Genomic DNA, 57,671 nt, shown 5'->3' with positions numbered 1-57,671 from the left:
TTTTAATGTACTAGGAACGGACCTGCAAAGTGCGGTTTGTTCGAGCCGTCCGCCGTGGTGGCATCAGAACCGGAGCGCCCGGTTGATTCTCAGCTTTGTCTCTTCACCTTCTCGTTGACGCCGCAGCTCTTCTTTCGCCCTGTACTCCTCTTGTTCAGCCTCTCGCTCCAGATTGCGTTTCAACACCTGCGTAGCGGTTGGAAGCCATTGCTTGAAATGATCAAGCACTTCTTGAACAGCGCCATCTCGCACCGAAATTCTGGCCTCCGCCCCATTGAAAGTAAACGCAGTGGGTGGGTAACCCATAACTGCCGAGAAATTTCCCATGTCCTGTATCGCGGCAATCCATTTAGAATTAACGGGACGATCCAAGACTATCTTTAGAATGCCACCGTCCCATACAGCGTTGACAACACTTGGCGGCGCGAGCGCAAGCGGGTCGGTTACGCTGCCGACAGGAACGACAATTTGCTTAAGAGCATCAAGCTTTTGTCTGTTCACCGCCTCAAACCGATGGCGTTGAATTAGGCCCTTCACATCTCCTACTGACTTCGGTCTCTCGTTCGGTCGCTGGCGGATCATCAGGTCCACTACAGGATCAAGAAACCCAAATTCAGGGGCGAGCGATGCGATGCTCACGTAGCCAGAGCCGTGCGGGGGCGTACCGGTAAAAAGCTCATTCAGCATCATGCCCAACGCATAAATATCGGCTGCAGCGCCTACTGTAGCCCCCGGTGTGCGCTGTTCTGGAGCAGCGTATTGAAAATTCGCGAGGCGCTTTCCTGGCGGTGTCTTCACCGGAGTGACAAGAAAATCCTCGTTGAAATTTGCGACACCGAAATCCGCAATGGCAAGACGCTTTTCTCCATCAAGCGCCAGGACGTTCTCGGGCTTCAGGTCTCGGTGTGTCGCGCCCAACAGATGGGCGGCCTCTACCCCATCGAGTATCTGACTGAAGATCGGCAACACATCGTTTGGTTCGATACCGCGTTCAATCCAGTCGCGCAGGCTGCCGTCATACCGGGCCATGACATAGAATGGCCCTGCCAGACTGGCGTGCTTCGAGAGGCCATGGTCACTGACGGCGACAAGGTTCGCGTGACGGTTCTTGCTCAGAAAGCCGATCTCGTTTTTGAATCGCCGCCGCTTATCTTTATCCTGGTGAAGCAAGACCTTAACCGCAACTTCCATTCCCGCTTCGTCGCGCCCGGCATAGACCCGCCCTGCTCCACCTTCGCCGACGACCTCAGTCAGAATGTAGGAATTGAATGCTGTTTCGACTTCAATCGCCTGCTTCAGTAGACTCACGAGCGCCTCCGTTGGTTCGGTAGCAGTCAGATAATTGGACCAGTATATCGGGTCAATATCAGAAAATAGTCAACAGCGCCGCTATCGGCATTGACAGAAAAACCACCGTGACCAGCGGAACTAAATTGAATTACACTTGGTCCTGTCATTTTACGTCACCCCTTGGACGCTCTTCCAAATTGAAAAAGCAACTGCCTAATCTCTTGAGAGAAAATTATACTTATGGACAAAATCACGGAATATCGGACAAGTTCGATCCAATCCAGCTGTCCCACGCCATCTGAAACATATAAAACTCCGAATAAATTGACGACAGTAAGCATCCACGCAAGAGTTTTTACCGCAATAACAAAACCTCTATCATCAGCACGACCGAAGGAAAGAACATAACTACGATCTCTGATGACAACCAGAGCTGACGCATACGCTATTATAAATATAATATACTGAGTCACGAGCGCAGTTTTGATTGAAGGAAACAGTGACATTAAAAAAGAACTTATATTTAATATGGACAGTACGATATAAAACAATACAGTTAAGATCAGCCTTGATTTTTGTTCACCTATTACGATGTACATAGCCTAACGCTCACACTTTTAGTCGTCTTGGTCGATCTGTGCGAGGCTCAGGCTTCACATCTGCGCCCCCAGCAAATCGTGAGGTTGTCGCAACTACGGCGATATGTAGTGAAAAGATATCGCGCGCCGCAAGCCAAAAGTGAGATGGCGGCATCATAATCGAGGCGGAAATCCACTTAGATAAACGCCCGAAACGGTTCAGACACACCGAGCCACCTCTCATCTTAGGTCCAAGATGGCCGTGTTTCCCAGTTGGCCGGAAAGCCCATTGAAGAAGGTTGGACGTGCCTACAGCTATTTACCAAGCTTTTTAGACGTTCCCCCCATTGGCTCTCTGGGAAAGTATTTTTCAGCAATAGGTTCATTGCTACCAGTCGTGGATAAAGTTCATTTCGGTTCGCGTTCAAGAAATCTTGCCTGTACGCGTTTGGCCCTAACGCAAAGAATCTATTGAGCTTCGTATTCCAAAGTTGACCATGGTGTGCGCATTGGTTTCGCAGGAACGAAATGGAATGAAACCACGACACTAAGATTTTTTCATCGAAGCCGAATACCACCTCTGCCAGCTTTCTGTTAGGCAATTTGAGTGCAGCGTAAAGACGAGACAGCACACCGAAAGTCAGCCGCTCCATTACAGTCCAACTAGCAGGAAGCGGCGGCGTAGTGTAGTGCGCGTAGTAATGCTGAAGCGCGATCCACTTGGTCTTAGTCTCGGGGCCGGTCTCGAATATTATCTTTTGCTGACTCTGAACGAAGGGAATATGCTGGTCAAAATGTGAGACGTCCATGTACCAGTGTGGATCATGCGTGATGCTGATTTTTGACGATAGCGCAGCTCGGAGGGACACTTCAATTCGTTCGATTCCGTCTAGCACAAGCAAACGAAGGTGTCGGTCGAAATCATATAGCTCGATTATATCTGAGAATTTTGTCCCGATGAAAAAGCGCTTCGTAGCCGGGACTTGAAAGTTACGCATATAGATCAAGAGCCGGTAATAGCCTATGGTTTCTAGTGCCCTTGTCGCAGATGTTGGGTCGTCGATACGAAGTCCCTTGTTCCAAAGCGCCATGAGCAACTGCGGTTCAGGCAAAGCAATTTTTTTATAATGCATAACGAACTCGTTTTTGGCGCACTGCTACGCTAGGTAACACTAAGGTGTAAAAAAAATGTCGCCATTTCCGTTGACATTTCCAAGCCAGAGCACTAGGGTCTGTATTGACAACACCCCCCACGCCTCTCGAAGAAGCGCACCAGGGGGGTTCTTTTTTGCCTGCACTTAGGAGGCAGTCGGGTCCCTTGCGGAAGTCGATTGGGTGACTGGCTAAAAAGACCTTCGCACCGGAGGGGATCATGCAGAGCGCACCGCGCGGATCAGCTTCACGACGTGAGACTCGTCGATCCCGACATCCACGCGGATCACTGCGTCGCCGATGATGATGTCCACAGTGGAGCAGTCGCTTCGAGCCGTATCGACGACCGCCTCGGCTTTCAGACGGGCATTGCGGCGCCACGTGAACAACTGCGAGGGATCAATGCCGATGCGTCCCGCCACCGCGGAAACGCTCGCCCGTATGAAGCTACGCAGCTCGCTCCGGACGAATATTTGGCGCGCCGCCACCACCGATTCCACGGCCGGGTCCGCCAGCGACACGACCCAGACACTTGAGCGCCTCGCAAATGGATGGCCCAGCAGCGATATTGACGCGCTCATGCCGTGGAACTACGCCGCCTGAACGGCCCCAGCTTGTCGCTTACGATCGTAGTAGCGAGCGTTAAGGTACTGCAGCCCCGTCTCTGGATCGAAGCGCTCGCCGATGTAGCCCTTCTGCGTGCGCATCGCCGTGTTGGTCGGTTCACCATATGCGGCGTAACCGTTCTGCTCGACTAATCGCGGGCAACCATTGTGAATCCATCGGCCACTTATTCGGCCGTGAATGGGATAAGAGCGTTGCCGTCCCGGAACGTCTCGACCAAATGCACGTTGTGGAGCCCTTCCCAATATCGTGGGTTTATGTGCTCGAAAACGATCATCTGAAATCCCTTGCCCATTTCATTTGCCGTCGTGATGAATTGATCCAAAAGCTTCAGGGCTAGCTTCACCTTTGCAACGTCGCTCTGATTGACATCTTGATCGTCGTCACCCCAATAAGGCCTAGAGAACTGATCGATGATTAAGAATGGGGCAACGTGAATCCCATCGCTGCGCATGATCATCTCATGCAGTCCCAGGAATAGAAAAAGATGAAGGAACATATGATTTGAGCTGCTTCCGACGTTCTCTGTCGACGCAGTCTTAGGCTTCCGTAGATGGAGTTTTTTCTCACCGTAGTTGAAAGCTGATCGGTAGTTACCATAATTCCCTAGCGCAACCTCGGTCAGGGCAATGTAATCCTGGATCACCTCATCGAGAGCTTGCGTGAAATGGTCTTGCCGATCATTCGCTGGCAGAACCATCAGATCATCGATCTGCGCTTCGATTTTCGCGATCTCGGCGCTATTGTCAGCAGCTGTTTTCACGTCCTGATCGGCATACAATTCAAGCTTCGCCTTGGTCTCGCCGATAAAAATGTACTTTTCTTTATCTGTTCCGAAACCGTCGATGTCTGAAGGCAAAGCCTCAAGGTCTTTCTGAAGGCGCTGTCGTTCAGTTTCGAGACTCTTGATCAGGTCAGCGACATTGCTGTCGAGAGGCGTCCTTTTGGCGGTTGCCGTTTTAATCTGCTGCAAACCGTTGGACAGGTTCTGAATGATGTCATCGAATACGGAGGTCCGTATAGTCTCTTCATAATTCTCCCACAGGTATTTAATCGGCTTGAGGCTATCCGCCGTGTCGGTCAGCGTCGATTTATGACGAGCATATTCCGCGGTGAATTTTTGGAGACCTCTGATCTTTCGCGAAACTGCATAGAGCTGCGACGACATTTCTTCATATTGTGCCGAGACGTGCAGCTCGGGACCGCTCTCCATCTCGTTCACCATTCGCTGCAGCACGACGATGGATGCATCCGCGTCTGAATCGTCAGAAACCAGGCCGTACGCCCTGCCCTGCGCGATGGTTTCCGCAAGTTGTGCGTGGAACTGCGTGCGCTTTTCGTCCGTCTTAGCCGACAATTTTTCAAGGCGCACCAAGCGGCGCTCCAGCTCGTCGCGCTTCTCTCGCTTCAGGATGTTTTCAACAGTGTCGATTCCGACAGCAATATCGAATATGCGCGGCAAAGCCTCACGGTAGCGATCCTGATCTTGCTTATCGAAGAACTGATCGCTGTGGGTGATTATGTTTTGGGAGATAGTGTTGAACAGCAGAAAATATCTGAGCGAAATCCGGGAGCCCGCTTGCAACACACTCCCACCAAACGGGATTTTGACATCTTGGTCGATACCAAACTCAGCGCTTAGGAGCTTTTTCAAGGCACTCTCGTTGATGTTGGCGGTGGGCACCATATCTGGCCAGTCGCCAACGGAAGAGAAGTAATAGCTTGACGAAGGTGTTGTTCCTACCGGGGCTCGTCGCGCAAGGGCGTAAACCCTGTCGTTCACATGGATGCGCAAGCCATACCAACGCACGTTTTCATTGATGATGCTTTCCGAGATGCGGTGCTTGCTCGCGAACAGGCAGTAGTCGATGATTTCGAGTATCGCCGTCTTCCCGGTGTGACTGTCACCGGTGATGACATTTATTTTGTTCGGGAGGAAGGTGATCGTTCGTCTTTGTCCGCTGGCAAGCCAGAGGTGAAGGCTTTCGATGTAGAACTTCACAGCTCGATCCTCGCATTGAGGTAAAATACGTTAGCATCGCCAGAAATCAGGGCTGCTATGTTGGCGGAAGCACGCTGAATGCGTTCGGCTCGTTTACCCATGGACCTATCGAAGGGTATGGGAAACTTGATCAGCACGCCGTCATCTTCAAGCCACACAATGCCAATCTCCGCGAGAAACTGAAGAGCATTCACCGTCGCAGTGATCGAGCCAAGGTAGCGTTCGTTAAAATTGGAAAAGTTTCCAATATTATCGATCAGGTACTGCTCAAAGCTGACAACCCGAAAATTACCGTTGGCGAGCTGTTTCACCATATCGCGGTGCGCAACAATCGGCAGAATAAGCGCGAGTTTCGGAAGCGTCAGAAATCCCGCATGCTTCAGCACCGAGGAAATCGCGAACGCATTGATCGCGACGTTGTTGTAGTATGCGCTAAAATTCAATTGTAACGATCTTTCCAGTTGCTCACCCAACCGATAATCGGCCGATCAGAGAGATCATAAAAACCGCCATTGCTCATTGTAATTGGAAGCTCTTCCGAGGCAAGCTTAAGCCTTCTCTGCCGAAGGTCGGCAATGATTTCGCGGCCCGAGGCCATCTCATCGCTACTGGCTTTCTGCCCAGGATAAGCTGCAAGAAACCTGTTCTCCCACAGGGTTGCCGCCTCTTCCTCCATCTCCTCGACTTCGGCGAGGGTGATATCACCGTCTTGAACCCAGCGATCAACATGGTTGCGAAAATTCAGACGCCGGGTAGTGAATTTTGCATGGAAATCAACGCTGTCGATAGCGACGTCTTCAATGTCCAGCAATTGCTTGATGAATGTCTGATCTTGAAGGTTGTCCGGCATCACGGGCTGGAAGGTCCGAAACGGCAGCCCCCCGCTCCGGGCCTTATCAAAAAACCGTCGGTATTTTAGATTGAAGTCGTCAAAGCTGATCGTGATCTTCTTCCGCGCCTTAACGGTTTCAAAGGAATTCGCGCGGACTTCAGAGTCGACAGATCGGAAAACGTCATCGATCCTGGAGGGGTCGATCTGCTTTGCGGCGATGGACGCTTTGCATTCTGCAATAATCTGATCCCGGCCCAACGCGAATGACAGCTGCTCAAAAAACTTTGCGGACACGGCAGGATCGAGCTTGAGGACATCATCGATGTAGCCCTGGATCGTCGCGTCCTTGGTGCCCGACTTGATCGACGTTAAATCTGCAACGAGCGCTGTGTGGTTCTTGGCACCAGCTTTGAACGCAGCGATGGACGCCAAGAGTACGTTTTCATCATTGTCGGTCTTATTGGAGGCCAGCAGAAAGCTGGTTTTCCTAACGTAGGCGAGCTGGTCGGGCACGTTTGAGCGCCCGTCGGCCGGATCGACAATCAATTTGCACCAATTGGAAATCGACTTCCATAGATCGGAGTCCATGGTTGTAAGGTTCTTTGGAAGACCTTGTGCGGTCGTCTGAACGGTATGTTTCAACTGAACAAGTAGATTTGTGCCGTCAGGACGTTCAATATGAACGTCATCGAGAACTTCTAGGCCGGCGGTCTGGCCGCTCTTTAGATTCAACAATTCATTCAGAAAGTAATAATATTGGTAGTCGAAACCAATCGATTTATCTTCCGCGCTAGTCGTATCGGCGCGCGACCTTCCGCTCATGGCAAACCTATAATTTCACAAACACGTACCCAAAGTTGCTTGAGACACATCTAGCAGCTGCAAATCGCTGCTTCAACGTGCTTGAAGCTTTAAGTCGAGTTTTCATACAAAAGAACACAACTATTTGAATAACGCAGCGCTTCTCCCCTCTTTTCCCGTAATTCGGTCACCGTTCATCGCCCGCCTTCATCCCTCCTTTGTTTTCATAAAAGATAGCTGCGAATTCTCGCCTTTCCGTGGGTAGTCCCGTTCGGATTTGGCCACCATGTTCCGAGTTCGCAAACGCGACAATATCGTCCTGGCTGACACCGTCAGCAACGCGACCGATCTTCCCAGCGAAAAGACCAAGTTCAAAAACCGTGTTGTCTCGAGGTGCAGACTGTTCTTTGCGGACAGCCTCGAACGGCTGTCTTCTATTCCAGTCAATACCACCAAGATTAAACCACGCATCGCGTTCTACCAGAACATCTCAGGAACAAGCCGACGAAGTCAATCGCAATTTTTGCGCGGACGCATTCTCATGGTTCGTAAGCCGAGGTTGATGGGGTCTATCCACCCTGCCCTTGAAACTCCAGGCGCTCCAACGCCAAGTCAACGGGCACATTTGGAGCCACGGTTATGTCGTCCCATGCCCTCAATGGGTTGTACGCCCACCTGACCGCGTTCTGAAGGACTCTTTGTACGTTGTGGCTGTGGTAGATTGGGTATGTTTCGTGCCCCGGTGAGAAGTAGAAGATTCGTCCGCCGCCGCGCTGATATGTGAGACCCGAGCGGAACACCTCACCACCTTGCAGCCACGAGATGAACACTGTCTCTAGCGGCTCAGGTACGCTGAAAGGCTCACCGTACATCTCAGTGTTGGTCAGCTCAAAATATCTGTCGAGTCCTTCGGCTATTGGATGGTTCGGGTTAATAACCCAGACCCGCTCGCGCTCTCCAGCCTCGCGCCATTGGAGGCTGCACGGCGATCCCATCAGTCGCTTGAAGATTTTAGAATAGTGTCCGGAGTGCAGTACAATGAGTCCCATGCCCTCCCAGACACGCTTCTGGACGCGTTCGACAATAATATCATCTACATCCTCGTGAGCCTTGTGGCCCCACCAGAGTAGTACATCGGTCTCCGCGAGCCTTTCCTCCGTCAACCCATGCTCTGGTTCCTGAAGAGTCGCGGTTTTCGGTCGAATTCTATGATCCTTTTCGAGAGCTGAAGCGATCACAGTGTGCATACCCTGTGGGTAAATTTCAGCAACGACTGGGTCGGTCTGCTCGTGGATGTTTTCACCCCAGACCAAGGCACGAATAGACATAGAAAATTCCCTCAAATCTAGATACTTACGGTTCACGATGGTCGCGAGACCAATCCCTTCCCACTATTGCAGAATATCGCCGGAGGAACCCGCGGAGGCCCTTTCCATTTCCTCAACGACACTCGGCCGTTTCATGGACCTGCCCTTTGCATCGAAAAGGTGGATGCGGTGATCTGGCGCGGTTAATCCAATCACATCACCCTTTGTAATTCGCACGCTTCCATCCACCTTCGCGATCAGGTTCCCCTCGTCGATGTAGACAAGCTGGAATTCTCCGAGTTGCTCAACAACCGACACTGTTCCTGCCAATAGGCCATCTCCCGCGGGCACGATTTCGAGGTCTTCCGGCCGGACCCCCAAGCTGAGTGGCGTCCCGGGAGATAGGTAAGGAAACTCGGACATGATCCTTGACGACCGCCTACCCGGCAATCCGATTCCCCCGTCGCCGCCGACGGTGCAAGGTAGGATGTTCATGGCGGGTGAACCGATAAACTCAGCCACGAACTGGTTTTCGGGCTGATGATAGAGTTGCATAGGCGTGCCTATTTGCTCGATCCGCCCTTGGTTGAGGATCACGATCCTGTCAGCCAGTGTCATCGCCTCGACCTGATCGTGGGTCACGTAGATCATGGTCGTTCGATCCATGCTTTCATGCAACTTTGCGATTTCTATGCGGGTGGCTACCCGCAACGCCGCATCAAGATTAGAGAGAGGTTCATCGAAGAGAAAGACCTTCGGGTCGCGGACGATAGCTCGCCCAATCGCTACGCGCTGGCGCTGGCCGCCCGAAAGCTGCTTGGGGAGACGATCCAAATATCGGTCGAGTTGCAGAACCTCAGCAACTTCACTCACCCGCCGATCGATGTCTGGCTTACTGACGCCCGCGAGCTTCATACTGAAACCCATGTTTTCGCGAACTGTCATATGTGGATACAATGCATAGGATTGAAACACCATGGCGATGCCGCGGTCGGATGGAGAGACGTCGTTCACGACGCCTCCATCAAACTCCAGCGTGCCCTCGGTGATCTCCTCCAGCCCAGCGATTATGCGAAGTAACGTTGATTTTCCGCAGCCGGATGGACCAACGAAAACCACGAACTCGCCGGTTGAAATATGAAGATTAATTCCGTGTAGAACCTCGTTATCGCCGTAAGATTTTCTTACGTTATTAAGCGTGAGCTCCGTCATTTCACCTTCCAAATTTAGTTCGTTCGTGTCTGGTGCTTGCTTGGCCTTGAACGCCCCGAAGCGGCACCCCAGGGACGCTCACCTCCTCGTCAAAGCGAGGTGAAGCATGTAATTCAGCGAGAAAGTGCCGCAATCTTCACAACTGAAGACGAGGGTTCGCCTCCCGGCCGCGGTTTTCAGGCTCAATTCGAAACTCGGCACCCATGCTCATTTCGAGAATCCTGCAGTCAATCCAGCCACGACGTATCGCTGCAAAAAAAGAAAGACGATAATCGGCACAAGCATGACGATTGTTGTACCGGCTAGCATCGCGGTCACATTGAATTGAAACTGCGCCTTGAACGTCGACAGGACCACCTGAACATTTGAGTTCTCCGGGGACGGCGCGAGTACAAGAGCGAAGAGAAACTCGTTCCAGATGTTTATGAAGACTACCACAGCGACTGTGACTAACGCGGGCCGCGAGAGTGGGAGGATGATATGGTACAAGAGTTGGAAATAGTTAGCTCCATCCACGCGCGCCGCTTCTTCCACTTCGGTAGGCAGCCGGACGAGATAGGCCCGAAGAATCAAGAACGCCAAGGGGAAGAACAGCGCCACGTAAAAGAGCGCCAAACCAACGCGACTATTGTAAAGACCGACTTTCAACATCAGGTAGTATTCAGGCACTATTAGGCCTACGATCGGTATAGAGAGGGTCAATCCAAACAGCGTGACAATCGCCTCCCGCCCCGGAAACTCCATCCTTGCAGTGGGATAAGCGGCCAGTAGCCCAACGAACAGTGCACCCAACGTCCCAACTACGGAATAGAGCAGCGTATTCACCAGTGCGTTTACGAGGTTCGCATCACTCAAAAGATCCCGATAGCCGTCGAAGTTGATACTCCTCGGGATGACCTGCCCCGAATAGATTTCGGGGGGCGTGGAGAATGACGAGACGATCACCCACACGCCTGGTGCAAGTGCCAAGACTGTCATGATTGACAATACCGAGTAAATGAAAATTCTGCCGATGCGTCCAAGATCAGTATTAGTCATCACATTTCACTCTGATGGAGACGGAATAAGCGGCGTACGCTCACGATAATCATGATGCCCAGTATAACAGTCACTGTACCGATCGCGTTGGCGTAACCCCAGCGGTCGGCGACGTACTGACTGTAGCCATATGTCCCCAGGCTCGTTGTTTGGTCGGCAGGACCACCTTTGGTCATGATGTAAATTACATCGAAGAGTTTGATGGTTCCGAGCAGGGTGAGCAGCAGGCATGTTCCGATGATATGGCGAAGCAAGGGAAGCGTAATCTTCAACTCGCGCTGTAGCCACGTGGCCCCGTCGATACTCGCGGCCTCGTAGAGATCTTTCGGAATTTGATCGATCTCGGTAGCCACTAGGATCATTACAAAACCGAACACAAATACATAGGTGGCGACCACCGCAGGCAAGGCGGTATCAAAGTCGAAGAGCCAGTCACGATGATTGAACAGGCCGAACCAACCAAGGACAGTATTCAACAGCCCGTACTCGGGATTATAGAAGATGGAAAAGGTCAGCGCGAATGCCGGGCCTGAAATGACCACTGGGATAAAGAGCGCCGCGCGGTAAAATTGCCAACCGCGCAGTTTCTGGGAAATGAGAATACCCGCGAGCACACCAAAGGGCACCTGAAGGAAAACGGTACCCGCGCAGTAAAGCAGTGTATTTGTAAACGCTTTCCAGAAGGTAATGTCCCGCGCTAGTTCGACAAAGTTTCCGGTGCCGATCCAACTGAACTCCCTGAAGTTCCACGACATCGCAGATGTCACGATTAGTGTCACCAATGGGACAACATAGAATACGCAGAAGAGAATGAGAGCTGGCGCTAGCGAGATCGCAATTCCAAGTCCCATTCCCGGTGGTGAGACTGGAAAGTTTCTCCGCGCCCGCGTTCCTCTATCGTGATTTGCCGTCGAAATTATCGTCACGCTACTAACTCCGATTCTAGAAGCTGGGCGGCGAGCCGCCCGGCTGCCAAACTATTTTCGCGTAATCGACTGCGAGAGGCGCTCAAGGAACGCTGTCGTTGTCATTCGATCTTGAACATATGCCGGCCAATTGTTGGTCCAAGCTTCAGGAAAGCTGGCCGGCGTCAGAAACTGGGGATACGGATATATGTGAGCAGCGTTTTCGGATTGCTTGAAAACCGGTAGATAAATGGGATCGAGGACCTGCACTAATTCGCTATCGCTGAGATCAAGCTTGCGAGCCCAGGCACCCCCCACATTCTTGTATTTCGTGACCTGCTGCTCCTTGCTGGTCATAAATTTCATGAAGGCAGTAACCGCTTCAACTGTCTCCGGCGTCCTAGCCCCGGATGCCCAGGAGCCGGTGCCCGCCACCACCACAAGGCCGTCTCCGGGAAACGCCGAGTACCCGACCTTGTCGTATAGCCCCGACACAGCGTTCTTGCCCTTAATTCCTGAGGAAATTTCCCAAGGGCCATTAGCCAGCATTGCGGCGCGACCGGTGACAAATTGATTGTCAGCCGAGAAGAAGTCACCCGAAAAGGCATCCGCGTTGACGTAGCCGTCTGTATGAAGCTTCTTGAGCCTTTCTGTACCCTCGATGACTACCGGATTGGTCGAAAAATCACCTTTCAGGATACCAAACTTGAGGAATTCCGATCCCGTGGGCTGCGTGCCGATAAGGTTCGCCCACCAAAGAAGGGTAACCCACTGTCCGTCCATCGCAATGGGGGTGACCCCTGCTTCCTTCAGTTTGGCGCAGGCGGTAAGTAATTCCTCCCAGGTTGCCGGATAAGCTTGCAGACCCGCTTTAGCGAATAGTTCCCTGTTCCAAAACATCCCAATCGCATCACGGAACGACGGAATGCCCCATTTGTGACCTTCGCCGTCTGAAAGACTCAGGAATGCGTCGGGATAGAAGCTTTCTCGCCAAACGGGATCCGAATTCAAGATTTCGGACCATTCAACCACCCGCCCACTCTTCGCAATATCGGCGATCACGTAGCCGCTTGTCCAGAAGAGGTCTGGCAAGCTGTCACTGGATGCAGACCTCTTGAAATAAGGAATGGCCTGCTGCATGTCGTTGATACCGGCAAATGGCACCTCCTCGATGCGGTATTTGCCTTTGAAGGCCGCGTTGAACGCCTCCTTCATACGATGGGCTTCCGCGATGAAGATGTCCGTCTTAGAATCTTCACAGCCCGTGCAAGTGATCACGACCTCTTCGGCGCGAGCGAATGCAGGCACCGAGAGATTGGATAGGCAAAACAACGTCGCTGCAGCAACACTCCTCGTTAGATAACTCACGCTCATCTACTCCTCCCAACTGTTGGATAATTCCACGGCAAGTGATTTGCCGGTCATCGTTTCGCGGCCATTTCCTCGATACGTTTTGAAGATTGCACCCCAGCGAGCAGGCCGACTCGATCCGGGGTAGCGCGCTGGAGGTCTACCGGTTGCCCACCGGCCACGATCCTTCCCAAGTCCTCGACGATCATTCGACCGATTAGCTGGCGCCCTCCCTGAACGGCCGCAGCGCGATGTGGAGAGAGGATGACGTTCGGGTTCTGCCTAACCGCATGGTCGTGCCGCAGTGGCTCTTCTGGGAACACATCAATAGCTGCTCGTATGCGGCCACTCGATGCTGCCAGACAGAGCGCATCAAAGTCGACCAAATGAGCGCGACTGATCAAGACGACCAACGTACCATCTGGGAGAGCGGCAATTGCGTCTCGCCCGAGAATCCCCCTATTTTCGACAGTCGGAGCGGCCGTGACGAACAGAAGCCGACCGGACCGGATCAGTTGATCGAAGCTAACTAGGCGAACTCCCGACTCTAATGCGACCTCATGATTTACCCAAGGATCGTATGCGAGAAACTCCGGCTGAAATGGCAGACAAAGCCTTGCGATCTCTCGGGCAATTGAGCCAAACCCAAGAAACCCGATCTTTGCCCCATAGAGCGTAAAGTCGGTAGCCGTATTGTCGCTCAGCCAGTGCTCGCCCCCTGCCCGAAAGGCCTCATGCTCGGAGACAAGACCGCGCGCGCCACTGAGCGCCATTGTCAGGCCCATTTCAGCGACAGAGGCACGGAAGCCGGGCGCGCAACAAAGGACGTCGATCCCGCGACCAAAGCAAGTATGATAATCGATTGAGTCTGGAAATGCTCCCGCGACCTCAAAAATCGCCCTCAGTCTTCCAGCCCTCTCGAGAGCCAACGTATCAAGTCGCGGAACGGCTGAGATGATGAAATTCGCTGTTGGCAACGCCGCAGCGAATAATTCAGGCGGCATGGGTTCGTCCTTGCCCCAGACAATATCGTACGTATCATGAAGACGACGGAGATCTGGGTCTGAGAAAAGTTCAGAAAGCTGCCGCCAACTAGGATCCAGAATTATGACAGGCTTACTCATAAGTTCCCCTCCTCCCGCTGAATTCACGGTTCAGGAATTGCCATGAAGTCGATCGTGTTCGACGCCACCTAGATCGGCTCTTGAATCGCGATTTGAGCTCACTCCTAAGCTCACGCGCAGCAAGGATCCTCCCGATCACCCGCCCGCTGTAACCGTTTCCACTATTGCTGTAAACGGTTACAGTCCAATTGTAAACGGTTTCTTTTTGCTTCCATGCGAGGTCGATATGACTTAAATGTGGGGCATGCTGAAAAATGAATTGACGTCAAAAAGATCAACCATCCGAGATGTCGCAAAAGCGGCAGGGATGTCGATCGCCTCCGTATCAAGAGCGCTGAAGGACCCCTCTACCGTACGCCCTGATACACGGGCCAAGGTGCTGACCGCCGCCAATGAACTTGGGTTTCAGGTCAATCGCTTGGCCGTGGATTTCCGTACGGGACGCACCCACACACTCATGGTCCTTGTTCCGAACATAGCAAACCCGTTCTATTCCGAATTCTTCAAAGGTATTGAGGAAGCGGCACGATTAGCCAACTACCTTGTGCTCATTGCCGACACCGCAAGCGACGCATTCAGAGAGGCCGACTACTTCAGCATGCTGACATCGGGCAAGTGCGATGGCCTCATAGCTCATATCGGCCGCTTTCCTGAAAATGTTCTCGAATTGTTTGCGGGCGAATCTGCAGGGCGTTTCCCCATTGTATCTTGCAACCGCGATGCTGGCGTAGAAATCCCGACAGTGGGAATCGACAACTATGGCGCGGGCCGACAAGCCGCGCTTCACTTACTCGCTCTTGGCCATCGTCGTTTCGGCCAGATCGTCGGCCCAATGGAATACGAAGAATGTAAGGCAAAGCACGCTGGCTTCGTCGATACACTTCTCGAAGCGGGCATCTCACACGCCGAAGAGTGCCAAGCGCCAGGAGATCTAACGATTGCATCAGGCCGCGCCGCAGCGAGAAAACTATTCGGCCTGCATACGCCACCTAGTGCACTCTTTATCCATAGTGACGAAATGGCTCTTGGAGCCATCCAGGAATTGCGCTCGTGCGGCATCAATGTCCCTTCAGACGTCTCAGTGGTCAGCTTCGACGATGTAAATTTTGCGAGTGCAGTTGCGCCGGCCTTGACAACGATCCGAGTGCCACGCAGGGAGTGGGGAGCGGCCGCCTGCAGACTGCTTCTCGCTCACATGGAAGGCAAGGAGGCGCCAGAAGCCCGGACGCTGACTGCAGATCTCGTTGTCAGGGAGAGTACCGCAGCACCATCGTAATCGAGCCTCCCGTTTACCGGCCCATTCCGTGTCGGAACCTCGGCTAACCAATATCATCAGGCCCGCGGAGGAGGCTCATACCCGCGCCACCCTGGTATGGGTCCGGCGCTGTCTACGACGCTACCGCCTCGCTACGGATGGCCGCCTTCTTGCCGCACCACTTCCTGGGATGTGATCGCGTGTTCACAGGACACCCAGAAGATTTTCGATGCATTGGCTACTTTCAGAGGTCCTGTGCTAACCGAGCAACCGGTAGGCCCGACAACTCGCTTGCAATAGATAACGCAACAAGATGAGGCAGGTTGTAGGCGCCCATACTAGCTTTCAGCTTTTCAAAGCGATGTTCGACCGTTCGATGCGACATTCCCACTCGATGGGCGATTTCCTTTGTGGCATGCCCTTCCAGCAGCATCTGTAGCAAGTTGCGATCAACGTTATCAACGGGTGGAATGGAATTGGCTAAGGGTAGCAGGAAACCTATCTCGACATAGCCAACGCACCAACCAGCGGTTTGCTGCGTCCTGTGCGGCAATAGAAGCCATTCCGATGCAATCTGTAATCCGTCTGCAACGAGCAACCGCCTCGCCGCCGTAGGCCGTTGCTGCCGTTGCGCATCTCGACAGGCCGGTATCAGCTCTTGTTGCATGAATTCCTTGCCCGGAAATCCGAAGTTGCTGTTGACCTTATAGGGGCCGACTATCTCCAGATCGGAGTCATTTCGGAGTACGCATACCAAGGAATTGTCGGGACGATATTGTGTTACCGCGTTGAAGACGCTCTGCGCGGTCGTTCCTCCATCGACAATCCACGCATCGAGCAGCTTTTGAAAGCTTGACCGTTTCCGCTCCCTCACGAGAATGACTTTCTCGGCGAAAACGACCGTTTTTGTCATTCGCAAGGCATTACCTTTGTCGAAAGCAAATTTCCTTGCCACGCTTGTTTCATGATCAGCCTGCAGCCGAGCGGCGGATACGGTGGTTTTTGTCAACGGCGGACGTTTGCAAGGAATTCAGATGAAAATCGGATACGCCCGAGTGTCAACTCTCGATCAGCACCTCGATCTTCAAATAAGCGCGTTGAAAGCGGCTGGTTGCGAACGGGTGTTCCACGATCATGTTTCAGGAACTCAACGCAACCGTCCCGGCCTTTCTGCTGCACTCCGCATGGCCAAGCGCGGTGATACGCTCGTGGTGTGGAAGATGGATCGCATTGGGCGGTCACTGGTTCACATGGTGAGCCTCATTAATCGGCTGAGTGTCCGTGGCGTTCGATTCTCATCGTTGACTGAGGCATTGGATACCTCTTCGCCGACAGGTCTCCTTATCATGCACGTCTTGGGAGCATTCGCCGAATTCGAGAAGTCATTGATCCAAGAGCGCACTCGCGCTGGGCTCGCGGCTGCCCGGGAAAAGGGTCAACGCTTGGGTCGACGTCCTTCTCTTACCGAGGAGCAACGCGCTGAAATCAAAGAAATTGTGGCCGCGGGATTGGAAGTCCCAGGGGAACTAGCCAAACGCTTTGCTGTTCATCCTCGCACCATCCGGCGATATCTCGCTCAGAATGTCCGCGGATCGTAATCCGGGGTCACACTACTGGCCCTTGCCCCTAGCGGAATAAAGACAGGATCGTCTGCGGCGCGTTGTTCGCGAGATTCAGGGCCTGAACCGACAACTGTTGCTGCGTCTCCAGGGCCTTCAGCCTAATCGATACCTCATTCATGTCGGCATCGACAAGACGTCCTATCCCTTTCGCTAGGGTATCCATCAAACCTTTATTGAAAGCATCCTGAAGCGCCATCCTCTTCTGAGCCGCTCCGACAACGGACATGCCGTCCGTAACAGCTTGGATTCGCTCGTCCATTTGGCCGATCAGGTGCCCGTAATAATAGTCGCGGTCCAAGTTTTCAAAAGCTATCCTGACCTCAGAATTGCGCAAGGTATAGATATTTTCATTCCTCTTCACTTCCCCTCCCGCATCGACGTAGGTCAGAGGAAAGATAATATTGGCACTCCAAAGGAAACCATCGAGGTACCCTATGTTTTCCGCACCAACGTGATTCCACATGTTGTCGTTCGTCCGGTTGTAGTTAACCATTACAACGTCTTTGGCATTTAACGACAGGGTCTGGATTTGACCATTGGCATAGCCAATCGTGAAATCTGTCTTCGCCCCCGGAAGGACTGGCTCGCTTTTTTCATTTTTTAGCAGATTGACGCCAGAGAAGCTCGCAGACTCGACAATCGAATTGATCTGCTTCCAGTGCTGGTAAATTTCGGCATCGACTTTGGCTACCTGAGTATTGTCGTAGACCGCGTCGGGCTGGAAGTCGGTCCAATTGGAAAATCCGTCAGTTTTGGCCAATGGCAGGGCTTTAGCCGTGATAATCAGGTTACGGATGGTAGTCATCTCTTCCCTGATGTTGTCCATACCTGCGTACGTGACATCAAGAATTGCGCTTCCAAGACCGATGCTATCGGCAACGGCGCTCATGGCGGCCCTATCGGACCTCATCGTGGTGGCAATCGACCAGTAAGCGGCATTATCTGCAGCCGTCGCTACGCGCATACCGGAAGAAATCTGCTGCTGTGTTCTGTCGAGACTACCGCTGATCGACCGGAGAGTCGCGAGGGCAGCCATTGCGCCGTGGTTTGTATGTATGCTCGTCATGAAATGTCGCCGAATATGAAAGATTGTGGAGGCGGCGTCATCATGAGCCGAAATGCCAGCGTCGTGCTGATGGGTCATTTTTTGGCGATGATGGGTTAATGGGAAGGCGACAACCGGAGGGGGAAACTACCCTCTTGTCGTACAAAGCGTGCTTCCGCATTTTGGAGCCTTCAGACGAACGGTCGCCGGTCCGCCCAATCGCCAGACCCCTGGCAGCAACTTGGCCAAACCGTTCGCTGAAGGCAAAGAAGGGGATATTTTTCGGATAGGGCCGCGCCGCTATGCAACGCGGCCTTCTTTACACATGTAACCTACCGTTACACGGGTTGCTTTACCCCGCTCCAGAATGGTTCCAGGAAGATGTCGATGGGCGTTGCTCCGCAGCCTGTGCAATGCCAGAGATTCATTGCCATCGTGCGGCCATCATGTACGCCGTCACAATGCAAGCAGTACCATTTGTCAGCCAAGCCCCGATCGAGGGGGTGACGCGCTCGACCTTGCTTGTCGGGCATAGTCGAGCGCCGCGGCCAGTCCGAGGCCACCTCCATGTGCATTCTGCGTGCACGGATCGTCAGAAGTTGGGTGGCACACTCAATGAACGCGGGATCAAGTACTGCAACAGACTTGACGCGCCCTTCCAGCCGCCGAAGCTCCGGCTTTGCTGAAGGCGGCTGGTCAAGGAGGATCTCCCAACCTTGCGAACCAAAGGCAACGCTGAACTCGTCGCCGACCAGGTAGAATTTATGACCATCAAGTTCGCCATGAAGTTCATCGGCTTCCATGGGCTTTACGCCTACGGGAAGCCAATGTGTGAAGACCAGCCGGTCATCGAACGCGCTTAGCTCTTCGGTTTGATCAGCGCCGGAGGTGCCCACAATGACTGAAAGTAAGTTTTGCAGTTGCTCTATTTGCCTGGGATCAGGCCGCCAGCCCTGTTTGTAGGCTTCGGCGAGTCCGCGCCAGTTAGCTTTGCCCACTTCACGGGCAACCAATTCCAAAGCATCAATATGCTGGAGGCACCGCAACCGAGCGAGTTTCTTGGCGAGGGATTTTAGGGTCGTGAGAGTATCAGTGGCCATGACGATCCATTCCTTGTTGTAGCGAATCCAACCGGGTGCCCACTGCCGACCGGACCCGTCCGAAGGAACGGTGTCAGTCTTGATCACAAAATACGCATTGCCTCGGCTTCGCGTGATGGGCACACCGGCCTACGCGTCAGGCCAGCTGCATCCTGCCGCGACAGCGGTCCGGCGTCAATGCGCATTCCTCGTCGCCGCAATTGGCGGCCGCGGAAGCTCGGCGCTTGGCCGTAGCAACAATGGACCGACGAGATACCTAACGCGTTCTATCGCTGCCGCCAAATAACTCCGGGAGTTAGTTGACCGCCAGTTCGAAAGTTTCGCTCATCAGCAAGCCTCTTGATCCCGCAACACAAGCGCTCAAGCTATCATAGGCAGCAGCGCGCCCGATTTCTTGGCGTCGCCGTAGAAGATGCGGGTGTTGTCCTTGTAGAACAGCGGGTTCTCGATGCCGGAGTAGCCGGTTCCCTGGCCACGCTTGGAGACGAACACCTGTTTGGCGGTCCGCCTTCAGGCGTCCGGGTCTCGCACGCTCGTCGGGAGCAAAAGTCTCATCCCCGACGACCTGCTCGTGCGGTGCAGTACGGCAATGCGCTAGCCGCTTTGTACGATCTCCTCGCCATATCAGGCAACGCGCAAAAAATGATACGTGAGGACGTTGGCCGGAAATCATCCGCGCCCGGACGACTCCACCACCCCACGCACGGTCACGCCCCCGCCACAACCGTCTTTTCAGTGAAAGGTCTTAAACGCCATCAGAGCTACAATGGAAACTTCTTCCGTGACGCTCATCGTTGCATTGCCGCAAAAGAATTGTTTTAGCACAAGGAGCATTTGTTCCCGGGCATCGTTTCGAAGCAAGTGGAATTCTTGCTTCAATCACGCATAATAATTATCAACTGCTAATTATTAAGCTCAGGTGACTCCTGTCAACGGTGCTTGCCTGCATTGGAACGGTCAGGGGATGGTCGTGTCACGGCCGGTCGAGGCAACCGACTCCAGCCGTTCCGCGAATTCACGGCGCAATGTCCTCCGAAGGGCTGCGGCATTGTATCGCTTGATGGCAAGCTCGCCGGTTGGCTGGAACGAAGGGACAGAAACAGGGAGTCCCACACCGTCGACCGCCACCATCGTGAAATAACAGGAATTGGTGTGTCGCCGATGGCCGGTTCTGATATTTTCGGCTTCGACACGTATACCAACCTCCATGGAAGTTCGTCCTGTATGATTGACCGACGCTCGAAACGTTACCAGTTCACCAACGTTGATCGACTCTTTGAACATGACTTGATCAACAGAAAGCGTGACCGCGTACTGCTTTGAATAGCGTGAGGCGCAGGCAAAGGCGACGCGGTCAAGGAGATTTAGAAGCGCTCCTCCGTGCACCTTACCGCTGAAATTTGCCATGTCTGGCGTCATTAGGACCGTCATTTCCAATTGGCGCGGGTCTGGCTCAATCAGTGACACGTGAAATCCCCTTCATTTTTGGCTGTACGATTTAGCCAGGCCGAAATGCATAGAGCGACCTGACGCATTGGTGTTAGCGCTTACCGGCGTCGGCACGATAGCGACAGCCACCACAAGCACCTACGCCCACCATCAAGCCTGCAATCAACGAAGACAGGATGAACTGCGCATTGTTTGATCAAGACTAGTGACTAAACCCGGCCGAGGTCTCGAGTGATGCGGCGAGGCCGAATTGAGATTATCCGCCGGCGATAGGGCAGGATAGGCCGCACGGCGAAGATGCCCTGTTGATGATACGCTCGCTTTTTGGGGAGGGCGAAAACCTTGTCGCGTCGATAACAACTGTAGCCGAGCTCCAGAGCTTTCGCCCCTGCGACGAAACTGACAAGTCAGGAATTCAAGCATGTAGGCCGAAAACGTTCTGCGGGAGTCCGTAGCTCGGATCACGTTGCCCGCTCGGCAACAGTCTACGCAACGGGCTCGAACAGATCGCGATACTGCCGGGGCTGGGATCGCAGATATTGGCCCGGAGCACGGATTTTCTCGCCAAAATGCGCGGCCGCGTGCCACGGCCAGCGGGGATCGTAAAGGATTGCACGAGCGAGCGCGATGAGGTCGGCATCGCCCGTGCTCAGTATTGCCTCCGCCTGCTCGAATTCCGTGATGAGCCCTACAGCTACTACAGGTATGTCTATTTCCGATTTGATAGCGCGTGCGAAGGGGACCTGGTAACTCGGTCCTATTGCAATCTGCTGATGATCAACTAGCCCACCCGTGGAAACGTGGATAGCTGAGCATCCGCGCGCTTCGAGTGCCTTACTGAACGCGATCGATTGTTCGACATCCCAGCCACCTGCTGCCCAATCAGTCGCCGAGATCCGCATTGTGACTGGACGATTAGCCGGAAATGCTTCGCGTACCGTTTCAAATACCTCCAAAGGAAATCGCATCCGGTTTTCCAGGGAGCCGCCGTACGCGTCACTGCGGTGATTTGAAAGTGGCGACAGAAACTGATGTAGCAGATAGCCGTGAGCGCCGTGAATCTGTATAGCGTCAAGGCCAAGAGCAGCCGCACGCTTGGCGGAATCACCGAACGCCGCGCGTATGCCCAAAAGATCCGATCGGTCGAGTTCTCGCGGAAGGGCGTACTGAGCTCGAAGCGGTACCGGACTGGGAGCCACAGTCTGCCATCCACCTTCTTGATCCTCGGCAATTTGCTCCCCTCCTTTCCATGGGACCTCGGAGGAAGCCTTCCGCCCAGCATGTCCTAGCTGTATGGCAATCGGCGTTTCCGACCACCTGCGAATTCCGGACAAAACCCGATCCATCGCTCGCTGCGCGTCATCTGAGTAAAGGCCGACATCGCCGTATGAGATGCGACCTTCGGGAGATACGGCAGTGGCTTCGATTGTCACCACTGCAGCCCCGGAAAGTGCAAGATTGCCCAAGTGCATGAGGTGCCAGTCGTTCATCTCTCCATCCACGGCCGAGTACTGGCACATTGGTGCGACGACAATACGGTTTTGCAGCTCGAGCGACCCTAGTGTTAGCGGTGAAAAAAGTTTGGTTCTGGCCATTTGTCCTCCTGCGTCGGCTGATCCGACACCGTCAGCTTTCAATTGCATTCTGTGAATTGCATGAACGTCGTCTCGTCACTGTCCTGTGAGCGCCGTCATGGGAAGGTAATCAATTATTTTATCAGTCGATAAATATCTTAGCCGATCGGCCGTTGTCAATGAGTTGCGTTGGAAAAGGGGGAACACTCGTCCACTTGGTTCACACACGAAAAGGCCGCGTCGTCTGGCCGATACCGCTTAGTATCGCTTGCCTTTCTCCAACACCGAGAGGTGAGCGAGTAGCGACGACAGCCAGGAAAGGTACAGCGTCATGGATGATCGCTCCGCCCTTCGGACCGCACCGCCGATGACCAGTGCGTGACCATATCTGCTGCTCGCTACCAGAGAGAAGCCCAGCATGGTGGTTTTTGCGTTCGCGGAGACGATGAAACAAGTCGAATATGTCGGAAACATTCCAGTGGATACGATTTCCAGGCGCATTGTGCATGTGCGCAACTCTCAAGTTCTCCGTAACCGTGAGGGAGACCTGACGTCGGGCAATGTGGCCTAGATGCACCCGCTTTAAGGTGCCCGTACGATCGATGCCAGGATCCGCGCACTACAAACCCTGTTCTCGCAGGAAGAGCGCCCATAGCGCTTGGCGGGCTTGCTATCAGAACGAGCGGAACCCCCGCTCATTCGCGCCAACCTGATTGCCGCAAACGCTTGCAATTTGCCGGTGAAGAGGTCGCGACGGCAAGGCGCAAGCTCAGATCGCCGCCGTCCGCAATCGGGCGCTGACTGAAGAGATTGCTGCCCCGCGCGTCCGAACGGTCCAGCAACGAAGAAATCCAGTCGATCGACATGTGAATTATATTTTCCTCCGAATGGACCTCACGAGTCATAATGCGGAGTCCAGACAAAGCGCGATGTCGCCGGCCCTTCCACGCGGCCGGCGGTCTTCCAAAGCCCGGCGAATTTTTGCCGGGCTAATGGTTACTGACGCACTACCGCGCGTTCGAACAGCGTTCAGCTACTTATTCTGGAAGCAGTTGTACTTGCCGTCCTCACCCTTCTTCCAGGGATACATGACGTAGTCCAGACACGTGATGTCGCGCTTTTCGTCAGAGCCGAGTTCGCCGGTTGCGGTCGGGAACGGACCCTTTGCCTTAATGACGGCGACTGCCTGCGGATGGTTGAGTCGAAGTGCTTGATGTTTGGTGGAATTCCTCCACCGTCGGCACCTCCCTCTGGGACGACCCCGTAATGGACATCCCGGTATTGACGTGTGCGGCTTTGTTCCGGGGCCAGTAGATCGGCGACTACTGCCCCAGCCACCGGTATTCGGCGATCGAAGCTTTGCCAGACTTCTTGTCGTAGAGACAAACCACATTGACCATCTTCTTCGTCTTAGGGCTCTTTTCGCGGAGCAGCACTGCGATCTTCCCGGTGACGTCATCGAAGACGACTGGCGCGGTGGCTTCGGGGGACACCATGCGAGACTGGCCGATGCAGGTTCCGTTCGCCTTCGCGAAGAGGGCATTCCAAGCTGCATCGCTTGAGGCATTGGCCAGCGGCGCGAAGGAAAGCAGGCCAACGGCTGCGGTAAGGGTGGTTTTCAGCATCGGGAAAGTCCTTAGGTTTTTCGAATCGGGCCGGACGTCGGCCCCACGTTGTTCGCGGCAAACGATGGCAGCATGAGGGCTTCGCCTGAGTGTTCCTGGTTGGCAATTGAGGTCGTCGATCTTTTTATGAAGTCCCCGCCGCCGGAGCTTAGTTCCAAGAATTTTGCTCACACGAGCGCAGGCTTTGGCCGCTCTGTCAAAGAAGACGCCAATGCTCTTGAAACGGAAGGATGGAAACAATTCCGAACGTCAGTTGGCGTCCGCTCTGTCGAAGTTGTCTTGGTTCATGCACCCAGAAGGTTGGACAATCTTCGATAAATACGTCGGGGCAGCTGTGATTGGCCAGGACGGATCAGGGTTGGCCCAAATGTCGGCATTCTACCAAAAGCTCGCGCCATCCTGGGAGGCTAGATCGAAGGAAGTGTGCGGCGCGGCCGAGCTGGCTGGTTTTCACCCCTTCTTGGGCTATAGGATCATTGACAAATATCTCTACTGTCATGGCCTGGGTATGTATCGCGAGCCAGGTCAGGTAAGGAAAACATTCAGGCTCATCGCAGCTTCAACGCTTGAAGATAAGCTATCCCGCCCCGCGGTCGAGGAACACCGACGGTCATTGATCTGGACTTTGGAAGCCTTTGGCGATCCCATTGTAGGAAACCTCCGCAATCTTGCGGACATCGTCGGAAAAAGCTTGTCCGAGTTACCAGTCTTCAAAGCCGCGACCAGGTAACTATGCTGGGAGACCGATCCGCTATTGAAAACGCTTCATCAGCTTTGCGTACACCCAACCTGTGACCGCTTGACCTGTCACAGGGTCAGAAAATTCGACCAGAATCCAGTTTTCGACGGTGCCAGACACGACAACGATATTGCCTTGCTGCAACTTTCCAAGCAATTGGGCAGTCTTATCCGGGGCTGCTCTTATATTGGCAGTTCTGACAGCGACTGCCTTCGAAACCTGTTTCGTTGCCTCTTTAAGAGAGGCCGCAATCTGGTCGAGTTTGTCGAGCTTTTCGCCATTTCTGTTCAATTGTTCGACGATCGCCGTCGTGCCATCGGGCTTCGCCATGTCTTCTATGTGATGCGTTTCCGCCTGAACCATGGTCAGGATCGATATAACTATCGGAACTAGGAAAAAAATAACCTGCAGGAGCGAAACCTTCTGCGACGGAGTCGTTGCGTTCGCTACTGCACTTTCAATGGCTTCAACCAGCCTGTTCACCTGCTGATCGAAGTCGTTTACGGATTGTGCTGGACGAGACTCCATCTCATCGAGCAATCCCACGCCACGCAATAGCAGGGATTCCTCGCCGGCCTGTTGCCAAAGCTCTCGATCTGGAACCAACCGCAACGCTCGGCTAGCTACAGCGGTGATCTCGGCCAAAGAACGGTCGAGGTTTGGTGGCGGGGAGATGAGTAATGACGCGGATAAGGCGGCGGCCATGGACGGGGCCGCGAGCGCTCTCATATCGTCCTGCATCGACGATACACGTGCAAGAATTTTGCCGTATGAGCTTGTAGGCCCGAATGCTAACGATTGGTGTCTTTGAAGGTCTTCCATGAAAGTTTTCATGGGAGCCATCTTGTCGGCCAGCTCCTTCGAGAGATTTCCTACGCTATCTATGCCGGAGATTTTTCCAACTGATGCGACGCGCTCGTTCAAGTCGCGCATCGTTTCTGTCATTTTCTCAAGGGAAGTAAGCGCGAAAGCGGACTTAAAGCTCCGAGTTAAGACCTCTGCGGTTTTTATCTCTGTAAAGCCCGGAAACCTTGTCTGAATATCCATCATTCTTGGAAAACTGCCCTCGGCAAGTTTCGAGAACGCGGTCATCTCCTGTATCCGTTTGCCTAGAGCAAGTGTCGCTGAGTTCTGTAAATTGAACCCGGCGGACAAGCCCATTGCCAGCCTCTGCGCGTCGATTGCCTGTTCTTTCAGCTTTTCTAAGCCACCTGTTGCTGCAGCAAGAGTGGCGAGGTCAGATCGGGCTTGCTTGATTTGTCTGGCTTCGAGGGGGCGGATCAAGCTTGTCGGCTTTCGTGACACATCGACGGAGGGACTCTCCAACTGCGAAATTTCGTTTGATGCCTCTGGCTGCCCGTTTTTTTCGTCGTCTTCGGTCACTTGCACCCACCGCTGTACCGTGTTTGCATTTAGATACGCGTACCTTGCATCCAAATGCAACCCAACGCCGGGTGCAAGCGGCGTTAGCCGAGTTTGCCACCTACTCCTAGCTAGAGCCTTCACAATCGATGAGGATCGCTGGTGATCAGCCTCGCTCCAGTCGTCTTCATCCTGGGCCCAGTGGCCAAGTCAATCCCGAAGATTGGCCGCTGAACCAGGCTCAGTGGATGCGATGACACGCGAACTCCGTTTTGGTGCCAGCGTCGATCAATACCACAGTTTGGCCTGGCATGATCTCTACCCGATGTTTCCAAATGATTCTCTAGTCTATCGATGCCCCGCGAGTTCCAGCAGAGCAACGCACCGCTCATTTTCGACAAAGCCTGTTTCCACCGCCTCGGACGGCAACATGTAGAGGACATGAAGAGGAAGCTCCTCGCCCGCGTTCGCCAGTTCGGCTTTCAGCCGCACCAAGGGCTCACCCGGCGGCCCGACGACCAGAATGTCGATATCTGCGCCGACGCCCCGCAGAGACGAACCGAACATGTAGGGTTCGAATCTGGTCATAGATGGACAAGATGAGAGAATGAGGGAAGCCACCTCAGACGCTGTCATCAAGCTTTCCCCATATACTCCTTGAAATCGTCCCACTTCAGTACCTCACACCCAAGATCTTTTGCTGCGCTGATCGCCTCCAAAGTTGGGCTGCCGTTAGGATTGATGTTCCAAAATACATCCACCGCGCCGAACCGATCCCAAAAAGAGCGCACCGAGTCGGCAATTGGCTCATACTCCAACAGCAAGCCTACCCTCAACGTCCGACCACTTTTCACGGTGATGTCGTATAACCGGTCATAGTGCCGCTGGATGCCTTTTACGACGCTCTTGGTTTGCAACAGTAGTCTGTGTGAAAACCTGAAATCCTTGTGTGGGGCCCCCCTAGCCTTGCCCGCCTGCGAAGCAGTAGCAAGGGTACCGGGGGTTCCCCATCCAATTCCGCGCTCTTCGAGGAATTGGATCGATGCACCATGCCAAACGCACTCTTTGCGGTAACCACACAGGAAATCGATCTGCGGGCTCTGTTGTAAATAGAGTTCGGCTATTGTGGCGTCAATTTCCCTCGCCCCGGAAATGGCAGCGACAACGTCGGGCTGATGCATCACCGTTAACTTAATGATGTCCCCGCCCAGGGGTTCAGCTGTGATGCCTGCGTAGGCCTTCGGAAGAAAGTCCAGGGCGTAATTCACCTGCCAACTCATGCGAAAATGGTCTCCATCGCTTCCGGGAATCTTATAGTACCCCCAGCTTCGCCACAAACGTGGCGTGCTGTCAGCCCTCGGACATGCTCTCGATATTCGGCAAACGTCTTCCCTTCATCGTCGGACGCGTGACGCAGATTTGCTTCAATGATTGCCTGAATCCGATAATGATTGGGCAAAATGACGCTCCGCATACGATCAGTCCATGTTATGGCAGTCGTCGACTCGGGATCATATTCAAACTCTGATCCTTCGGAAGGCGCAAACTTTTCCCAGATCGCTTTATTCTGTGCCAAACCTACGGCAACGGCGTCGCGAACGTCGCGGCGGTTTTCGTAGGTAATGATGCCTTGCTTGCGTGCCAATGCACCGAAATGGTCTCGCTTCCAACCGAGCAATGTATCGCGAGGATAAGCTTCAGGATGCTTGTCGACGATGGTATGGCATGTCGGGCACAGCAAAATCAGGTTCTCGAACGAGTCGACTTCAAAGTCGCCGTCTGGTCGCGCTTCATAACGAGGGCCGGTATCCCCGTGGGGTATGACGTGCGCCATCTCAGCGATATGCTTCAGGCCACCCATCTCGTCAGGGAAAAGCTTGCCCAAGCAGCGCTGACAGTGGCCCGCCGCGTCTGCGAACAAACGGAGTTTCGTTGGAACGGGAATGGCATCGCGCTTTGCCATGGGGGCCCTCTGGATTACTCTCATGAGATGGCATTAACTCCCAATCAATTCAAGCCCTTGAGCTGCACTCCCGGCCGAAACCCGTTGGGCATGTAAATTCCGATTCAATGATCCTTGAGTTACCGCCATCGTGCGATCACGTTGGCGATTGTCTCAGACCGACCACCTTTGATTTTGGTCCCTGCCCCAGTGTAGAGGACTCGATTGGCGGCGCGCTGCAATTATATATTGACAACTTTTGTCATGTTTTTTAGTCGTGCTAATGAAACGGACGGGCTTCTGTTTCAAAAGAGCTAGCCAGCCAATCGGAACGCGCGTCGGCGAGCCAGCCAAGCTCGAGATTTTTCGAAAGGATATATCGATGATTGACCGTCGTTTTCGTACGGTTCTTTTGGCGTGCGCCGCGTTTGCCGCCGTTTGCCTCCCAAAGCACTCCCAAGCACAACAACGTACGACTAACTCAACTGCTTCCGCCGCCACTAGTCAGGAGACGACCCTGCAAAAGATTGTGGTAAAGGGGAAGCGGCTCGTACAGGAAGGCTCCGTTTCAGACTCCCCTGCCACCACGGTTACTACAAGGGCTACCCTCGAGAAGAAACAGGTCGATGAACTGAAAGATTTTGGAAACACCGTTGATCCCAGCGTTACATATAACGAGGCGTCGAAGAGCGTTAATATCCGAGGGTTGGAACAGGATCGTGTTCTAACTTTAACAGACGGGATCCCGATCCCATACTTCTTTGACGACGTTTACCGGTTCGGTGGCGGAGCCGATACGTACGACTTCAATTCCCTGGCTTCAGTTGATGTCCTACACAGCGCAGACTCAAGCCGCGCTGGCTCTGGGGCATTGGGCGGTGCATTGGTACTGAATACGCTTGAACCAGAGGATCTAATCACCGATGGGAATAGCTACGGTGGACAGATAAAATTCGGATACGCGGGATCGGATCGTTCCCTCACGGCTGCAGGGGCTGTGGCCGCCGAAATCCGAGACACTTCTATTCTCTTCCAGTCATCCTACAAACGAGGGCATGAAACGAAGACCGGCGGCGACGTCGCCGGAACCGGCGTTGCGAGGACGATCGCAGATCCGTTGCGCTATTATCAACGCAACTACTTATTCAAACTACGTCAGGGATTGGAAGGTGGCCACACGATAGGGGTCACCGCCGAACATTACAGCCACGATTCGAACAAAGATTTCCGCTCGTATTCAGGATACAGGACAGCGACCGGTTACAGCTCTTACAATTCCATAGTCGAGATGACCCGTGACCGTGTTTCGTTGGACTATGAATACGAAGCAGAATCATCTGACAGTCTCGTAGACAGCGCTTTTGCAACTCTATACTGGCAGCGTAGCGCCCGTGATGAAGGGACGCTAGGAGTTCGAAAGACTGCTCCTCTTGGTGAATACGACCGCGTCATGCAGAGCGGGGAGCGCGACCTTGGCTTTAAGGGATATGCTAACTCCGCGTTTGAAACTGGAGCTCTCAACCACGAACTTACCTTCGGTACGGACTTTCAGTTTTCGCAAACAGATTACTATCTTTTTGGCATCGACAACTGCGCCACAAGTCCCTCAGCGGGTTGCGCCTTTTACCATACAAATCAGAACTACGCTCCTGATGTGAATTCGTACAAGTTCGGACTTTACGCCGATGACAAGATCAGCCTCGGTGATAGCCAGTTTTCGCTGACACCTGGTGTTCGGTTCGATTGGTACAAGCAGGACCCGCAGGAAACGGCCGGCTTCGCTAAGGATCTGCCCGATGGGCAATCCGGAACGCATTTATCGCCGAAGGTGCGTGCAAGTTGGACGCCATCACCTGACTCAGAGCTTTACGCGCAGTTCGTGACCGCGTTCAAAGCTCCCAGCACCTATCAGCTCTATGTGGACTACGATAACCACCCCTACTATCGGTCGATCGGGAATCCCGAGCTCAAACCGGAGAGTAGCTGGGGCTTCGAGGTCGGAGCAAATTTTGGCGATGAAGATCAGGGTGCACGGATTAGCGCCTATAGCACACGATATCGAAATTTCATCGATAGCACCGGCTTAGATAGAACCATCGATCCGTCCTATTTACTGGGCGTGCAGACTTACGAAAACAAGGAAAATGTTCGGATCTCCGGTGTCCAGCTCGAGGGCCACCAAAAATTCGCAAATGGCATGCAACTTCACGGCGCGCTCTACTATGCGAGAGGAATGGACCTCGATGACGACTCGCTCCTCGCCTCCGTCGCGCCTCTGAAGGCCATAGTCGGTGTCGGCTACGAAAAAGAGACGTGGGGCACCGACCTAACAATGGTCGCTTCCGCCGCCGTTTCGGAAAAATCGCAAGCGAGCTCCAAGCCGCCTGGATATGGAGTTATCAATCTGACTGCCTGGTGGCAGCCCGAGCAGCTTTCGGGGATGACCGTTCAAGGTGGGGTCTATAACATCTTCGACAAGACCTACTTTGATGCGCTCGAAGTCAAAAATGTCACCACGCTGACAGATCTATATTCTGAGGCAGGAAGATACTTCAAAGTCGCGGTCTCGCAGCGCTTCTAACAAATGATGGAGGGCGGAGTCCTCCAGACCTCACCGCCCTCCATCAAGGTTGCAACGCGAGCGAGGCTTGAAGGTCGGGACGTTGTATTGCAGAGAATGCCTGCTGGAGGGTGCTAAATTGGTCGTGGTCACCACCCGGTTTGCCGGGGCCCGCGCTCCTGTTCGACCCTATACGGGACGCTATATCGATGAGTCGGAGCGCGTGTGAGAGCAACTGCCGTCATCTAACACGCGAGCGATGGATTAGGGGAAAGGAACTTAAAGGTGCTTAGGATGCTAGAACGACCAGCGTCGCTATAGTCCAAAGGATCTAATCAACTGCGATAGCCGACCGATCCCACAGGACGCAACGGACGGTCGGCTATCGCGACTTACACCCTGCAAGTATCGAACTTTCCCGGCTGTTGTTGCTTGCAAGTGCCCACCTAACACTAGGGAGTCGCCCTACGAAACAAAAAAGGAAAACCTATGCAAACTATAGATGACACGCGAAAATCCCGCTCGAGGAGGCCCAAGTGCCGCGGATTAGAGGCGGTCGCAGCCGAGAAGCTAGTCGGCAGTAACGTTGGCCGCTCGCTTGAAGCCCACGACCTCCTTCAGACAGACAGGAGGCTTGTTTTAACGAACTGCATCGGCGGCGGCATAGAGGCAGTCCTTGGACCAGTGATCAGTGAGGGTACTATCCGCGTTGAAATGGATTCCATACTCCGTCGGTGGCCGAAAGCCTTATCTACCTATCGACAGTGGGCGTCCGAGGGGTTGGTCAGACCGCTGAAGTACACAAGCCCGTGCACCGATTTGTGGATCGTCCCAGTCGCGCATATTGACAGCTTCGACCGCGGACCAGAGCTATTCGAGGGGCATTTGCCTCAGTTGCGGGAGCTGCCACTTGACGATCGAGCAGCGGCGGCCAGAGCGTTACTGTTTTGGAAAACGTTCGGCCATTGATTTGACTTCGCTCCTCACCAATCATAGCCGGGCGAAACACATGATCTCAAGCGCGAGGTCAATGTTCGCTAGTCAATCGACTACAACGGCAACAAGCTTCTTGCTTATCATTGTCAGCTTATAATCCGCATCTGGGTTATTGAGCATATCCAACAGGGCGGATGTGTCGGACCGAAAACGGCATTCGTATAGTGCCATCGCCGCTTCTATATGGTCCTCCTCTGGCAGCGCTCTTTTTTCATCACGCAGTTCCTTCGCCGCGGCCTTGCACTCCTCTAAGGTCGAGGTGAACGAAAGCGAGGCGTCGCTGCCGGGCGCAAGCTGAAAGCCATAAAGTATGTGCATGGGGAACACTCCTGCTTCCTGATGCACGAACGACTAATGCCAAAAGCGCCGTCGCGATAGTTGGTGAATCCTACAATGTATTGAAGCGGGTGACCTGCCCCCCAACGTTTTATCCGGGGCTAATACAGTCTCGACGCCAAATGGCACGGTGCGAGTAATCGGCGGAAAGGCGCAGCGTGGTTTGGCCAGCCGGATTATTCATCCGTCCATCCGCGTAGCCGATCCCACAAGCTCATTGAACTCGTAGAACACAACCTCTACTTTGAAAGGAAACTCGAGCGAGGCTCTCTTTAGAGTGCGTTTGATTTGATGCACCCTAGGATCATTCACCGGGTAATCCAGTGCTATCGCCCACACCATGGTTACTGAGCGAGACTGATTAGCCAGAGAACTGACGAAAGCGGCAACCTTGCCCATCTCCCGTTTTGCGGTCGCCAAACTCGGTCCCGACTTTCGATAAAACTTCGTCTCAACGATGACTACCGAGTCAGAAGTAATCGCAACGCCATCGAAGCCGATATTGGGAAGCTTGGCTGGGGAAACTCCTCGCGCCAGCGAAATTCCGCGGTCTTTCGAGTACCTGGCTATAAGAAGTTCTTCGGCGAGAAGTGCAGGGGAACTCGCCAACAACGGCTTACCAGGTTCGTCCGCGCCGACAAATGTTGGCCCGTCCTGAGCGGCGGCATCCTCCAGACTCTGCTCGGTCGTTGCTTCAGATTCCGTCGCTTCGATGTTAATCTTTTCGAGGCGGACGCTAGGCTTACTTTGCTCGAACAAGCGCTCAAACGAATTCGGATCACTGTAGTCTGAGGGAGCGTATAGCACGACATGGTTGAGTGCCAGCGTGGTAAAAAAGATGCCAACCAAAGCCGTTGGAAATAGCATCAGAAACCAGACGTATGTATACTGGATATCTTTCTCAAGGAACGGCAGTATCACGGTTCCACTAACTTCAGCGAAGCCGGCGAATGCGGCAATAACGGTCAGTGGATTTTTGATGTGACCGATTTTTTCAATCATTATATATTACACTCACAAAGATTACTGGCACTATCACCGACCAACGCTTTAATTGCTCTCGATCGAGCAAACTTATCTCATCTTCGTTATCAACCTATCACCCCTTCACGTAGTCGGACCGAGCAAACGCCGTTCAAAATTGAACGTGGCAAGATCGTTTATGTCTAGTTGACAGGCAACCTGCCAATCTAGCCTGACGGGCATCTTAGGTTGAGATTATCATTCAGATGGCCCCTTCACGGTGACGATGGACGGCCAAGTCGGCCCAAATGACGTCAGCATTTGCGTGGAAATCTCGCGGCTGCGCTCCGCCGCGATAGGAATGCAGTGCAAACCCTCCTTTTCGAAAATTTCAAGCGAATCCTTGACCAGGCACATGACCGGCATCCCTAGCGCCCCAAAGAAAGCACTCCGACGCCTGTCACCAGCGGTCCGCGCTGTTTTGCGGAACTATGTAGCAAATGCGACAGGATTTCAGACCAGCTAGTGGTTTGGCTTTCGTCTAATGGCGGGCCTTCCAAACCTCTGTAGCTGTTTCTTATGCCCTTACGCATCATGGAGTTGGCCCGAGGCCATCTTCTCGGTCGGTCGGCCGTAAGACGAGAACATCGACAACGGTATTGCAAAGTGCCTGTCGCCAAATGTCAGGACCTTGTCGCCAAGATAGATGACCAAGCCCACAAAATTCCACTTTTTGGCCGGGCCGGTTTTGAACGTATGGAAGTTCTTGAAGTCGCTCGCCGAAATTGTAGATGAAGCCTTCATTTCGAAGCCAACCAAAAGGTCGCCGTTCTCTGCTATTATGTCCACTTCCGCCCCGTCACGGTCCCGCCAATGGAATAGCCGCCACTCATCTTGTTGCAGGGGAAGACATTTAAGTAGTTCGTTGAAGACATAGGTTTCTACTAGATAGCCGAGCGGCGTTTGATCCTTTCCAGGATCGAAGTCTGTGGCCGTCAAACCTCTTAGAGCAGTAGCTATTCCGGTATCAACGACATGAGATTTCGGATGCCTGATGTCTCGTCCTGCTTCCCCCGATGCCCACGCTGGCAGTCTTATAACCAGCGACAATCGTTCAAGAATATCTACATATTGTCCGGTCGTCTGCCTTATCAGGTCGATCTTGTCCCCAACGCCGTTAATGTTCAATTCATGGCCAGTCCGAACCGCCAATTGATCTACTAACCTCCGCATGGCGTCGGTTCTCCGGATTTTCATCACATCCGCAACGTCCCTATCCACGATAGCGTCTATGTACTCTCTGTATCGACGCTGACGGGAGCGCTCAGGAAGCGGTCGTATCTCTGGATATCCCCCACGGATGATGCGGTCGACGTATTCCGCTCGTGATGTCGGCTGGCAAGTCGGCAGCGATGCCATTTCCGCGCCTTCCTTGGCCCATTGGAGCAAACGACATGGTTCCACTCCAGCGATTTCAGCTGAACTCAGTGGGAGCATTTTCAGCGTCTGAACGCGTCCTGTAAGAGAATCTGTGACATCAGCGGAAACAAATATGTTCGACGATCCTGTGAGTACGAACTGGCCCATCTTCCGGTTCTCATCAACAATCCGCTTTATCGTGAGTACAACACGTTTGGATCGCTGGACCTCGTCAATGATTATTGGTTCTCCCCGTGCCAAAGATACCATAGATTGAAGTTGCCCTTGAGGATCGGCCTCGACCGCTGCCAGCATGCTCTCATCATCGAGTGATACAAAATAACCTTTGTTTAGCATGTCCCGAACCAAAGTCGTCTTCCCGGTCTGCCGTGGCCCTATTAGGTTGACCACTCGCGCACTTTGCAGTGCATCGTCAATCTCGGACTTCAAGTGTCGGTCATATAGCTTCTCTGTCATTATAGCTCGCTCCAGAACTAAAAAGTCACTTATTTTAGTACGTTAGGCGCAAGGTGACCGTCAAGGGACCATCCGCAAAATGTTAGTTAGGAGTGTCGCGGAATGTAAGATAGAAGTTCCGCAAAATGTTAGTCAGAGAAGCCGCAGAATGTTAATTTGAATTTCGCACATTGTCAGTTAGAAGCTCCGCAGAATGTTAAACATGAATGAAGTGAGAGTGTAAGCACGAGCAGATGTCAAGGTGAGAAGACTAAACCAACCGGCGGACATCACTCCTTTTAGTTGAATTGCTCGGCCGCCCGCTTTATGGCATTTGCTACATAATTCCGCTGTTTTGAGTTTTTCGCGTGTAGGACGGCAACGTTAAATCTCGTTAAGCATATATACCCGAAAAGGTTGTTTCATCACCTACAACTACGCCTAGTGAATCGAGCACACCAAAAATCAAGCTGTAAACTAGGCCGCAGGCGATGACATATTTTTGCCTTAGGCGAGTTTGATCCATCCCCTCCGGACTGGAAAGCAGCAACCTACCGTGGAGACCACGAGCTTCAATGTTGTCCACGGGGGATCGTCTGAAGGTCGCGTTAGAAGCCAAGGGTGTTAAGAAGCAAATGGCTTTTGCGGCCCAAATCGGCGTCAATGACTCCGTAGTCAGCCGGTGGAAGCGGGGACAAAAATTGACGCTTCAGAATGCCGTCAGAATTTGCCAAGCTCTTGATATCTCCCTCGATTGGCTCGTTCTGGGCCGAGGCACAATGGATGCCCATCGAGTATCTAAGGATCTGGACAAACTTACCCTGTTCTCCGGATCTGCTGATGGCATTCCGGAACCTATTGTAGCCGCCCTCATCACGGTAACGGAGGCAATCCGGGCCGAGTTCGGCCCGGATCGTTAATAAGTCCAATTTAAATCGAGACGAACCACAATTCTCCGTCAGGCATGACGCAATTCAACATGAGGCCCCGTGTTTGCTGCACGCCGTTTAGGTTGAAGGTGACCAGGTATTGCTTTTCGTCATACAGCGGACTGAAGACGTTAGGCGCAACTGCCGTGAGCTGCACAAGTGGATGATTTTCCGTATAAAAGCCCGTGGCGGCAGTAGCGAATGTCGTAGTTTTTGACCAATTTGTCACAATGATATTTGTCACTGGAGTTGGCGCAGTAAGCCAATCAGCGCTGCCGGAGCGTGTGCCAATTCGACGAGCTGTTTGGAGCGCATTTGCCCCAGGTGACTTAGGAAAGAGCAGTTGCCCAACTTTCATGGTGTCGAGCTTGACTGAGTAAGTTTCCTTGTCTTCGACAGTTATGAACAGGACGCGCTCGTAGCTAACGTCCACCTCAATTTCAAGTGACATGGGAAGAGCAAACATCAGCTTTCCGGTCGAACTGTCCTGGAAAGCGAAGAGGATCGCATAGCTATAGGTGGTCTTGTGGCTAGTCTTTTTTTCCCAGAAGATCCACGCGTCGCCCGACTGTTCGTCGAGGTTAGTGAAGGCGTCCGTTATCGCGGCAGTCATCTGGGCAACCGAACTCGCTCCTAGGGCAACCCCCATTACTTTCTTTAACGTCTCGAGAATCTGGTTGATCATTGCAGACACAGCGCTGTGCTGCTGATTGAGCGTTGTCTGGTGGGTATTAAAGATGCCGATCTTGTAAGGTTGGCTTTTGACATCGAGGCTTTCGTTGTAGTTAGCGATTAGCTCTCGCGCTTTTCCGGGGATGAACCGTCCGCTTGTATTGTCGATAGCTCCGTTAAACAGCGCAGTCAGCGAAATCGCTTGAGTAAGGTAGTCGATGTCATCAATGGCGACGATCTCCTGAAATTGCTCCGCTTCGTCCTGCGTTGTATTGATGAACACAACGGGTGACTTTCGCGGACGCATAGCCCGTTTCGATCCATGAAAACCTTGCTCAACGGAGGTCCTAAGCACTTCGTTCATTGCATCTTCTCCTTGTTTCGCGACCGCTGATTTGCAGCCATTGCGAGTATAGGAGAGAGTTGCCGGAGGTGCTGCGCTCTTGGTTTGCGTGGCGGGCAATTAGTTTGCACCGGGGGCAACTAACTATCATTGACTGTCCGGCTTTCCCGCGCCAGCGCCGGCACAACGGGTGAATTACGCTTGCGACGCAATCCGAGGAGCCCTGGATTCCAAGCGCCGCGAGCGTGTGTGAAGCAAGGGGGCTACTTCCGCTCGGCTTGGTACATCGGTCAGCGTCATTCGTGAAAACAGTCGGGCCACCCAGATCATGTACGGAAAAGTCGGTACTTTCTGCACCTAACTCGATGTCTGCATAGATGTGCCCACGGCCTTAGCCCCGGGGCAGCGATCTACTGTCGTGACCCTGAAAACGCTTCGCGATTGAGAAAGGAAAATTCGGTCGCTTCATGCGCCATGGCTCCACTCTAAACGAATTGTTCTTTATTTGGCGACTACACCTGCAATTCTGAGTTTAATTTTCATTTTGGATAACGCCATGTTGATAAAACCCATCGCCCTGACGCTGGTACAGCTCTTGGGATCCACGAACGAGCAGTTCATTATTCCCTCGTACCAGAGGCGTTATTCCTGGAGAAAACAACAAGTCTGGGAATTGCTCGACGACATTCACCTGATCGAAGGCACGGATACGCACTTGCTTGGAAGCATCGTGTGCCTGATCGGTCCGCACAGCCCGTCTCTCAACGAACTTGAGCTAGTCGACGGCCAACAGCGCTTGACAACGCTTTGCATCCTGTTGGAGTGCTTGCGAGAGCGGTTCGTCCAACTTGACCAAACCGACATGGTTCACGATATTACCCGCCTACTTACCGCGCGCGCGTTCGGTGGTCCAAGTCAACCGAAGATCAAACTGGAGACTTTGGACGCAGATGATTTTCGAAGCCTTGCGGGCAGCAACTCCCAGAATTTAGATCATCCCATCGGCAATCGCACACTTCAGGAAGCTTTCCTGCGGACGCGTGAATGGCTTAGCGGATACGCCGATGACGAGCTCAGTCACTTCACGTACAAACTTCTGAACCAGACAATCATTGTCCGCTTGGACGTCAGTGACGCGAAAGACGCGTTCAAGCTTTTCGAAACAATCAACAACCGCGGCCTGAAACTCAGCGCGACTGATCTGATTAAAAATTTCATGCTGGGAAATGCAGCGCGCTTTGGTACTTCAGAACTGGAAGACGCCAAGAAAAGCTGGAGTAAGCTAACGGCATACTTAGATGGCGCGGATTCGGATTCGTTCTTCCGGTATTTCCTGATTTCAAAGCTGCATACCCGGCTTACTATGTCCGGTGTGGTGTACCAGTTTCAGGCTTACTTCATGAATGAGGTCGCTGAAGCTTCGAAACTCCCTGACCGACACTGGTACGCCTATGAAGAAGAATGGGAGGACGAAGAACAAGTAGAAGACGAAGGCGCGGGTGAGACCACGAAGCCCAGTCTTGAGCCTCATCCGAAGATGAGCTTCAATGAATTCCTACATCAGCTGGTCCTAGCCTCGAAGGCGTACGGAGAAATCTTACGTGCCGAGACAGGAATTCCAAAGATCGACCGACATCTGCGGCACCTCCGGCAGATTAAATCAGCTCAGTCGTACGGGTACTTGATGCACCTGCGGACAGGCGGTATCGATGAAAAGACCTTCGTAAAGGTTCTCAAACTCACGGAAAACTTCATCCTCCGTCGACACGTATGCAGGGAACGAGCAAACGAGACCGAAAGTTTGTTCGCCCATCTGTGCGCAGTGGATCCGCGAAATCCGCTGGAGGACACGATCATTGCGTACCGCGAAGCATGCCCGGTTGATGAGAAGTTTCGTGACGAATTCAGAGTTGCGCAGTTTACCTCCAACATTCTCGAGAGAGCGCGGTACTGCCTGGAGCAACTCGAGTTATCGAAGCACGGCGATCACCTCGAGCTCGGGATTCTTGGAACAGATGCGGTGCACGTCGAGCACATTATTCCAAAGCAGATTAAATCAAAAAAGAGCAAAGACGAATTCGGCGATTGGCCAGCATACCTCGGCGAACGTGCTTTGAGTCGGCACCCGCAATATGTCCACCGCATCGGAAACCTGACCCTGTTTGCGGGTACTTTGAATATTGTGGCGTCAAATAACCCGTTCACATATAAGAAGGGTGGATACAGTCAGTCATCAATTCTCATGACAAAGGAACTCGCGCGGGAGAACGACTTTCGCTTCAAGGAAGTCGAGGCGCGTTCTGCCGTATTGGCCGAACGCGCGGTCCTTCTTTGGCCCGCACCTTAATAGCTACCTCGCCGGGTTATGAAACAGGCGAATAAATCACACTAGAAAACGCTTTCGTTGCCTTGCGTCGGGACGTGCCTCGTCCCGACGTGTTGCAGAGCATCAACAATGCGGTTTAAGTTGCGGTCTCGTGAGCGTAGCCAATTGGCATGTTCGCAAAGGCCGAACTCTACCGAAGGATCTGGAGAAGCCATTGGCTGCGCATGACGGCAATCAGTCATCGACAACCTCGATGTGAACTGAGGTAAATGTCTTCTGGATCTGCCTACCCGATCTCATAGCAGCGGACGACCGGCTTCTAAAATTGAGGTCTTTTCATCGATCTTAAACGCAGAGAAATCGCACGCGGGCCAGTCCGAACTTGAGCGACGTTCCTTGCTCAATGAACAGATTTAGAGCGAACGAGTTCATAGACTTGCCCCGTCAATGCGTGAGAAGGCAGCAAGAACGGTGCGCTCCGATTGCATTAGATAGGCTTCGAGTGCCGTCGAAGCTTCGGCCAACATTCCTGCCTCCAGCTTTTCGAGAATAGCCACATTAAGGTCAACATAAGGAGCATGCAGCAGCTCAGGATCCGCGAGCAAGCCGAAGCTGAGACGCAACTCTGCGGAAATCTGGGCATAGAAAGCGTTCAAGCGCTCACTGTCCGCGAGTTCGACGATCGCGGCATGAAACTTCATGTTTTCGCTGCCGACCACGCGCCAGTCTCCGGCTGTTCGAGCAACCTTCGCACGCTCTACGGCCGAGCGCATACGTCCAACCGCTGGATGGTTGGGATAGGCTCTCGAAACTGCCTGACATTCGATTACCCGCCGCACACGATAGATATCAATAATCGATGCCATGCTGGGCGTCGCTACGAACACCCCCCGATTTGGTTGATGCCTGAGCAAACCTTCCTTCGTCAACAACCGGAAAGCTTCACGGAGCGAATTCCGCGAGACCTCGAGGTCGGCACTGAGTGCCGGCTCGGACAGGCGCTGGCCGGGCTTAAACTCGCCTGCAATCAGCTTGTCTCGTATATCGGCCGCTAGCCGCGGCGCCAGTGCCGACGCGTGATTTTGCTCAGCCATCAGAGCCCCCTTATGCATTTGAATCACCCTCCCCTTGCGCATCGATATAGCGGTTCGGTTCGAATGGGAACACATGAGGAAATTTGTAGTCGGGAGACCGAATGCTACCGTTCGATAGGTTTAGTGGCTTCAATAACCCAACCCCTTAAAGAGAAACGAAATTGCAGTCCGCTCGGTCTGATTTGTTCGCTCAACGATCGTAATAGATAGTAGAACGTTACAATAATAATCGTTGAACAATCTTGACAGAATTGTGAAACGTGTCACCGTAGCGCCCATCAACACCGCGGCTAGCCCAGGATGCTCGGGGAGGCAGTCCGCTAATATGGAGGGGTTTATGGAACAACCAGCGATTTCATCCGCCGGCGCCGCGTCGCCGCCAACGTCAGTCAAGGCGCGTCGCGCGGCCTTGATGGCGGCAATCTTTCTGATGTCAATGTCGGCCGTCGGTCCTGGCTTCATTACGCAGACCGCCACATTTACGGTGAAGCTTGGAGCGGCATTTGCCTTCGGCATCCTAGTTTCCATTCTGATTGACTTCGTCGTCCAGGCAAACATCTGGCGGATCGTCACCATTACCCGGATGCGGGCCTCCGACATTGCCAATGCAGCGATACCTGGCTCTGGCTATTTCCTTGCCGTACTCGTCATAGTCGGCGGACTATTTTTCAACATCGGCAACATTGGCGGTGCCGGCCTCGGCTTCAACGCCATGATCGATCTCGATCCGAAGATCGGCGGCCTCATTGGCGCACTGGCGGCGATCGGTATCTTCCTTTCGAGGCGCGCGGGCGTTGCAATGGACCGCGTGGTCTATGTGGCAGCTTTCATTAAGCTCGCCCTTATTCTTTACGCGGCGGTCGTATCCGGTCCGCCGGTAGCGGAAGCGCTGCGCCAAACGGTCCTGCCCGATGTCATCGACTTTGCAACGATCACCACCATCGTCGGCGGCACCGTTGGCGGGTACATCACCTATGCCGGGGCGCATCGCCTTTTGGACAAGGGCACCGTTGGCGTTGAAAACCTCGCTGCCGTGAACCGGGCAGCACTGAGCGGCATTGCGATTACCGGCGTCCTTCGTTTCATCCTGTTCCTTGCCGTCCTCGGCGTCGTCGCCAGCGGTGTCGCCATCGACTTGACGGGCAAGGCGGCAAATCCGGCCGGCCAGGCGTTTCAAGCTGCTGCAGGGAATCTTGGTCTTCGCCTCTTTGGCGCAGTCTTCCTTGCCTCGGCGATGACCAGCATCATCGGAGCTGCCTACACGTCGGTCTCGTTCCTGACCGCGTTCAAGAAGGATATGACGGAACGCCAGCGCCACTTCGCCACCGTCGTCTTCATTGCCGTCTCGCTGATCGCCTACATGCTGATCACTACCCCGCCGGCCGCCATGCTTGTCTTCGTCGGTGGCTTGAACGGCCTCGTCCTGCCGGTCGGCCTGTCGATCTTCATGTACGCGGCCTGGGCCCGTTCCGACCTGATGGGCGGCTATCGCTATCCGCGCTGGCTGCTGGCGCTCGGCGTGTTCGTCTGCGGTATCACCTGGTACATGGGCTACAAGTCGATCGGCCCGATCTTCGCGCTGCTTTCGGCCTGAGTGCAATGAGCTAAGGTGCGGGCGGCCTTCCGCCCGCATCCCCGCCCTAACGCGTTAGAATCGATCACGTTCTTGGACCGGTCCGGGCGAAATCAGCGTGATGCAAGGAGATCCGACATGACTGCCATCGATCTGAACAGCGACCTTGGCGAAAGCTATGGCGCCTGGGGCATGGGCGACGATGCGGCGATGCTTTCCATCGTCTCCAGCGCCAATGTCGCCTGCGGTTTTCATGCCGGTGATCCGCTCGGCATCCTGAAGACGGTCAGAGCGGCCACCGAAAAGGGCGTTTCGGTCGGGGCCCATGTCTCCTATCCCGATCGCGTCGGCTTCGGCCGGCGTGACATGGATGTCACTGGCCCGGAATTGACCGCAGACGTCATCTACCAGATCGGCGCGCTGAAAGGCGTTGCCGCCGCTGCCGGGGTCGCCGTCACCTACGTCAAGCCGCATGGCGCGCTCTACAATCGCATTGCCCATGACCCGAAACAGGGTCAGGCAGTGATCGACGGCATCAAGGCCATCGACCCGGATCTGGTGCTCATGGGCCTCGCCGGCGCATCCATCCTCGACCTCGCCCGTAGATCGGGCCTCAAAACCGTCGCCGAGGCCTTCGCCGACCGCGCCTATACGCCGGACGGCCAGCTCGTCTCGCGCCGCGAGCCGGGCGCCGTGCTGCACGATACGGGCGTGATCGCCCGCCGCATGCTGCAGCTTGCCCGTGAGGGCACGCTCGAGGCGATCGACGGCTCGACCATCAAGATCGATGCGCAGTCGATCTGCGTGCATGGCGACAGCCCCGGCGCTGTCGTGATCGCTCGGGCCATCCGCCAGGCCTTCGAGACGGACGGCATCACCGTCCGCTCGTTCCTGGCCGTCTGAGCAAGACCGGGAGGAAACGATGATCGCGATTGAAAACCTCGGCCACGTCGATGCCGGAGCGGCACGGGCGGCGCGCGAGCGCTACCGCAGCGGCCGCGTCGAGCCCACCTCCGGGGTCGCACCCGGCTTCACCCAGGCAAACATGATCGTGCTGCCGCGCGACTGGGCCTTCGATTTCCTGCTCTACGCCCAACGCAATCCAAAGGCCTGCCCGGTGCTCGACGTCTCCGATCCGGGTTCGCACGCGACTCTTTTGGCTCCGGGCGCCGATCTGCGCGCCGACTTGCCACTCTACCGCATTTGGCGCGACGGCAAGCTTGCCGAAGAAACGGCCGATGCGACGGCCGCCTGGGCGGAGCATCCCGATCTCGTCAGCTTCCTGATCGGCTGCAGCTTCACCTTCGAGACCCCGATGGTGGAGGCAGGCATCGAGATCCGCCACATCACCGACAAGTCCAACGTGCCGATGTATCTGACCGACAGGGCCTGCCGCCCGGCCGGCCGCCTGCATGGCAACATGGTCGTGTCGATGCGGCCGATCAAGGCGAACCGGGTTGCCGACGCAGCGACGATCTCCGGGCGTTTCCCGGCCGTGCACGGCGCGCCTGTTCATATCGGCGCACCGGAAGAAATCGGCATCAAGGATCTGTCACGGCCAGAATTCGGCGATCCCGTCAGGATCGAGCCAGGCGAGATCCCGGTGTTCTGGGCGTGCGGCGTGACCCCGCAAGCCGCCGTGATGGCGTCGGGCGTGCCCTTTGCCATCACCCACGCGCCGGGGCATATGTTCATTACCGACATTCCCGACACCGCCTATCACGCCTGAGGATCCGATGCGTTTCCTGCCCGTCAACCTGACGACCCTGTTGGTCGAACTTGCCGATCTCGACGAGACGCTGGCGCTGTTTGCGTCGCTCGAAACCGATCCGGTGGAAGGCATCGTGGACATGGTTCCGGCTGCCCGCACGCTGATGATCCGCTTCCGTGCGGGAAAGCTCACCGCGGAGACGCTGGCCGGCGAGATCGCCACCCGTGACCTTTCGGCCCGTATCGCGCCTTCCGACCAGCTCGTCGAAATCCCGGTTCGCTACGATGGCGAAGACCTTGCCGATGTGGCCGAGCTGACCGGTCTTTCCATCGAAGAGGTCATCCGCCGCCACACGGAGAGCACTTTCACCGTCGCTTTCTGCGGCTTCGCGCCGGGGTTCGGTTATCTTGTCGGCGGTGATCCCGCACTGCAGGTGCCGCGCCGCCAGAGCCCGCGCACCCGGATCCCGGCCGGATCGGTCGCGCTCGCAGGCGCGTTTTCCGGTGTCTATCCGCAAGCAAGTCCCGGCGGCTGGCAGATCATCGGCACGACCCCGGAGAAGATGTGGGATCTCTCGCGCGATCCGCCGGCACTGTTCCAGCCCGGCCATCGCGTGCGCTTCTTCGATATGGCAACGCGGCCGGTTACGGCTTCGCCTGCACCGGTCAAGGCTGCCGCCCTGCCAGGTACCGCGACTGCAGCGGTCACGCTGAAGGTGCTGGCAGCACCCATGCCGGCATTGTTCCAGGATCTCGGCCGCTATGGCCAGACCGGCCAGGGCGTATCGTCCTCCGGTGCACTTGACCGCGGGGCGCTGCAGGCGGCCAACCGTGTCGTCGGCAATGTCACTGGTACGCCCTGCCTTGAAATCATCCTCGGCGGCTTTTCCTTCGAGGCGTCCGGCCGGGCCGTCATTGCTCTCACCGGCGCACCCTGTCCAATCGCAATCCGCGACGCCACTGGCCGCACGTTCAGCGCGGATACCTATCAGCCGGTCTCGCTGGAGTCCGGCGACGTCGTCACGGTCGGCCAGGCACCGTCGGGGGCGCGCAGCTATCTCGCCATTCGCGGCGGCTTCAAAGTGAAGCCGGTGCTCGGTAGCGCCTCGACCGACACGCTCGCCGTCGTCGGTCCGGATCCGGTCACGGCGGGCGCCGTGCTGATCGTCGAGGAGGAAAGCGGGGCGCTGACGAGCGTGTCGCTGACAGAAGCGCCGGCCTTCGCCTTCCCCGTGCCCGGTGAAACCGTGACGCTCGACGTCGTCATGGGTCCGCGCAGCGACTGGTTCACCGAAGCAGGCATCGCCAGCCTCTCGGGCCAGCTCTTCCAGGTGACGCCGCAGTCGAACCGCGTCGGCATCCGTCTCTCGGGGGAAACTGCGCTTGAACGCAAGGACAAGGCGGAACTGCCGAGCGAGGGGACGGCGACCGGTGCCATCCAGGTGCCGCACAGCGGTCAGCCCGTGCTCTTTCTCGCCGACCATCCGCTGACCGGCGGCTACCCGGTCATCGGCACGGTCGCCGAATATCATCTCGATCTCGCCGGGCAGATCCCGGTCAATGCCCAGATCCGTTTCCGGCCCGTGACAACGTTTGCGGATGTCCGGCCCGCAAAGGCCTGAGACCGCGGCCTGGCCGCCCCAATATAAGTGAGGATACACCCATGCAGAAAGTCCTGATTGCCAATCGCGGCGAGATCGCAGTGCGCATCATCCGGGCCTGTCGCGACCACGGCCTGCAGTCGGTCGCCGTCTATGCCGATCCGGACATGGACGCGCTGTTCGTCAAGCTGGCCCACGAAGCCTATGGCCTTTCCGGCAGCCGTCCGACCGAGACCTATCTCGATATCGCCAAGCTGATCGACATCGCCAAGCGCTCCGGCGCCGATGCTGTTCATCCCGGCTACGGCTTCCTGTCCGAGCGGGCCGAATTCGCCCGCGCGGTAATCGATGCGGGCCTCATCTGGATCGGCCCGGACCCGCATGTCATCGAAGCGCTTGGCGACAAAGTCGAGGCACGCCGCATTGCGCAAAGTGTCGGTGCGCCCCTGGTTGCCGGCAGCGACGGCCCGGTCGAGACCGCCGCCGAAGTCATCGCCTTTGCCGAACAGCACGGGCTGCCCGTAGCCATCAAGGCGGCCCATGGCGGCGGCGGCCGTGGCCTGAAGGTCGCCTGGAAGATGGAGGAAGTGGCGGAACTCTACGATTCCGCCGTGCGCGAAGCCAAAGCAGCCTTCGGCCGCGGCGAATGCTTCCTCGAGCGGTTCCTCGATCGCCCGCGCCACATCGAGGCGCAGGTGCTGGCCGACAAGCACGGCAACGTACTGGTGCTCGGCACCCGCGACTGCTCCTTGCAGCGGCGCAACCAGAAGCTCGTCGAGGAGGCACCAGCGCCGTTCCTCACCGAAGCCCAGCGCCAGTCGATTCACGATGCCGCCAAAAAGATTTGCGCGGCCGCCGGCTATGCGGGCGCGGGCACCGTCGAGTTCCTGCTCGGCCTCGACGGCACGATCTCCTTCCTCGAAGTCAATACGCGCCTGCAGGTCGAGCATCCGGTGACCGAAGAGACGACCGGCATCGACCTCGTCATCGAACAGTTCCGTATCGCCGATGGGCTACCGCTCCGCGTGACGGAAACGCCCGCACCGCGCGGCCACTCGATCGAATTCCGCATCAATGCCGAGGATCCCGGCAGGGGCTTCCTTCCGACGCCGGGCGCCATCACCGCCTTCGAGGCGCCGTCCGGCCCCGGCATCCGGCTCGACAGCGGCGTGACCGCAGGTTCGACCGTGCCTGGCACCTTCGATTCGCTGATGGCAAAGCTGATCGTCACCGGCGCCACGCGCGAGGAGGCATTGAGACGCGCCCGCCGCGCCCTGAAGGAATTCCGCATCGAGGGCATTGCCACGGTTCTGCCCTTCCATCGCGCCGCGATCGAGACGGAGGAATTCGTCGGCGAGAACGGTTTCAAGGTGCATACGCGCTGGATCGAGACCGATTTTGCCGACCGTCTTGCCGCAGCTGCCCGGCCCGAGCCGGTGGCCGACCAGCATCTGATCCGCACCCATGTCGAGATCGACGGCAAGCGCCACGCGCTCGGCATCCCGGCAGCGCTGCTTGCCGGCCTCGGCGGGCTTTCCGGCGCGAGCGCTGCCCCGGTTGCAGCAAAGGTTGAGGATGCGGCGAGCATTGCCGCGCCGATCTCCGGCACGCTGCAGGCCTTCAAGGTCGAGGATGGCGCAGAGGTCTCTGCCGGAGATCTGATCGCTGTGATGGAGGCAATGAAGATGGAAACCCAGGTCGCTGCACCGCAATCAGGCAAGATCCGGATCAGTGCCAAGGCGGGAGCCTATTTGCAGGCTGGAGCTGAAATCGCTCGCTTCGAACCTTAGGCCACGGGACTTCATTGTTCATTAACCAGTAAAACTCCCTGACTCTCTCTTTGGTCACAGGACCGGGAGGACGGAATACGCCAATTCGACGGCCGGAATCTACACCGGAACGCTGCGGAATCGTTGTCCGAAAACCGCGTTGATGAATGCTACCCGACGGCTGCGGAGTTTATCCGTCGCTGTACGCTTCAGTACATTCCATGGAAAATCCGCTCCTCCAGAGGTCTGAACGGGATGGCCCTCTTAAAAGTTGTTCAATGATACTCGGAGAAAAGAGGACTGCAGCGTCAGCAAACGGCGGAGCGTGCAGGCGTCTCTTTGTAACGGGGTTGGCCGTGGCAAAGCGGGATACTTGCATTGTGTGCAGCGTCTGTGAATTCGAGCTCTCAGACGGAAAGCCCTGGATTCCCTACCATTGAATCTGGTTTTTTGCCTTTTCATCCGTAAGACTGACGCGCTTATGGCACCAAGATACCTCTGTGGCGGCTCCCTCATTATCGCAGGCTGCGTTTGCTGAGCGATGCTTTTGCCAAAACAGACTTTGCTCGCTCCATCACCGGACGGTCAATCATCTGTCCATAGAGCTTATCGGAATTTCCGTCTTGAGACGAATGCAACACGCGTCTTGCCCACGCAATCTCCTCATCCGAGACGGAAAAAGCAGAGAATATTGGTGCGATCTGGCGTGGGTGCACGGCTAGCTTTCCGCCGAAGCCCAGGGATTTCGCATGCAACGCGTCGTCCTTGATGGCCACGGCGTCGTCGATTGCAACGGTTACACCATCGATCGGCGATTGTCGGTTTGCTAAACGAGATCGAAGAACCAGTTCGGAACGCGCTGCCAGCAAGGCTAGGCGCTCGTGGCTACTGCCGATATCGAGAGCAAAGTCGATCGACCCAAAGGCCAGACATAGAACAGCATCGTTGGCGAGTACGTCAGTGAGGCTGACCAACCCCCGCGCGGTCTCAATTAGCGGGATCAGCGTGATTTGTGATCCGAGCATCGCCGTGACCTTTTCAAGATCGTCGGCTCCTTCCGTCTTCGCCACCATCACCGCAGAAGGCGGGTTGGCGCAAATCGCTTGCAGATCTTGATCCATAAAGCCGCTGGACGCGGCATTGACGCGGACGATCTCGTACACGGACGTTTCAGGTCGCCCGGCGATCGCCTTGCGCGCAATGCCTTTTTCATTGTGACCCACGGCGTCTTCAAGGTCGTAGATAACGGCGTCGGCACCCGAGGCTGCCGCTTTCGGGAACCGATCCGGCCGGTTCCCGGGCACAAAGAGCGGCGCAAGGAGAGATGGTATCATGCCCACTTCGCCGTTGCCGTCATGGTCACGCCCCCCTGAGCGTTCTCGCACCAAAGATCGACGCTTTGCCTATTTTCCTTCGCGTTGAGCGTGAAGGTTTGTCCGCTGAGAAGCGGTTCGACGCCTTTGAAGGAAAATCGGTGCGGACGCTCGCCATCCCGAAGCGTTCTGGCATATTCGAGCAGCAGAGAGGCCTGCAACGGTCCGTGCACAAGAAGCCCTCCATAGCCTTCGACCGCAGTTGCATAAGGTCTGTCATAGTGAATGCGGTGGGCGTTAAAGGTCAACGCCGAATAGCGAAACAACAGGACCTCGCTTGCTTCAACCGCCTGTTGACGGGTCGCCTGTGCCTTTTCCACCGGCGCTGGACGAGATGTCGGCGTGGCGCTTGGCGAGCGATACACGATTTTCTGGAGTTCGCGCAGCGTCGGGCCGCGCACCGTCGACCAGTCATGGAGAACGGTCACGAACACCAATGTACCGGTGCGCCCCTGTTTCACCTCGACGTCTTCGATGCGGGAGCGCCGCGTCACCATGTCCATCAACGCGAGATCCGAGAAGAATTCGACGTCGCTGCCGGCCCACATTCGTCTTGCAACTGGCACTGGCGGCAGAAAGTCGCCTCGATTTGGGTGGCCGTCGCGGCTGAGATCGGATTGCCGCGCGAGTGCCGGCGCGAGGCACCAATGAACCGAAGCCGGGATCGCGGTCGAGGACATTGCCCCATCCAACGTTGCGCGCAAACCATCGACGATCCGTGGCGTGAGAACATCTTCTGCTTCCTGTTCACGCCCGATCCAGCTACGCAGGAACGCTAAATCGATGGGCTCATTTTGCTGAAAGTGAAACTCCTGGTCTTCCATGTCAGACCGTATAGTTCAGGCCGAGCCGACCGCCGTCGGGGTAGATCGTCTGGCCGGTAATGTAAGAGGCGTCGTCACTTGCGAGGAAAGCGACGACACTCGCGACTTCGGAAGACTGACCTCTGCGTCCGAGAGGCGTGCGCGACATTACTCGGCGCTCAGATTCCGCATCCGGAATGACGGCGGCGGCAATTGCAGTGTCGATTGTTCCCGGTCCCACACCGTTAACCCGAATATTGTGCTTCGACAGCGATATCGCCGTAACCTTGGTCAACTGGTTTAGGGCGCCCTTGGAAACGGCATAGGGGATTTGGTTCGGTATGGTGATAACGGCATTGACGGAGGACATGTTGATGATCGAGCCCGTCGCGCGCGGGACCATATGCCGTGCGGCCTCCTGCGTGAGCAAAAAAGCGGACTTCAGGTTCACGGCGAGGACGCGGTCGAAATCCTCTTCTTCGAGGTCCAGGAGTTCAGCGGCGTGGATGATACCGGCATTGTTGACGACGATATCCAGATGTCCGAACGCTTCCAGCACGGCGGAGACTAGCGCTTTTATATCGGCTTTCTTCGATGCGTCAGCTACCTTATACGGCATGTCCAGTGCGAGAGCCGTCTCTTTCAGCTTCGTCTCGTTGATATCCGACAGGAACACGCGTGCGCCTTCGGAAGCCAGACGTTCAGCAATGGCCTTTCCGATCCCCTGAGCAGCACCGGTGATCAAGGCGGTTTTTTTGTCTAAGCGCATTTTCGTTCCCTCTGTTTCGTTCAGATGACATTTCTTTCAATCACGGGCTTTCTATCCTCAATGCGCGCCCAACCGAGCGCCGAGACCTCGATCGTGCTCGCTATTCCATTCTGGATGATTTCAGCGACACTCAGGCCGACACCCGGTGACTGCATGATTCCATGGCCGCTGAAACCGGTTGCGAAAACGAGGTTTCGCAACGCACTATGAGCGCCGATGATCCCATTATGATCGAAAGTGTTGAATTCGTAATATCCAGCCCAGGCTCCCGTCATCTTAATGGATTCGAAAGCCGGAACGCGGGACGCTAGCGCAGGCCAGAGGATTTCATCCCACTGCGTGTAATCGACTTCGAGCGGCATGTCGTCCGGGTCCGGATCGGGAGAGATGCCACAGATGAACTGACCCTGCCCTTCTGGCCGGAAGTAGACACCAGAACTGTCGACGACCAGGGGGCATTTGTCGATCGGACTGCGGCAGGAAAAGGAAAACACGCTTCGAACACGCGGCCTGACCGGAAGATCGATCCCCACCGACGCCGCAAGCGGCGCCGACCAGCAGCCAGCTGCGAGCACGAACGTATCTCCAGAAATCTGGGATCCATCCTCGAGCTCGACGCCCCGGATACGGTTGTCCTTTTCGAGAAACCCAATTGCCTTTGCACTGACATAGGTGCAACCAAGCGCCTTGGCCTTGCGAACGAAGCCTTGCAGAAGGCCGTATCCGTCAAACCATCCTTCTCCGGCCAGCCCAAAACACGCCAAGGATATACCGTCGTGCGACAGCCAGGGAAACCGTCTCCGGATCTCATCCTGCTCCAGCAGGACATTCTTTGCCCCGCGATCCAATTGGATACGGTGGTTGTCGCGCATAGTCTGCTCTCCGGCAGGTCCGGCGATCAACAGGTAACCGTTCTCGTGAAAACCGACATCCGGCTTCTCATCTCCCAGGGCAAGCACCGTCGAGGCCTTGCGCAGGAAGTCGACGCCGAATGTGGAAAGATCGATATTAGCGGGCGTGGAAAATTGCTGGCGCATGCCGGAAGCCGACAGGGCCGAAGAAGCCTTTGCATAGGTCGAGTCGCGCTCGATGACGATGATCTCATCTTCGTTGTCCGGTCGACTGGCAAGAAAATACGCAGTCGAGCTACCCATGACCCCGCCGCCAACGATCACGATCCTGCGTCCGGATGTCGTCATCGATTTGCTCCCAAGGAATGTTTCGACAGACCAGGTCAAGCGCGCACCAGCGCCTGATAGGCTTCAAGCAGGTCCCGCGTCGTAGGGCCTAAATTGAAGGTCATGGAGCCGATACGCGATACCGGGACAATCTCCGCCGCAGTGCCGGTAACGAAAATCTCCTGTGCAGTAAGCAATTTTTCCAGGGGCAGACGCTCTTCTGAGACCGTCAGACCACGGCTGCGGGCAATCTCGATGACCGTCTGGCGCGTGATCCCGTTCAAGAACGCGTCGGCAATCGGCGTGACAAGCGTTCCGTCGATCATTGTGAAGATATTGGCGGCTGTTGCTTCGGCGACATTGCCTTGCCAATCCATCATGAGCGCGTCGTCATATCCCTCGTCGAGGGCGGCATGTTTGGCGAGTGTGCCGGCCATGTAAAGTCCGGCGGCTTTGGCCTGAAGTGGCGCCATGGTTGGAGCTTGCCTCTGCCAGGAAGACAGAGCGAGTTTGACGCCTGCCTCCGCACCGTCTTTCTGAAAATAGGCCGGCATCGACCATGCAGCGATGGCAACATGAATGCGGGAAGCGGGTGCGGAAACCGACATTTGCTCCGAACCGCGCCAGGCGAAGGGCCGGATATAGGCGTCACGGAGTCCGTTCGCCTCTAGGACGGTCTGCGTCGCCGCCCTCAGCACCTCTAGCGAATGGGGAAGCGCATACCCGAGCAGACGAGCACTTTCAGCCAGTCGGACCAGATGTTCGTCGAGCTTGAACGACTTGCCGTTATACGCACGAATGCCTTCGAAAATACCGCTGGCATAATGCATGGTGTGATTCAGAACGTGGCACTTCGCGTCTCTCCACGGAACGATATCGCCGTCCACCCAGATCCAGCCGTCGCGATCTGCAAAATCATTCGCCATTTTATTGCCTTCCTTGGGAATGGACCGTTTGCTCGAACGGCTGCAGCGGTACGGCGGCATCACCGCCCCGCAGTGCCGTGTCGACTAGGGTCGACTGATCCTGCTCATGCAGTCCGTGGAAACTGCCTGCGGGCGAAGCCGACGCCTTTCTCGCAACAACCCGCAAAACCGGAAGGTCCCAGCCGGCATCGCGCAACACGGCTTCCAGCCGTGGGCGGACGTAATCGAGCGCTCCCATGTTTTCCGGCTCTTCCTGGAGGAAAACAGGCACTGCCGATGTCTGGTTTTTCAATGTTTCGACCAATTCCGCAACCGGGAAAGGCGCAAGCTGCTCGATGCGAACCACTGCAACGTGATGGAGGTTGCGCTCGTCACGACGCGCTTCGAGGTCGTAGGCAATCTTGCCGCTGCAGAAGATCACCAAAGTTGCCGACCGATTATTTGCGGGCTTGCTGGTAATCACCGGGAGGAAAGTCGTTGCGGCACCGAACGCCTCCATTGGAGACACGGCAGCGGGATGTCTCAGGAGCGCTTTCGTGTTCATGATAACCAGAGGACGCTTTTCGCTTCGCTTTGCCTGTGCGCGCAGCAGGTGGAAATAATTGGCGGGGGTGCTCGGCATGGCCACGTCGAGATTGAACGGCTGACTCAACTGTAAAAACCGCTCCGTGCGCGCGGACGAGTGTTCAGGTCCTTGCCCATCCAGACCATGCGGCAGCATCAGAACAAGATTGCTGTCGATATTCCATTTTTCCCTACCGGAAGAGACGAACTGATCGATGATGATCTGTGCGCCGTTAGCGAAGTCTCCAAATTGCGCCTCCCATATGACAAGGCAGTCGGGGCGGGCGAGAGAGTAGCCGTATTCGAAGCCGAGAATCGCGTATTCAGAAAGCGGACTATTGCGAACATCGAACATCGGCCTGTTTGCATTCACACGCGCGATCTGGAGATGCTGCTCGCCGGTATCGACATCGGTCAACATGAAATGTCGGTGCGAGAAGGCGCCTCTCACGACATCCTGGCCGGTCAATCGGACGGGTACGCCTTCAGCGTTGATGGTCGAGAACGCAAGCGCTTCGGCGGTCGGCCAGTTGATACCCGTCCGCATGAGGTCCGCACGTCCGCGCACGATCCGCTCAAGTCGGCGATCTATCGGCACATTCGCGGGCGGTTCCGACAATGTGAGCAGAAGATTGGAAATGTCGGCAATGTCGACGCCGGTATCTTCCGGCGCGGCCGGCACCGCTATGACAGGCTCGGGAACAGCCTTTGGTGTGCCGAGATCTTTCTTGACCGTATCGAAGACCGACAGAAAATGATCGGCATAGGCGGATTTCCACCCTTCAATCACATCGGCAGTCGTAAGCCCGCGGTCGACAAGATCTTTGGCGCAGATGTCAGCGAGGTGTGGATGACCGTCGATAGAGTGGTAGAGAACGGGTTGCGTGAAGCGGGGCTCGTCAATCTCGTTGTGACCGTTGCGCCGGTAGCAGACGAGGTCGATTACGCTGTCGCGTCGGTGCAAACAACGATAGTCGGCAGCAATGTCCGCGGCTTTCGTGACTGCGTCCAGCACGTCGCCGTTCGCGTGCAGGATGAGACTGTCCGTCGCCTTGAAGGTGCCCGTGCAGTATTTTGAAGTGCGTGCTTCGGTTGGATTGGTCGTAAAGCCGATCTGATTGTTAATGACGATATGAATGGTGCCGCCGGTGGAATAGCCCGACAAGCCGGTTAGCTGAACAAGTTCCGCAATCGACCCCTGCCCGATAACCGCGGCATCGGTATGCAGCATGATGGTCGCGATTTTTTCTACGGAAATATCCTGCAATCCACGCGCCTTGCCGAGAACGACGGGATTAACGGCCTCAAGATGCGAGGGGTTGGGTAGAAGGTCGATGGCAATCTGGCGTCCATCGCCAACAGCGACTGCGCCTTGCCATCCAAGGTGATAGGGCACGTCGGCGGCCGTTTGGTTGCCGAAAGGATGCTTGCCCGAAAACTCTGCGAGGGTCAGGGACAAAGGGCGTCCTAGGGCGTTGCTGAGCAGGTTTAGACGGCCCCGATGCATCGTCCCGATGACGACCTTGTCAATGCCCTGGGCCGCAAGCCGCCATAAAATCCGTTTCAACAGTACCACGACAGCTTCTGCGCCTTCCGCACCAAAACGCTTTTTGGCCGTGAACTTTGTTTGCATGAGGCGCTCGAACTCGCTCGCCTCAATGATGGTCCGCCCGATCGCAACAGGATCAACCCACTGAGCCTCATAGGTCTCAACTGCCAAGTATGCCCAATTACGCAATGCTTCGTCGTCGATATGCTCCGTTTCGATCCCCAGGCTGCCACAATAGAGATCCGCCAGAGCCGCATACTCCGACGCCTCGGCCCCCGGCGCGATCGATGCGGCGCGTTGCGAAGGTGTCGTGGCGGAAGCACGCCCGGCGATCGGGTCGAGTAGTGCGGCGAAGTGCCCTCTCTGGCGCAGACGCTGCCGGATTTCGGCCCGGGCCGAAGGAAGCAATGGCTGCTCGTCGAGCAGGCTGAGAGCCAGGTGCCAAACGGGATCGACGGTGCTTGGGTCCCGCTTGAACCGGGCACTCAATTGCTCGAGGTAATCGAGATTTTCGCCCGTGAGCAGAGAGCCGAGGCTCGATGAGAGAATGCGATCGGCCGACATGAATTTTTTCCGTTGCGTTCGGCTTTTGTCCCTCAAATCCGTGCAATTGTCTTTAGGAGGAAGCTTCTATCAGTTATGCTTTTTGGGCATGGATGTAATGCAATGGGGGTGCCCTTTATGAAATTCGACGAGCTTCGCTACTTCCTGAAGGCGGCCGAAGTCGGCAGCATGTCGCGAGCGTCCGAAAGCCTCGGGATGACCCAGCCGGCGCTCAGCCGCCAGATCAGGCAACTGGAACAGGAGCTGTGCAGCGAACTGTTCTACAGGCATGGGCGCGGGGTGTCGCTAACCCCGTCCGGCAGCAAGCTAAAAGAGGTGGCAGTCCAGGTTCTTGAACAGCTGGCACTGATCAGCCAGGAGATCCAGGAGGATTCCGCCAAGGAAAACGGGGTTGTTGTTCTAGGGGTGCCGCCGTCGATCGGTGCCACTTTATGCGCGCCGTTATCTATCGGGTTTGCAAAAATATATCCCGATGCGCGCCTGCGCGTCCGCGAAGGTTTCAGCGGCAGTTTGAGTGAAATGCTTGAAGCGGGACAGCTTGACCTGGCAATCCTTTACGATGCCCGGCGTCGGCGGGACTTGCTCGTCAGCCCCCTCATCCGTGAAAATCTCTATCTGATCACTCCGAGAAACGGTGAGGCGCGAACGAATGACGCCGGGTGGGACGAAATCCGACATCTCGGCCTTATTCTTCCAGGACCGGAAAATGGCATGCGCCGCGTGATTGAGCGTGCCGCCAAGGATAGTGGCATTTCCCTGAACGTCCGCCTCGAAATCGATTCCGTACCGGCCATTCGCCAACTGGTCGCATCCGGCGCGGGCGCGGCCATTCTGCCCTTTGGTGCCGTGCATGCTGAGGTGCGTGCGGAGCAGCTTGATGCACGCATCGTGCGGGAGCGAGGAATGGAGGCGTTACTCGTGGTCGCGACACCGCGCAACAAACCCGTGACCCGGACCGTCCGTGCCCTAGTCAAGCAGATCGAGGTGGAGACACTCAACTGTATCCGCTCCGAAATTCTGAGAGGAGAGTACCGGCCGAGCGCGGTAGAACAGGATTCGGACGCGTAGCTGTGTGGGCTCTGCCTTTTAGGCATAGCTGGTTAAACCATCAGGTATGATCGCCATTTGTGTTTTTGGTGTAGGTTTTGTCGGGCCTCATGCAAAAGAAGGGTGGCATGTACGAACTCTTGAGCGGATTGCGGATCATTGAGATTTCAGCGTTTGTTGCCATGCCGCTATGCGGCAATACCTTGGCGCAGCTTGGCGCCGAGGTCATTCGCGTAGATCCTCCAGGCGGCGGCGTCGACTATGGCCGATGGCCGCTCTCGGACCACGGCGGCAGTATTTACTGGAGCGGGCTGAACCACGGAAAACGGTCCGTCACCGCCGATCTGCGGACGCCGGAAGGTGAGGCTTTCGTCCTTGACCTCATCGGCGACAACGGCATCGTCATCACCAATCTTTCGCCGGCATTCTTAACCGACGGCACATTGCTTGCAGAGAGACCGAAAACCATTCTCGCGACGCTGGAAGGCTTCCCGAGTGGACGCACGGGCGTCGATTACACTATCAATGCCGCCTCCGGATTACCACTGATCACAGGCTCTGACCCGACTTCGGGGCCGATCAATTCACCGTTCCCGACCTGGGATATGCTTGCCGGGCTACACATCGCGCTGGCGATCGTCGCCGCGGAACGGCGGCGGCGGCTTGAGGGACAAGGTGCCTGGATCAAATGCGCCTTATCCGATGTCATGCTGTCAGCGATGACGACCCTCGGTTTTGTGGGCGAAACCGAGGTCGGCGGCAGCGTTCGCCAAGCTATCGGCAACAACATTTTCGGGACCTTCGGACATGACTTTCAAACCGCGGACGGGCGCCGGTTGATGGTTGTTGCGCTTACGCCCCGGCAATGGCAGGAACTTTGCAAGATCACTGGGACGATGCAGGCCTTTGCCGAACTCGAAACCGAATTGGGTTTCGATTTCAAGCTGGAAGGCGATCGTTTCAAGGCGCGGGACAGGATATGCGCAGTTTTTGCCGACTGGTTCGCAACACGCAACCTGGACGACATTGCGAGCCTTTTTGAGCCGACGGCCATCTGCTGGCACCCCTATCAGACGATCGATGCCTTGAGAAAACCGGGCGGACTCATCGAAGAAAGCGCCATATTCGAACGAGTCGTTCATCAGGGCGTTGGCGAAATCTGGACATCGGGTCCGGTGTTTCGTCTCGATCGAGAAGTGCGCGGAGCGGTGAAAGGCAGCGGCACACTGGGCGCGGACACCGATGCGTTTTCGAAGAACGCGCCTCAGGAGAACGGTAAATGAAGATCGATCTCAACGCCGATCTTGGGGAAGGCTTTGGCCCCTACCTGCTGACCGACGACGACGCGCTCCTTAGCATTGTGTCATCGGCAAACATCGCCTGCGGCATGCACGCGGGGGACCCGTCGACAATGGCTCGTGTGTGCAGGATGGCCGGGGACAGGGGAGTGGCGATCGGGGCGCACCCGGGTTATTCCGATAGGGACGGTTTCGGCCGACGCGTCATCCCGATGTCAATAACCGAGGTCGAAGCATTGGTCGCGGTTCAGATCGGTGCGTTGCAGGCGGCGGCCGCCTTGTCCGGCAACAAGGTCCGCTATGTTAAGCCGCATGGCGCGCTGTATACGCTTGCGGAAAAGAACGGGCCGGCCGCAGACGCGATTTGCCGCGCAACCCATGCATGCGATCCGAGCCTCGTTGTCGTGACATCCCCGGGGTCCCGATTGCTCAGGGCGGCTGACGATTTTGGCCTGGCTACCGCCGTCGAGGGCTTCGCGGATCGACGTTATGAGCCGGACGGCTTTCTCGTCTCCAGAAATAAGGACGGTGCTGTCATAGACGATATCGACGACATTGCCGATCAGGCGTTCAGACTGGCGACGGGACAGGGGGTGATCACCATCGATGGCACGTTCGTGCCGATGGTAGTGCAAACGATCTGCCTGCACGGCGACAGTCGCTCGGCGGTTGAGGCGGCAAAGGCGGTCCGCCAGCGTTTACAGGCTGAAGGCGTTTTGATCGCCCCCTTCCTGAAAGGGGTGTCATGACGGTCCACCAACAATATGAGAGAACGATCGGCAGGGCTCGTTTTCTGCTCGCCGGAGACACAGGTGTCGTCGTCGAATTTGGCGACCGCGTCGATCGCGAGCTCAGCGAAGCGGTTCTCCAACTCAGATCCATTCTGATGGCTGCAAAGCTCCCCGGCGTGCTGGATCTCGTCCCG

At 55.4% G+C, this 57,671-nt stretch carries 50 protein-coding genes and 2 pseudogenes (1 of these 52 cut by a window edge); 15 read left to right on the top strand and 37 right to left on the bottom strand.

What is annotated here, in order from left to right:
* Positions 1-63: 63 nt before the first annotated feature.
* The 12 genes from LAC81_RS27160 to LAC81_RS27105 all read right to left on the bottom strand — a co-directional run bounded on the left by LAC81_RS27160 (position 64) and on the right by LAC81_RS27105 (position 14,215).
* A complete protein-coding gene (locus LAC81_RS27160; protein ID WP_223730225.1) occupies positions 64-1,308 on the bottom strand; it encodes a serine/threonine-protein kinase in 1,245 nt (414 codons plus the stop codon).
* An 805-nt stretch (positions 1,309-2,113) separates the two neighbouring features.
* Positions 2,114-3,001, bottom strand: coding sequence for an Abi family protein (locus tag LAC81_RS27155; protein WP_223730224.1), 888 nt, complete (start codon positions 2,999-3,001; stop codon positions 2,114-2,116).
* 237 nt (positions 3,002-3,238) lie between these two features.
* Complete coding sequence (locus tag LAC81_RS27150) at positions 3,239-3,541, bottom strand: transposase (protein ID WP_223730223.1); 303 nt, start codon at positions 3,539-3,541, stop codon at positions 3,239-3,241.
* Positions 3,542-3,810: 269 nt separating this feature from the next.
* Positions 3,811-5,646: a DUF3732 domain-containing protein gene (locus tag LAC81_RS27145; protein ID WP_223730222.1), complete on the bottom strand. Its 1,836-nt coding sequence runs from the start codon at positions 5,644-5,646 to the stop codon at positions 3,811-3,813.
* A complete protein-coding gene (locus tag LAC81_RS27140; RefSeq protein WP_223730221.1) occupies positions 5,643-6,119 on the bottom strand; it encodes a three component ABC system middle component in 477 nt (158 codons plus the stop codon). Before LAC81_RS27140 ends, LAC81_RS27145 begins: the two co-directional genes overlap by 4 nt.
* Positions 6,086-7,300, bottom strand: a complete 1,215-nt coding sequence (locus tag LAC81_RS27135; RefSeq protein WP_223730220.1) for an ABC-three component system protein — start codon at positions 7,298-7,300, stop codon at positions 6,086-6,088. Before LAC81_RS27135 ends, LAC81_RS27140 begins: the two co-directional genes overlap by 34 nt.
* Before the next feature lie 548 nt (positions 7,301-7,848).
* Entirely contained in the window at positions 7,849-8,607 is a 759-nt protein-coding gene (locus tag LAC81_RS27130) for a ThuA domain-containing protein (RefSeq protein WP_223730219.1), read from the bottom strand.
* 63 nt (positions 8,608-8,670) lie between these two features.
* Entirely contained in the window at positions 8,671-9,798 is a 1,128-nt protein-coding gene (locus tag LAC81_RS27125; protein WP_223730218.1) for an ABC transporter ATP-binding protein, read from the bottom strand.
* A gap of 207 nt (positions 9,799-10,005) precedes the next feature.
* Positions 10,006-10,836, bottom strand: a complete 831-nt coding sequence (locus LAC81_RS27120) for a carbohydrate ABC transporter permease (RefSeq protein ID WP_223730217.1) — start codon at positions 10,834-10,836, stop codon at positions 10,006-10,008.
* Positions 10,836-11,603, bottom strand: a complete 768-nt coding sequence (locus tag LAC81_RS27115; protein WP_223730216.1) for a carbohydrate ABC transporter permease — start codon at positions 11,601-11,603, stop codon at positions 10,836-10,838. The genes LAC81_RS27120 and LAC81_RS27115 overlap by 1 nt, the downstream gene beginning before the upstream one ends.
* A gap of 210 nt (positions 11,604-11,813) precedes the next feature.
* Complete coding sequence (locus LAC81_RS27110; RefSeq protein WP_223730215.1) at positions 11,814-13,115, bottom strand: ABC transporter substrate-binding protein; 1,302 nt, start codon at positions 13,113-13,115, stop codon at positions 11,814-11,816.
* 47 nt (positions 13,116-13,162) lie between these two features.
* Entirely contained in the window at positions 13,163-14,215 is a 1,053-nt protein-coding gene (locus LAC81_RS27105) for an NAD(P)-dependent oxidoreductase (protein ID WP_223730214.1), read from the bottom strand.
* A gap of 244 nt (positions 14,216-14,459) precedes the next feature.
* On the opposite strand from LAC81_RS27105, the gene LAC81_RS27100 reads away from it, so the two are divergent.
* Positions 14,460-15,491 carry a LacI family DNA-binding transcriptional regulator gene (locus LAC81_RS27100; RefSeq protein ID WP_223730213.1) on the top strand — a complete coding sequence of 344 codons (1,032 nt, stop codon included), beginning with the start codon at positions 14,460-14,462 and terminating at the stop codon, positions 15,489-15,491.
* Positions 15,492-15,714: 223 nt separating this feature from the next.
* Here LAC81_RS27100 and LAC81_RS27095 read toward each other — a convergent pair whose 3' ends face one another.
* Entirely contained in the window at positions 15,715-16,479 is a 765-nt protein-coding gene (locus tag LAC81_RS27095) for a LuxR C-terminal-related transcriptional regulator (protein WP_223730212.1), read from the bottom strand.
* A gap of 25 nt (positions 16,480-16,504) precedes the next feature.
* Between LAC81_RS27095 and LAC81_RS27090 the strand changes: the two genes are divergently transcribed.
* On the top strand, positions 16,505-17,068 hold the full coding sequence (locus LAC81_RS27090) for a recombinase family protein (RefSeq protein ID WP_223730211.1): 564 nt from the start codon (positions 16,505-16,507) through the stop codon (positions 17,066-17,068).
* A 28-nt stretch (positions 17,069-17,096) separates the two neighbouring features.
* On the opposite strand, the gene LAC81_RS27085 is transcribed toward LAC81_RS27090, so the two are convergent.
* From LAC81_RS27085 to LAC81_RS27050, 8 genes and pseudogenes are all read right to left on the bottom strand, one after another.
* Positions 17,097-18,158, bottom strand: a complete 1,062-nt coding sequence (locus LAC81_RS27085; protein ID WP_223730210.1) for a flagellin — start codon at positions 18,156-18,158, stop codon at positions 17,097-17,099.
* Between the two features lie 317 nt (positions 18,159-18,475).
* Positions 18,476-19,237: a hypothetical protein gene (locus LAC81_RS27080; protein WP_223730209.1), complete on the bottom strand. Its 762-nt coding sequence runs from the start codon at positions 19,235-19,237 to the stop codon at positions 18,476-18,478.
* Between the two features lie 360 nt (positions 19,238-19,597).
* A pseudogene (locus LAC81_RS27075) lies at positions 19,598-19,738 on the bottom strand (NAD(P)(+) transhydrogenase (Re/Si-specific) subunit beta); the annotation flags it as partial.
* Positions 19,739-20,194: 456 nt separating this feature from the next.
* Entirely contained in the window at positions 20,195-20,668 is a 474-nt protein-coding gene (locus LAC81_RS27070; RefSeq protein ID WP_223730336.1) for an acyl-CoA thioesterase, read from the bottom strand.
* A gap of 503 nt (positions 20,669-21,171) precedes the next feature.
* Positions 21,172-22,281: an NADH:flavin oxidoreductase/NADH oxidase gene (locus LAC81_RS27065; protein WP_223730207.1), complete on the bottom strand. Its 1,110-nt coding sequence runs from the start codon at positions 22,279-22,281 to the stop codon at positions 21,172-21,174.
* Positions 22,282-22,955: 674 nt separating this feature from the next.
* On the bottom strand, positions 22,956-23,126 hold the full coding sequence (locus LAC81_RS27060) for a hypothetical protein (protein ID WP_223730206.1): 171 nt from the start codon (positions 23,124-23,126) through the stop codon (positions 22,956-22,958).
* A 167-nt stretch (positions 23,127-23,293) separates the two neighbouring features.
* Positions 23,294-23,458: pseudogene (locus LAC81_RS27055) on the bottom strand (branched-chain amino acid ABC transporter substrate-binding protein); the annotation flags it as partial.
* A gap of 124 nt (positions 23,459-23,582) precedes the next feature.
* Positions 23,583-23,885, bottom strand: coding sequence for a hypothetical protein (locus LAC81_RS27050; protein ID WP_223730205.1), 303 nt, complete (start codon positions 23,883-23,885; stop codon positions 23,583-23,585).
* A 211-nt stretch (positions 23,886-24,096) separates the two neighbouring features.
* Between LAC81_RS27050 and LAC81_RS27045 the strand changes: the two genes are divergently transcribed.
* Positions 24,097-24,615, top strand: coding sequence for a hypothetical protein (locus LAC81_RS27045; RefSeq protein ID WP_223730204.1), 519 nt, complete (start codon positions 24,097-24,099; stop codon positions 24,613-24,615).
* A gap of 21 nt (positions 24,616-24,636) precedes the next feature.
* On the opposite strand, the gene LAC81_RS27040 is transcribed toward LAC81_RS27045, so the two are convergent.
* The 4 genes from LAC81_RS27040 to LAC81_RS27025 form a co-directional block, all read right to left on the bottom strand.
* Positions 24,637-26,007, bottom strand: coding sequence for an SH3 domain-containing protein (locus LAC81_RS27040; RefSeq protein WP_223730203.1), 1,371 nt, complete (start codon positions 26,005-26,007; stop codon positions 24,637-24,639).
* Between the two features lie 327 nt (positions 26,008-26,334).
* A complete protein-coding gene (locus tag LAC81_RS27035; protein ID WP_223730202.1) occupies positions 26,335-26,622 on the bottom strand; it encodes a nucleotidyltransferase domain-containing protein in 288 nt (95 codons plus the stop codon).
* Positions 26,622-27,266 carry a hypothetical protein gene (locus tag LAC81_RS27030; RefSeq protein ID WP_223730201.1) on the bottom strand — a complete coding sequence of 215 codons (645 nt, stop codon included), beginning with the start codon at positions 27,264-27,266 and terminating at the stop codon, positions 26,622-26,624. Before LAC81_RS27030 ends, LAC81_RS27035 begins: the two co-directional genes overlap by 1 nt.
* Complete coding sequence (locus tag LAC81_RS27025; RefSeq protein WP_223730200.1) at positions 27,263-27,949, bottom strand: HNH endonuclease; 687 nt, start codon at positions 27,947-27,949, stop codon at positions 27,263-27,265. Before LAC81_RS27025 ends, LAC81_RS27030 begins: the two co-directional genes overlap by 4 nt.
* 361 nt (positions 27,950-28,310) lie before the next feature.
* Here LAC81_RS27025 and LAC81_RS27020 point away from each other — a divergent pair, with 361 nt between their 5' ends.
* Positions 28,311-30,509, top strand: coding sequence for a TonB-dependent hemoglobin/transferrin/lactoferrin family receptor (locus LAC81_RS27020; protein ID WP_223730199.1), 2,199 nt, complete (start codon positions 28,311-28,313; stop codon positions 30,507-30,509).
* Between the two features lie 1,020 nt (positions 30,510-31,529).
* Here LAC81_RS27020 and LAC81_RS27015 read toward each other — a convergent pair.
* The 4 genes from LAC81_RS27015 to LAC81_RS27000 all read right to left on the bottom strand — a co-directional run bounded on the left by LAC81_RS27015 (position 31,530) and on the right by LAC81_RS27000 (position 34,679).
* Complete coding sequence (locus tag LAC81_RS27015) at positions 31,530-31,802, bottom strand: hypothetical protein (RefSeq protein ID WP_223730198.1); 273 nt, start codon at positions 31,800-31,802, stop codon at positions 31,530-31,532.
* Positions 31,803-32,000: 198 nt separating this feature from the next.
* A complete protein-coding gene (locus LAC81_RS27010) occupies positions 32,001-32,822 on the bottom strand; it encodes a hypothetical protein (protein ID WP_223730197.1) in 822 nt (273 codons plus the stop codon).
* A gap of 219 nt (positions 32,823-33,041) precedes the next feature.
* The gene (locus LAC81_RS27005; protein WP_223730196.1) at positions 33,042-33,200 is read right to left on the bottom strand and encodes a hypothetical protein; all 159 of its coding nucleotides are present in this window, start codon (positions 33,198-33,200) and stop codon (positions 33,042-33,044) included.
* A 168-nt stretch (positions 33,201-33,368) separates the two neighbouring features.
* Positions 33,369-34,679 (bottom strand): ATP-binding protein, encoded by a 1,311-nt coding sequence (locus LAC81_RS27000; protein WP_223730195.1) that lies wholly within the window; start codon positions 34,677-34,679, stop codon positions 33,369-33,371.
* 554 nt (positions 34,680-35,233) lie between these two features.
* Between LAC81_RS27000 and LAC81_RS26995 the strand changes: the two genes are divergently transcribed.
* Positions 35,234-35,578 (top strand): helix-turn-helix domain-containing protein, encoded by a 345-nt coding sequence (locus LAC81_RS26995; RefSeq protein WP_223730194.1) that lies wholly within the window; start codon positions 35,234-35,236, stop codon positions 35,576-35,578.
* A gap of 10 nt (positions 35,579-35,588) precedes the next feature.
* Here LAC81_RS26995 and LAC81_RS26990 read toward each other — a convergent pair whose 3' ends face one another.
* On the bottom strand, positions 35,589-36,623 hold the full coding sequence (locus tag LAC81_RS26990; protein WP_223730193.1) for a hypothetical protein: 1,035 nt from the start codon (positions 36,621-36,623) through the stop codon (positions 35,589-35,591).
* 535 nt (positions 36,624-37,158) lie between these two features.
* Here LAC81_RS26990 and LAC81_RS26985 point away from each other — a divergent pair.
* Positions 37,159-38,949, top strand: a complete 1,791-nt coding sequence (locus LAC81_RS26985) for a DUF262 domain-containing protein (protein WP_223730192.1) — start codon at positions 37,159-37,161, stop codon at positions 38,947-38,949.
* A 407-nt stretch (positions 38,950-39,356) separates the two neighbouring features.
* On the opposite strand, the gene LAC81_RS26980 is transcribed toward LAC81_RS26985, so the two are convergent.
* A complete protein-coding gene (locus LAC81_RS26980) occupies positions 39,357-40,022 on the bottom strand; it encodes a GntR family transcriptional regulator (RefSeq protein WP_223730191.1) in 666 nt (221 codons plus the stop codon).
* A 337-nt stretch (positions 40,023-40,359) separates the two neighbouring features.
* Between LAC81_RS26980 and LAC81_RS26975 the strand changes: the two genes are divergently transcribed.
* From LAC81_RS26975 to LAC81_RS26955, 5 genes are all read left to right on the top strand, one after another.
* A complete protein-coding gene (locus LAC81_RS26975; RefSeq protein ID WP_223730190.1) occupies positions 40,360-41,616 on the top strand; it encodes an NRAMP family divalent metal transporter in 1,257 nt (418 codons plus the stop codon).
* A 117-nt stretch (positions 41,617-41,733) separates the two neighbouring features.
* Positions 41,734-42,498, top strand: a complete 765-nt coding sequence (locus tag LAC81_RS26970; RefSeq protein WP_223730189.1) for a LamB/YcsF family protein — start codon at positions 41,734-41,736, stop codon at positions 42,496-42,498.
* 19 nt (positions 42,499-42,517) lie between these two features.
* Entirely contained in the window at positions 42,518-43,324 is an 807-nt protein-coding gene (locus tag LAC81_RS26965) for a putative hydro-lyase (RefSeq protein ID WP_223730188.1), read from the top strand.
* Positions 43,325-43,331: 7 nt separating this feature from the next.
* On the top strand, positions 43,332-44,927 hold the full coding sequence (locus LAC81_RS26960) for a 5-oxoprolinase/urea amidolyase family protein (RefSeq protein WP_223730187.1): 1,596 nt from the start codon (positions 43,332-43,334) through the stop codon (positions 44,925-44,927).
* A gap of 41 nt (positions 44,928-44,968) precedes the next feature.
* Positions 44,969-46,696, top strand: coding sequence for an acetyl/propionyl/methylcrotonyl-CoA carboxylase subunit alpha (locus LAC81_RS26955; RefSeq protein ID WP_223730186.1), 1,728 nt, complete (start codon positions 44,969-44,971; stop codon positions 46,694-46,696).
* A gap of 494 nt (positions 46,697-47,190) precedes the next feature.
* Here the strand turns inward: LAC81_RS26955 and LAC81_RS26950 are convergent, their stop codons facing one another.
* The 6 genes from LAC81_RS26950 to LAC81_RS26925 are packed head-to-tail and all read right to left on the bottom strand — an operon-like array spanning position 47,191 to position 54,401.
* Positions 47,191-48,009, bottom strand: a complete 819-nt coding sequence (locus LAC81_RS26950; protein WP_223730185.1) for an HpcH/HpaI aldolase/citrate lyase family protein — start codon at positions 48,007-48,009, stop codon at positions 47,191-47,193.
* Positions 48,006-48,872, bottom strand: coding sequence for an FAS1-like dehydratase domain-containing protein (locus tag LAC81_RS26945; RefSeq protein WP_223730184.1), 867 nt, complete (start codon positions 48,870-48,872; stop codon positions 48,006-48,008). Before LAC81_RS26945 ends, LAC81_RS26950 begins: the two co-directional genes overlap by 4 nt.
* Position 48,873: 1 nt before the next feature.
* On the bottom strand, positions 48,874-49,620 hold the full coding sequence (locus tag LAC81_RS26940; RefSeq protein WP_223730183.1) for an SDR family NAD(P)-dependent oxidoreductase: 747 nt from the start codon (positions 49,618-49,620) through the stop codon (positions 48,874-48,876).
* A 20-nt stretch (positions 49,621-49,640) separates the two neighbouring features.
* Positions 49,641-50,819, bottom strand: a complete 1,179-nt coding sequence (locus LAC81_RS26935; RefSeq protein WP_223730182.1) for an NAD(P)/FAD-dependent oxidoreductase — start codon at positions 50,817-50,819, stop codon at positions 49,641-49,643.
* 35 nt (positions 50,820-50,854) lie between these two features.
* On the bottom strand, positions 50,855-51,724 hold the full coding sequence (locus tag LAC81_RS26930) for a branched-chain amino acid aminotransferase (RefSeq protein ID WP_223730181.1): 870 nt from the start codon (positions 51,722-51,724) through the stop codon (positions 50,855-50,857).
* Position 51,725: 1 nt separating this feature from the next.
* On the bottom strand, positions 51,726-54,401 hold the full coding sequence (locus LAC81_RS26925; protein WP_223730180.1) for a 2-oxoglutarate dehydrogenase E1 component: 2,676 nt from the start codon (positions 54,399-54,401) through the stop codon (positions 51,726-51,728).
* A gap of 117 nt (positions 54,402-54,518) precedes the next feature.
* Between LAC81_RS26925 and LAC81_RS26920 the strand changes: the two genes are divergently transcribed.
* From LAC81_RS26920 to pxpB, 4 genes are all read left to right on the top strand, one after another.
* Positions 54,519-55,469, top strand: a complete 951-nt coding sequence (locus tag LAC81_RS26920) for a LysR family transcriptional regulator (protein ID WP_223730179.1) — start codon at positions 54,519-54,521, stop codon at positions 55,467-55,469.
* A 107-nt stretch (positions 55,470-55,576) separates the two neighbouring features.
* The gene (locus LAC81_RS26915; RefSeq protein ID WP_223730178.1) at positions 55,577-56,731 is read left to right on the top strand and encodes a CoA transferase; all 1,155 of its coding nucleotides are present in this window, start codon (positions 55,577-55,579) and stop codon (positions 56,729-56,731) included.
* Positions 56,728-57,495 (top strand): LamB/YcsF family protein, encoded by a 768-nt coding sequence (locus LAC81_RS26910; RefSeq protein ID WP_223730177.1) that lies wholly within the window; start codon positions 56,728-56,730, stop codon positions 57,493-57,495. Before LAC81_RS26915 ends, LAC81_RS26910 begins: the two co-directional genes overlap by 4 nt.
* A protein-coding gene (gene pxpB, locus LAC81_RS26905; RefSeq protein ID WP_223730176.1) for a 5-oxoprolinase subunit PxpB crosses the window boundary here: on the top strand, positions 57,492-57,671 show its start. It continues 579 nt past the right edge of the window; the window shows 180 of its 759 coding nt (coding positions 1-180); the start codon lies at positions 57,492-57,494; the stop codon falls past the right edge of the window. Before LAC81_RS26910 ends, pxpB begins: the two co-directional genes overlap by 4 nt.

The organism is Ensifer adhaerens (genome assembly GCF_020035535.1).
Classification (GTDB): domain Bacteria; phylum Pseudomonadota; class Alphaproteobacteria; order Rhizobiales; family Rhizobiaceae; genus Ensifer.
The sequence above is the reverse complement of the archived record's forward strand: the minus strand, read 5'-3'. Positions and strand labels throughout refer to the sequence as shown.

Coding starts and splice junctions, on each gene's coding strand:
- LAC81_RS26980 (WP_223730191.1), bottom strand. CDS start 40,022: ATGGCTGAGCAAAATCACGCGTCGGCACTGGCGCCGCGGCTAGCGGCC.
- LAC81_RS26920 (WP_223730179.1), top strand. CDS start 54,519: ATGAAATTCGACGAGCTTCGCTACTTCCTGAAGGCGGCCGAAGTCGGC.
- LAC81_RS26990 (WP_223730193.1), bottom strand. CDS start 36,623: ATGAACGAAGTGCTTAGGACCTCCGTTGAGCAAGGTTTTCATGGATCG.
- LAC81_RS27110 (WP_223730215.1), bottom strand. CDS start 13,115: ATGAGCGTGAGTTATCTAACGAGGAGTGTTGCTGCAGCGACGTTGTTT.
- LAC81_RS27025 (WP_223730200.1), bottom strand. CDS start 27,949: ATGGCAAAGCGCGATGCCATTCCCGTTCCAACGAAACTCCGTTTGTTC.
- LAC81_RS26910 (WP_223730177.1), top strand. CDS start 56,728: ATGAAGATCGATCTCAACGCCGATCTTGGGGAAGGCTTTGGCCCCTAC.
- LAC81_RS26950 (WP_223730185.1), bottom strand. CDS start 48,009: ATGATACCATCTCTCCTTGCGCCGCTCTTTGTGCCCGGGAACCGGCCG.
- LAC81_RS26975 (WP_223730190.1), top strand. CDS start 40,360: ATGGAACAACCAGCGATTTCATCCGCCGGCGCCGCGTCGCCGCCAACG.
- LAC81_RS27130 (WP_223730219.1), bottom strand. CDS start 8,607: ATGTCTATTCGTGCCTTGGTCTGGGGTGAAAACATCCACGAGCAGACC.
- LAC81_RS27080 (WP_223730209.1), bottom strand. CDS start 19,237: ATGGCCACTGATACTCTCACGACCCTAAAATCCCTCGCCAAGAAACTC.
- LAC81_RS26960 (WP_223730187.1), top strand. CDS start 43,332: ATGCGTTTCCTGCCCGTCAACCTGACGACCCTGTTGGTCGAACTTGCC.
- LAC81_RS26970 (WP_223730189.1), top strand. CDS start 41,734: ATGACTGCCATCGATCTGAACAGCGACCTTGGCGAAAGCTATGGCGCC.
- LAC81_RS27015 (WP_223730198.1), bottom strand. CDS start 31,802: ATGCACATACTTTATGGCTTTCAGCTTGCGCCCGGCAGCGACGCCTCG.
- LAC81_RS26925 (WP_223730180.1), bottom strand. CDS start 54,401: ATGTCGGCCGATCGCATTCTCTCATCGAGCCTCGGCTCTCTGCTCACG.
- LAC81_RS27020 (WP_223730199.1), top strand. CDS start 28,311: ATGATTGACCGTCGTTTTCGTACGGTTCTTTTGGCGTGCGCCGCGTTT.
- LAC81_RS26945 (WP_223730184.1), bottom strand. CDS start 48,872: ATGGAAGACCAGGAGTTTCACTTTCAGCAAAATGAGCCCATCGATTTA.
- LAC81_RS27010 (WP_223730197.1), bottom strand. CDS start 32,822: ATGATTGAAAAAATCGGTCACATCAAAAATCCACTGACCGTTATTGCC.
- LAC81_RS27045 (WP_223730204.1), top strand. CDS start 24,097: ATGCTCTTGAAACGGAAGGATGGAAACAATTCCGAACGTCAGTTGGCG.
- LAC81_RS27120 (WP_223730217.1), bottom strand. CDS start 10,836: ATGACTAATACTGATCTTGGACGCATCGGCAGAATTTTCATTTACTCG.
- LAC81_RS26940 (WP_223730183.1), bottom strand. CDS start 49,620: ATGCGCTTAGACAAAAAAACCGCCTTGATCACCGGTGCTGCTCAGGGG.
- LAC81_RS27000 (WP_223730195.1), bottom strand. CDS start 34,679: ATGACAGAGAAGCTATATGACCGACACTTGAAGTCCGAGATTGACGAT.
- LAC81_RS27030 (WP_223730201.1), bottom strand. CDS start 27,266: ATGAGTTGGCAGGTGAATTACGCCCTGGACTTTCTTCCGAAGGCCTAC.
- LAC81_RS26935 (WP_223730182.1), bottom strand. CDS start 50,819: ATGACGACATCCGGACGCAGGATCGTGATCGTTGGCGGCGGGGTCATG.
- LAC81_RS26915 (WP_223730178.1), top strand. CDS start 55,577: ATGTACGAACTCTTGAGCGGATTGCGGATCATTGAGATTTCAGCGTTT.
- LAC81_RS27155 (WP_223730224.1), bottom strand. CDS start 3,001: ATGCATTATAAAAAAATTGCTTTGCCTGAACCGCAGTTGCTCATGGCG.
- LAC81_RS27035 (WP_223730202.1), bottom strand. CDS start 26,622: ATGACAGCGTCTGAGGTGGCTTCCCTCATTCTCTCATCTTGTCCATCT.
- LAC81_RS27090 (WP_223730211.1), top strand. CDS start 16,505: ATGAAAATCGGATACGCCCGAGTGTCAACTCTCGATCAGCACCTCGAT.
- LAC81_RS27005 (WP_223730196.1), bottom strand. CDS start 33,200: ATGTGCCTGGTCAAGGATTCGCTTGAAATTTTCGAAAAGGAGGGTTTG.
- LAC81_RS26995 (WP_223730194.1), top strand. CDS start 35,234: ATGTTGTCCACGGGGGATCGTCTGAAGGTCGCGTTAGAAGCCAAGGGT.
- LAC81_RS26955 (WP_223730186.1), top strand. CDS start 44,969: ATGCAGAAAGTCCTGATTGCCAATCGCGGCGAGATCGCAGTGCGCATC.
- LAC81_RS26985 (WP_223730192.1), top strand. CDS start 37,159: ATGTTGATAAAACCCATCGCCCTGACGCTGGTACAGCTCTTGGGATCC.
- LAC81_RS27050 (WP_223730205.1), bottom strand. CDS start 23,885: ATGCTGAAAACCACCCTTACCGCAGCCGTTGGCCTGCTTTCCTTCGCG.
- LAC81_RS26930 (WP_223730181.1), bottom strand. CDS start 51,724: ATGGCGAATGATTTTGCAGATCGCGACGGCTGGATCTGGGTGGACGGC.
- LAC81_RS27135 (WP_223730220.1), bottom strand. CDS start 7,300: ATGAGCGGAAGGTCGCGCGCCGATACGACTAGCGCGGAAGATAAATCG.
- LAC81_RS27100 (WP_223730213.1), top strand. CDS start 14,460: ATGCTGAAAAATGAATTGACGTCAAAAAGATCAACCATCCGAGATGTC.
- LAC81_RS27125 (WP_223730218.1), bottom strand. CDS start 9,798: ATGACGGAGCTCACGCTTAATAACGTAAGAAAATCTTACGGCGATAAC.
- LAC81_RS27065 (WP_223730207.1), bottom strand. CDS start 22,281: ATGGCCAGAACCAAACTTTTTTCACCGCTAACACTAGGGTCGCTCGAG.
- LAC81_RS27070 (WP_223730336.1), bottom strand. CDS start 20,668: ATGACGGTCCTAATGACGCCAGACATGGCAAATTTCAGCGGTAAGGTG.
- LAC81_RS27105 (WP_223730214.1), bottom strand. CDS start 14,215: ATGAGTAAGCCTGTCATAATTCTGGATCCTAGTTGGCGGCAGCTTTCT.
- LAC81_RS27085 (WP_223730210.1), bottom strand. CDS start 18,158: ATGACGAGCATACATACAAACCACGGCGCAATGGCTGCCCTCGCGACT.
- LAC81_RS27060 (WP_223730206.1), bottom strand. CDS start 23,126: ATGTCGATCGACTGGATTTCTTCGTTGCTGGACCGTTCGGACGCGCGG.
- LAC81_RS26965 (WP_223730188.1), top strand. CDS start 42,518: ATGATCGCGATTGAAAACCTCGGCCACGTCGATGCCGGAGCGGCACGG.